This window comes from Pseudomonas fluorescens (assembly GCF_902497995.1).
Lineage (GTDB): Bacteria > Pseudomonadota > Gammaproteobacteria > Pseudomonadales > Pseudomonadaceae > Aquipseudomonas > Aquipseudomonas fluorescens_BK.
In genome coordinates, this window is record NZ_CABVII010000002.1 from 115,344 (window position 1) to 173,014 (window position 57,671).

At 59.3% G+C, this 57,671-nt stretch carries 49 protein-coding genes and 2 tRNA genes (2 of these 51 cut by a window edge); 38 read left to right on the forward strand and 13 right to left on the reverse strand.

Features of this window, described 5'->3' with window-relative positions:
* Together thiC and cytX are read left to right on the forward strand one after the other, a co-directional pair.
* Window positions 1-471: the final stretch of a phosphomethylpyrimidine synthase ThiC gene (thiC, locus tag F8N80_RS02500; RefSeq protein WP_150743885.1), read on the forward strand. Its footprint begins 1,419 nt before the window's first position; only the last 471 of its 1,890 coding nucleotides appear in the window; its start codon lies beyond the left edge, outside the window; the stop codon is at window positions 469-471.
* Between the two features lie 187 nt (window positions 472-658).
* Complete coding sequence (gene cytX, locus F8N80_RS02505) at window positions 659-1,951, forward strand: putative hydroxymethylpyrimidine transporter CytX (RefSeq protein ID WP_150743886.1); 1,293 nt, start codon at window positions 659-661, stop codon at window positions 1,949-1,951.
* Here the strand turns inward: cytX and F8N80_RS02510 are convergent.
* Window positions 1,920-2,666, reverse strand: a complete 747-nt coding sequence (locus F8N80_RS02510; protein ID WP_150743887.1) for an RsiV family protein — start codon at window positions 2,664-2,666, stop codon at window positions 1,920-1,922. The genes cytX and F8N80_RS02510 overlap by 32 nt on opposite strands.
* Before the next feature lie 206 nt (window positions 2,667-2,872).
* On the opposite strand from F8N80_RS02510, the gene F8N80_RS02515 reads away from it, so the two are divergent.
* From F8N80_RS02515 to F8N80_RS02555, 9 genes are all read left to right on the forward strand, one after another.
* Complete coding sequence (locus tag F8N80_RS02515) at window positions 2,873-3,490, forward strand: NUDIX domain-containing protein (protein WP_150783157.1); 618 nt, start codon at window positions 2,873-2,875, stop codon at window positions 3,488-3,490.
* Window positions 3,481-3,933, forward strand: coding sequence for a DUF1249 domain-containing protein (locus tag F8N80_RS02520; protein ID WP_150743889.1), 453 nt, complete (start codon window positions 3,481-3,483; stop codon window positions 3,931-3,933). Before F8N80_RS02515 ends, F8N80_RS02520 begins: the two co-directional genes overlap by 10 nt.
* A gap of 99 nt (window positions 3,934-4,032) precedes the next feature.
* A complete protein-coding gene (cpdA, locus tag F8N80_RS02525; RefSeq protein ID WP_150783158.1) occupies window positions 4,033-4,848 on the forward strand; it encodes a 3',5'-cyclic-AMP phosphodiesterase in 816 nt (271 codons plus the stop codon).
* 203 nt (window positions 4,849-5,051) lie between these two features.
* Window positions 5,052-5,660, forward strand: coding sequence for a YqiA/YcfP family alpha/beta fold hydrolase (locus F8N80_RS02530; protein ID WP_150783159.1), 609 nt, complete (start codon window positions 5,052-5,054; stop codon window positions 5,658-5,660).
* Window positions 5,661-5,701: 41 nt separating this feature from the next.
* Window positions 5,702-7,606, forward strand: coding sequence for a DNA topoisomerase IV subunit B (parE, locus tag F8N80_RS02535; RefSeq protein ID WP_150783160.1), 1,905 nt, complete (start codon window positions 5,702-5,704; stop codon window positions 7,604-7,606).
* Window positions 7,606-8,595, forward strand: a complete 990-nt coding sequence (locus F8N80_RS02540) for an esterase-like activity of phytase family protein (RefSeq protein WP_150783161.1) — start codon at window positions 7,606-7,608, stop codon at window positions 8,593-8,595. The genes parE and F8N80_RS02540 overlap by 1 nt, the downstream gene beginning before the upstream one ends.
* The gene (locus tag F8N80_RS02545) at window positions 8,592-9,116 is read left to right on the forward strand and encodes a retropepsin-like aspartic protease family protein (protein ID WP_150783162.1); all 525 of its coding nucleotides are present in this window, start codon (window positions 8,592-8,594) and stop codon (window positions 9,114-9,116) included. The genes F8N80_RS02540 and F8N80_RS02545 overlap by 4 nt, the downstream gene beginning before the upstream one ends.
* Before the next feature lie 7 nt (window positions 9,117-9,123).
* Window positions 9,124-11,391 (forward strand): DNA topoisomerase IV subunit A, encoded by a 2,268-nt coding sequence (gene parC / locus F8N80_RS02550; protein ID WP_150743895.1) that lies wholly within the window; start codon window positions 9,124-9,126, stop codon window positions 11,389-11,391.
* A gap of 176 nt (window positions 11,392-11,567) precedes the next feature.
* Window positions 11,568-12,281 (forward strand): PqiC family protein, encoded by a 714-nt coding sequence (locus F8N80_RS02555; RefSeq protein ID WP_150783163.1) that lies wholly within the window; start codon window positions 11,568-11,570, stop codon window positions 12,279-12,281.
* Between the two features lie 252 nt (window positions 12,282-12,533).
* Here the strand turns inward: F8N80_RS02555 and F8N80_RS02560 are convergent, their stop codons facing one another.
* Window positions 12,534-14,057 carry an AhpA/YtjB family protein gene (locus F8N80_RS02560; RefSeq protein ID WP_150743897.1) on the reverse strand — a complete coding sequence of 508 codons (1,524 nt, stop codon included), beginning with the start codon at window positions 14,055-14,057 and terminating at the stop codon, window positions 12,534-12,536.
* A gap of 134 nt (window positions 14,058-14,191) precedes the next feature.
* On the opposite strand from F8N80_RS02560, the gene serB reads away from it, so the two are divergent.
* A complete protein-coding gene (gene serB / locus F8N80_RS02565; protein ID WP_128872850.1) occupies window positions 14,192-15,406 on the forward strand; it encodes a phosphoserine phosphatase SerB in 1,215 nt (404 codons plus the stop codon).
* Window positions 15,407-15,553: 147 nt separating this feature from the next.
* Here serB and F8N80_RS02575 read toward each other — a convergent pair whose 3' ends face one another.
* Entirely contained in the window at window positions 15,554-17,341 is a 1,788-nt protein-coding gene (locus F8N80_RS02575; RefSeq protein ID WP_150783164.1) for a molecular chaperone, read from the reverse strand.
* Window positions 17,342-17,521: 180 nt separating this feature from the next.
* On the opposite strand from F8N80_RS02575, the gene F8N80_RS02580 reads away from it, so the two are divergent.
* Window positions 17,522-17,923: a lectin OAA family protein gene (locus tag F8N80_RS02580; RefSeq protein WP_150743899.1), complete on the forward strand. Its 402-nt coding sequence runs from the start codon at window positions 17,522-17,524 to the stop codon at window positions 17,921-17,923.
* Window positions 17,924-17,978: 55 nt separating this feature from the next.
* On the opposite strand, the gene asd is transcribed toward F8N80_RS02580, so the two are convergent.
* Both asd and rhdA read right to left on the reverse strand, forming a co-directional pair.
* Window positions 17,979-18,839, reverse strand: coding sequence for an archaetidylserine decarboxylase (gene asd / locus F8N80_RS02585; RefSeq protein ID WP_150743900.1), 861 nt, complete (start codon window positions 18,837-18,839; stop codon window positions 17,979-17,981).
* 18 nt (window positions 18,840-18,857) lie between these two features.
* Window positions 18,858-19,673: a thiosulfate sulfurtransferase gene (rhdA, locus tag F8N80_RS02590; protein WP_150743901.1), complete on the reverse strand. Its 816-nt coding sequence runs from the start codon at window positions 19,671-19,673 to the stop codon at window positions 18,858-18,860.
* Window positions 19,674-19,940: 267 nt separating this feature from the next.
* Here rhdA and motA point away from each other — a divergent pair, with 267 nt between their 5' ends.
* Entirely contained in the window at window positions 19,941-20,792 is an 852-nt protein-coding gene (gene motA / locus F8N80_RS02595; protein ID WP_150743902.1) for a flagellar motor stator protein MotA, read from the forward strand.
* A 3-nt stretch (window positions 20,793-20,795) separates the two neighbouring features.
* Window positions 20,796-21,824, forward strand: coding sequence for a flagellar motor protein MotB (gene motB / locus F8N80_RS02600; protein ID WP_150783165.1), 1,029 nt, complete (start codon window positions 20,796-20,798; stop codon window positions 21,822-21,824).
* 53 nt (window positions 21,825-21,877) lie between these two features.
* On the opposite strand, the gene F8N80_RS02605 is transcribed toward motB, so the two are convergent.
* Window positions 21,878-23,047: a sterol desaturase family protein gene (locus F8N80_RS02605; protein WP_150743904.1), complete on the reverse strand. Its 1,170-nt coding sequence runs from the start codon at window positions 23,045-23,047 to the stop codon at window positions 21,878-21,880.
* Window positions 23,048-23,675: 628 nt separating this feature from the next.
* Between F8N80_RS02605 and F8N80_RS02610 the strand changes: the two genes are divergently transcribed.
* The 3 genes from F8N80_RS02610 (at window position 23,676) to F8N80_RS02620 (ending at window position 26,165) form a co-directional block, all read left to right on the forward strand.
* Window positions 23,676-23,945, forward strand: coding sequence for a hypothetical protein (locus F8N80_RS02610; RefSeq protein ID WP_150743905.1), 270 nt, complete (start codon window positions 23,676-23,678; stop codon window positions 23,943-23,945).
* 310 nt (window positions 23,946-24,255) lie between these two features.
* Window positions 24,256-25,413 carry a hypothetical protein gene (locus F8N80_RS02615; protein ID WP_150743906.1) on the forward strand — a complete coding sequence of 386 codons (1,158 nt, stop codon included), beginning with the start codon at window positions 24,256-24,258 and terminating at the stop codon, window positions 25,411-25,413.
* On the forward strand, window positions 25,404-26,165 hold the full coding sequence (locus F8N80_RS02620) for a hypothetical protein (RefSeq protein WP_150743907.1): 762 nt from the start codon (window positions 25,404-25,406) through the stop codon (window positions 26,163-26,165). The genes F8N80_RS02615 and F8N80_RS02620 overlap by 10 nt, the downstream gene beginning before the upstream one ends.
* Window positions 26,166-26,476: 311 nt before the next feature.
* On the opposite strand, the gene rsgA is transcribed toward F8N80_RS02620, so the two are convergent.
* On the reverse strand, window positions 26,477-27,508 hold the full coding sequence (gene rsgA / locus F8N80_RS02625; protein WP_128872843.1) for a small ribosomal subunit biogenesis GTPase RsgA: 1,032 nt from the start codon (window positions 27,506-27,508) through the stop codon (window positions 26,477-26,479).
* A 107-nt stretch (window positions 27,509-27,615) separates the two neighbouring features.
* Between rsgA and orn the strand changes: the two genes are divergently transcribed.
* Window positions 27,616-28,158, forward strand: a complete 543-nt coding sequence (orn, locus tag F8N80_RS02630; RefSeq protein WP_150743909.1) for an oligoribonuclease — start codon at window positions 27,616-27,618, stop codon at window positions 28,156-28,158.
* A gap of 206 nt (window positions 28,159-28,364) precedes the next feature.
* Window positions 28,365-28,976, forward strand: a complete 612-nt coding sequence (locus F8N80_RS02635; RefSeq protein WP_150743910.1) for a trimeric intracellular cation channel family protein — start codon at window positions 28,365-28,367, stop codon at window positions 28,974-28,976.
* A gap of 131 nt (window positions 28,977-29,107) precedes the next feature.
* Here F8N80_RS02635 and queG read toward each other — a convergent pair whose 3' ends face one another.
* Complete coding sequence (gene queG / locus F8N80_RS02640) at window positions 29,108-30,172, reverse strand: tRNA epoxyqueuosine(34) reductase QueG (RefSeq protein ID WP_150743911.1); 1,065 nt, start codon at window positions 30,170-30,172, stop codon at window positions 29,108-29,110.
* Between the two features lie 63 nt (window positions 30,173-30,235).
* Between queG and F8N80_RS02645 the strand changes: the two genes are divergently transcribed.
* The 11 genes from F8N80_RS02645 (at window position 30,236) to F8N80_RS02695 (ending at window position 43,158) form a co-directional block, all read left to right on the forward strand.
* Window positions 30,236-31,735 (forward strand): NAD(P)H-hydrate dehydratase, encoded by a 1,500-nt coding sequence (locus F8N80_RS02645; protein WP_150783166.1) that lies wholly within the window; start codon window positions 30,236-30,238, stop codon window positions 31,733-31,735.
* On the forward strand, window positions 31,723-32,193 hold the full coding sequence (gene tsaE / locus F8N80_RS02650; RefSeq protein ID WP_150743913.1) for a tRNA (adenosine(37)-N6)-threonylcarbamoyltransferase complex ATPase subunit type 1 TsaE: 471 nt from the start codon (window positions 31,723-31,725) through the stop codon (window positions 32,191-32,193). Before F8N80_RS02645 ends, tsaE begins: the two co-directional genes overlap by 13 nt.
* Complete coding sequence (locus F8N80_RS02655; protein WP_150743914.1) at window positions 32,194-33,621, forward strand: N-acetylmuramoyl-L-alanine amidase; 1,428 nt, start codon at window positions 32,194-32,196, stop codon at window positions 33,619-33,621.
* Window positions 33,618-35,528 (forward strand): DNA mismatch repair endonuclease MutL, encoded by a 1,911-nt coding sequence (mutL, locus tag F8N80_RS02660; protein ID WP_150783167.1) that lies wholly within the window; start codon window positions 33,618-33,620, stop codon window positions 35,526-35,528. Before F8N80_RS02655 ends, mutL begins: the two co-directional genes overlap by 4 nt.
* Window positions 35,528-36,499, forward strand: coding sequence for a tRNA (adenosine(37)-N6)-dimethylallyltransferase MiaA (miaA, locus tag F8N80_RS02665; RefSeq protein ID WP_150743916.1), 972 nt, complete (start codon window positions 35,528-35,530; stop codon window positions 36,497-36,499). The genes mutL and miaA overlap by 1 nt, the downstream gene beginning before the upstream one ends.
* A 93-nt stretch (window positions 36,500-36,592) precedes the next feature.
* Entirely contained in the window at window positions 36,593-36,859 is a 267-nt protein-coding gene (gene hfq / locus F8N80_RS02670) for an RNA chaperone Hfq (RefSeq protein WP_150783168.1), read from the forward strand.
* A gap of 12 nt (window positions 36,860-36,871) precedes the next feature.
* Window positions 36,872-38,173 (forward strand): ribosome rescue GTPase HflX, encoded by a 1,302-nt coding sequence (gene hflX, locus F8N80_RS02675; RefSeq protein WP_150743917.1) that lies wholly within the window; start codon window positions 36,872-36,874, stop codon window positions 38,171-38,173.
* A 96-nt stretch (window positions 38,174-38,269) separates the two neighbouring features.
* Window positions 38,270-39,442 carry an FtsH protease activity modulator HflK gene (hflK, locus tag F8N80_RS02680; protein ID WP_150743918.1) on the forward strand — a complete coding sequence of 391 codons (1,173 nt, stop codon included), beginning with the start codon at window positions 38,270-38,272 and terminating at the stop codon, window positions 39,440-39,442.
* Window positions 39,442-40,311: a protease modulator HflC gene (gene hflC, locus F8N80_RS02685; protein WP_150743919.1), complete on the forward strand. Its 870-nt coding sequence runs from the start codon at window positions 39,442-39,444 to the stop codon at window positions 40,309-40,311. Before hflK ends, hflC begins: the two co-directional genes overlap by 1 nt.
* A gap of 315 nt (window positions 40,312-40,626) precedes the next feature.
* Window positions 40,627-41,814, forward strand: coding sequence for an ATP phosphoribosyltransferase regulatory subunit (locus F8N80_RS02690; protein ID WP_150743920.1), 1,188 nt, complete (start codon window positions 40,627-40,629; stop codon window positions 41,812-41,814).
* Between the two features lie 54 nt (window positions 41,815-41,868).
* Complete coding sequence (locus F8N80_RS02695; RefSeq protein WP_150743921.1) at window positions 41,869-43,158, forward strand: adenylosuccinate synthase; 1,290 nt, start codon at window positions 41,869-41,871, stop codon at window positions 43,156-43,158.
* Between the two features lie 137 nt (window positions 43,159-43,295).
* On the opposite strand, the gene F8N80_RS02700 is transcribed toward F8N80_RS02695, so the two are convergent.
* The 4 genes from F8N80_RS02700 to F8N80_RS02715 all read right to left on the reverse strand — a co-directional run bounded on the left by F8N80_RS02700 (window position 43,296) and on the right by F8N80_RS02715 (window position 46,543).
* Window positions 43,296-44,861, reverse strand: coding sequence for an ABC transporter permease (locus F8N80_RS02700; protein WP_150783169.1), 1,566 nt, complete (start codon window positions 44,859-44,861; stop codon window positions 43,296-43,298).
* Entirely contained in the window at window positions 44,861-45,871 is a 1,011-nt protein-coding gene (locus F8N80_RS02705; protein WP_150743923.1) for an extracellular solute-binding protein, read from the reverse strand. Before F8N80_RS02705 ends, F8N80_RS02700 begins: the two co-directional genes overlap by 1 nt.
* A 331-nt stretch (window positions 45,872-46,202) precedes the next feature.
* A tRNA-Leu gene (locus tag F8N80_RS02710) sits at window positions 46,203-46,289 on the reverse strand.
* A gap of 167 nt (window positions 46,290-46,456) precedes the next feature.
* A tRNA-Leu gene (locus tag F8N80_RS02715) sits at window positions 46,457-46,543 on the reverse strand.
* Between the two features lie 226 nt (window positions 46,544-46,769).
* Here F8N80_RS02715 and rnr point away from each other — a divergent pair.
* The 7 genes from rnr (at window position 46,770) to dnaB (ending at window position 54,092) form a co-directional block, all read left to right on the forward strand.
* Window positions 46,770-49,400 (forward strand): ribonuclease R, encoded by a 2,631-nt coding sequence (gene rnr, locus F8N80_RS02720; RefSeq protein WP_150783170.1) that lies wholly within the window; start codon window positions 46,770-46,772, stop codon window positions 49,398-49,400.
* Window positions 49,397-50,164 carry a 23S rRNA (guanosine(2251)-2'-O)-methyltransferase RlmB gene (rlmB, locus tag F8N80_RS02725; RefSeq protein ID WP_150743926.1) on the forward strand — a complete coding sequence of 256 codons (768 nt, stop codon included), beginning with the start codon at window positions 49,397-49,399 and terminating at the stop codon, window positions 50,162-50,164. Before rnr ends, rlmB begins: the two co-directional genes overlap by 4 nt.
* A gap of 317 nt (window positions 50,165-50,481) precedes the next feature.
* Window positions 50,482-50,907 (forward strand): 30S ribosomal protein S6, encoded by a 426-nt coding sequence (rpsF, locus tag F8N80_RS02735; protein ID WP_150783171.1) that lies wholly within the window; start codon window positions 50,482-50,484, stop codon window positions 50,905-50,907.
* A gap of 28 nt (window positions 50,908-50,935) precedes the next feature.
* Entirely contained in the window at window positions 50,936-51,166 is a 231-nt protein-coding gene (rpsR, locus tag F8N80_RS02740; protein WP_002551829.1) for a 30S ribosomal protein S18, read from the forward strand.
* A 36-nt stretch (window positions 51,167-51,202) separates the two neighbouring features.
* Window positions 51,203-52,096 carry a hypothetical protein gene (locus F8N80_RS02745; protein ID WP_150743928.1) on the forward strand — a complete coding sequence of 298 codons (894 nt, stop codon included), beginning with the start codon at window positions 51,203-51,205 and terminating at the stop codon, window positions 52,094-52,096.
* A 19-nt stretch (window positions 52,097-52,115) separates the two neighbouring features.
* Window positions 52,116-52,562: a 50S ribosomal protein L9 gene (gene rplI, locus F8N80_RS02750; protein WP_150743929.1), complete on the forward strand. Its 447-nt coding sequence runs from the start codon at window positions 52,116-52,118 to the stop codon at window positions 52,560-52,562.
* Between the two features lie 135 nt (window positions 52,563-52,697).
* Entirely contained in the window at window positions 52,698-54,092 is a 1,395-nt protein-coding gene (gene dnaB / locus F8N80_RS02755; protein WP_150743930.1) for a replicative DNA helicase, read from the forward strand.
* Window positions 54,093-54,142: 50 nt separating this feature from the next.
* Here dnaB and F8N80_RS02760 read toward each other — a convergent pair whose 3' ends face one another.
* Window positions 54,143-57,671 carry the 3' portion of an NEL-type E3 ubiquitin ligase domain-containing protein gene (locus F8N80_RS02760; protein ID WP_224790629.1) on the reverse strand. Its footprint extends 1,163 nt past the window's final position, so the window shows 3,529 of its 4,692 coding nt (coding positions 1,164-4,692); its start codon lies off the right edge, out of view — the gene reads right to left on this strand; its stop codon occupies window positions 54,143-54,145.

Here is a 57,671-nt window from a genome sequence, read left to right on the forward strand (position 1 = left end):
ATCGGTGCGGCAATGATCGGCTGGTTCGGTTGCGCGATGCTGTGCTACGTGACGCCGAAGGAACACTTGGGCCTGCCGAACAAGGATGACGTGAAGACCGGGATCATCACTTACAAGATCGCCGCGCATGCCGCCGATCTGGCGAAGGGACATCCGGGCGCGCAGATCCGCGACAATGCCTTGAGCAAGGCGCGTTTCGAGTTCCGTTGGGAAGACCAGTTCAACCTGGGCCTTGATCCGGACACCGCTCGTTCGTATCACGATGAGACGCTGCCGAAGGATTCGGCCAAGGTCGCGCACTTCTGCTCCATGTGCGGGCCGAAATTCTGCTCGATGAAAATCACCCAGGAAGTCCGTGAATACGCGGCCAACCAGCGGATCGAAACCATCGATGCCGAAGTTGCCAAGGGACTGGCGGAACAGGCCGAGCGGTTCAAGCAGGAAGGCAGCCAGCTGTACAAGAAGGTTTGATCTGACCTGTGATTGACGGCGCCTGTGCTGCCGTCTTCGCGAGCAAGCCCGCTCCCACATTTGATCCCGGTGGTACACAATATTTGTGGTCACAGGAGATCCAGTGTGGGAGCGGGCTTGCTCGCGAAGGCTGCAGGCCAGGCGCTGAAAATCTCAATGACACACTTATTCCTCTGAGATAACACCCTTGAGCATTCAACCCAGCACTTATTCCCCCGACATCGCGGTGCCGATCGACAAGCGCGTCTTCGGCGGTCGCGATCTGTTTTCCCTGTGGTTCTCCCTCGGCATCGGCCTGATGGTGCTGCAGACCGGTGCTCTGCTCGCGCCAGGACTGGGCCTGTCCGGCTCGCTGCTGGCGATCTTCCTTGGCACCCTGGTGGGCGTGCTGTTGCTGGCCGCCGTCGGCGTGATCGGCAGTGACACCGGCCTGTCGTCGATGGCCGCGCTGAAACTCAGCCTCGGCAAACGTGGCGCGAGTCTGCCGGCGGTGCTGAACCTGCTGCAACTGATCGGTTGGGGCTCGTTCGAAATCATCGTGATGCGCGACGCCGCCAGCCTGCTGGGCGCGCGTGCCTTCAGTGAAGGTAGCCTGCTGTCCAGTCCGCTGCTGTGGACCTTGTTCTTCGGTGGACTGGCGACCTTGCTGGCCGTCAGCGGTCCGCTGACATTCGTGCGGCAGATCCTGCGCAAGTGGGGCATCTGGTTGCTGCTGGCCGCGTGCATCTGGCTGACCTGGAACCTGTTCGCCAAGGCCGATCTGGCGGCGCTGTGGGCGCAGGCCGGTGACGGGTCGCTGCCGTTTGCCGTGGGCTTCGACATCGCGATCGCCATGCCGCTGTCCTGGCTGCCGCTGATTGCCGACTATTCGCGTTTCGGCAAGCGAGCGAAAAATGTGTTCGGCGGTACGGCGATAGGCTTCTTCATCGGCAACTTCTGGCTGATGAGCCTGGGTGTGGCCTACACCCTGGCATTCGCGCCGAGCGGTGAAGTCAATGCCTTGCTGTTGGCACTGGCCGGTGCCGGCCTGGGGATTCCGCTGCTGCTGATTCTGCTGGACGAGTCGGAGAACGCCTTTGCCGATATTCACTCGGCGGCCGTTTCCAGCGGGATTCTGTTGCGTTTGAAAGTCGAGCATCTGGCGCTGGCCATCGGCGTGATCTGCACCTTGATCGCCTGCCTGGCGCCATTGGCCCAGTACCAGAATTTCCTGCTGTTGATCGGCTCAGTGTTTGCGCCGCTGTTCGGCGTGGTGCTGGTGGATCACTTCATCTTGCGCAAACGTTCTGCCCAAGTGGTGGCAGCCGCATTGCGCTGGCCGGCGCTGCTCGCCTGGCTGGGCGGGGTGAGCACTTATCACTTGCTGGCCAATCTGTACCCGGATGTCGGCGCAACCCTGCCGGCGTTGGTGCTGGCTGGGCTGCTGCAGCTGGTACTGGGCCGGGCCTTCAGCTACGACCGGGAAACAGCTCGGGCTTGAGAATGCCGTTCAGGCGGGGGTAAGGGATCTTCAATTCGACGTGACCCAGCGCGTAAGGCGCAATGGTGCTCACTTCGTACTTGAGGATCACCCCGCCGTACGTCAGTGCCACGTTCTGGGTTTTGACAAAGGGCCAACTCTTCACGAACTCCGGTTCCTGATCGAGCTTGGTGCTGATCAGCCAGCTGTTGTGCGCGACTTGCGCGGCTTTCCAGAACGCTTCTTCCTGCCCCGGCACCAACATATCCGACAAGGTCAGCACTTTATGTTGCTGGCGCGAATAGTTGATGAAGCTACGGCCTGGCGTGCCATGGGCGCCGCCGGTGTCCAGGTAGCTGGAAAACTCGACGATCACCAAGCCGTCATGCTGCTCACGTACCTTGGCTTGCAGATAGCTGCTGTGACGCGGGCCTGCACTGCTCAAAAATTGCTCGCGATACGCGGCCAGCGTCGGCGCCACCGGGGCGTCGGGCGAGGTGCGGGTCATTTGCAGCAAACGTTTTTCGATGATGCCATCAAGTGCCGGTTCGGCCGGGAAGCGCAGGGTGTCGATGTTCACCAGCGGGCAGTCCTGGCTGGTGCAGCCCGGTTTCAGCTGTTCGGAGGCATCGCGGGTGGTTTCCAGCGGTGCCCGGTAGCTGGGCTGGAACAGACTCTGGCAGGCGCCCAGGGTCAAGGCGATTACAGCCACGGAGGCGATTTTAAAAAGCGTCATGGGCGTCCTTCATGAAACAGGGAAAGGCGAAAAGTTACCCGCTTCGACTCTCGGCGCAGGAATCAGTTCGCCACTAAGCTAATTAGAGTTGGTTTCGTCCTCACCGTCTATCCCGCTAGCTGGAAAGGGGCTGCATCAAAGGTCGCAGGCGCGTTAGGATGGCGCGAAGTCGAGGCTGGAGCCTCGGTGTAGAAACGAGGATTGTCATGACTGATGTTGCCAACGCCATTCCGACCGCCGTTGAGATCGTTCGGCGCGAAAAGTGCTTCGAGGGCTTTTACAAGCTCGACCGCGTGCACTTGCGCCACGAATTGTTCGCTGGCGGCATGAGCCCCGAGATCAGTCGTGAAGTGTTTGTGCGCCATGATGCGGTGTGCGTGCTGCCTTACGATCCGCTGCGCGACGAAGTGGTGTTGATCGAGCAGTTTCGCGTTGGCGCCATGGGCAAGATCGACAATCCGTGGCTGGTCGAACTGGTCGCTGGTCTGATCGATAAGGATGAAGAACCGGAAGAAGTTGCTCACCGCGAAGCGCAGGAGGAAGCTGGGCTTGTATTCGGGGCGCTTTGGCCGATGACCAAATATTTTCCATCGCCGGGCGGCAGCAATGAATTCGTGCATTTGTACCTGGGGCGCTGCGACAGTACAGGGGTCGGCGGCCTGCATGGGCTGGAGGAAGAAGCAGAAGATATCCGTGTCACGGTCTGGGCCTTCGAAGATGCCCTGCAGGCCGTACGCGATGGGCAAATTGCCAACGCGGCCAGCATCATTGCCTTGCAATGGTTAGCTTTGAACCGCGCTGAAGTGAGGGGGTTATGGTCGTAAACAAGCTGCGCGATCGCTATCGGGTCGACCTCGTGGGGCTGCAAGCGTCCTGCGAGGCCAACTACGCGCGCCTCATGCGACTGTTGCCGGACATGCGCAACGAGCCCGCGGCGCGGCGCATTGCCGTGACCCATGGCGACCAGATGCTCGGCGTACTGGCCCTGGAGGTGCTGCAGGTCTGTCCGTACACCACGACCCTGCAAGTGCGCCAGGAACACAGCCTGCCATGGCTGCCGGTGCCACAACTGGAAGTTCAGGTCTATCACGACGCGTGCATGGCCGAAGTGGTCAGCGCCGAACATGCACGACGCTTTCGCGGCATCTATCCTTACCCGAACGCCGCGATGCACCAGCCTGACGAAAAGGCCCAGCTGAATATGTTTCTGGGCGAGTGGTTGAGCCATTGTCTGGCGTTGGGGCATGAGTACGAAGTCGTGCGCTAAGGGTGAACGGCATCCGGTTCACGGATTTCCTCTTTTGATCGTCCCCCAGCATAATTGCGGCACTCATCCAATCCCGTGATTCAACCCTGGGAGAACGCCTTGCCAAGCGTATCCACATTGACCACCGCCGATCCGGCGTTGCTGGTGCAACTCTCCGACAGTCATCTGTTTGCCGGGGCGGATGGCACGTTGCTGGGCATGAACACGCGTGACAGCCTGCAGCAGGTCATCGAACTGGCCAGGCTGCAACAGCCGCGCATCGACCTGATCATTGCCAGTGGCGACATTTCCCAGGACGGTACGCTGGAATCCTATCAGCAGTTCCGCGACCTGACCCGCCAGCTCGATGCACCGGCGCGCTGGATTCCCGGCAATCACGACGAGCCACGGATCATGGCCGAGGCTGCCGTGCAGAGTGCATTGCTGGAGCCCGTGGTGGATGTCGGTAACTGGCGGGTCACGTTGCTGGATTCGGCGGTGCCGGGCTCGGTGCCGGGGTATCTGGAGGTTGAACAGTTGCAGTTGCTCGCTCGCTCGCTGAGCGAGGCGCCGGAGCGGCATCATCTGGTGTGCTTCCACCATCATCCGGTGCCGATTGGCTGTGCGTGGATGGAGCCCATTGGATTGCGCAATCCAGAGGCGCTGTTTTCGGTACTGGATCGATTCCCGCAGGTGCGTGCTGTTTTGTGGGGGCATGTGCATCAAGAGATCGACCGGGAGCGTAATGGCGTGCGGTTGATTGCCTCGCCGTCGACCTGCATTCAGTTCGAACCGGGGAGTGATGATTTCAAGGTCAGTGACCAGGCGCCGGGGTATCGGTGGTTGCGTCTTCTGCCGGGTGGCGAGCTCGAAACCGGCGTAGAGCGCGTGACAGGCTTCGATTTCCAGGTCGATTACGGCTCTGGCGGCTACTGACTTTTTTGTCACTCGGTAAGACCGAGTCGCGGCCATCGCGGGCAAGCCCGCTCCCACAGGGTTCTGTGGCGTTCACAAATCCCTGTGGGAGCGGGCTTGCCCGCGATGGCGTCCGCTAAGGCGACACGAATTCCATGGCTATCCCCGATTCCCCCCGACACCCTGTAAACTGCGCCTCTTTACCCGACGCACAGGGAGCTCAAATGTCCGGTTCGATCCTTTATATCCACGGTTTCAACAGCGCGCCGGCGTCGAACAAGGCCACTTGGTTGATCCAGGTAATGGACCGGCTGGGTTTGAGCGATCAGTTGCGCGTTCCATACTTGCATCACCATCCTCGTGAAGCCATCGGTCAGCTGGAACAGGCGATCGAGGAGCTCGGGCGGCCATTGCTGGTCGGCAGCTCACTCGGCGGCTACTATGCGACTCACCTGGCCGAGCGCCATGGTCTCAAGGCTCTGTTGATCAACCCTGCCGTCAGCCCGCATCGGATGTTCGACGGGTATCTGGGGGCGCAGAAAAACCTGTATACCGATGAGGCGTGGGAATTGACCCACGACCACGTGGCGGCCCTGGCCGAGCTGGAGGTGCCAGCGCCCCAAGACCCGCAGCGGTTTCAGGTGTGGTTGCAAACCGGCGACGAAACCCTGGACTACCGACTCGCCCAACAGTATTACCGGGCCTGTGCCTTGCGCATCCAGGCTGGCGGCGACCATGGTTTCCAGGGTTTTGCCGAGCAACTTCCGGCAATGCTGAGTTTTGCCGGCATCGGCGCAGATTTGTATCAGGCGATTGATTTCACTGCACTGTGAACCGTCGCCCCTTTTCACAGAACATTTGACGACGAGACCCCATGGCCACTCCCAGCGCTAGCTCTTATAACGCAGACGCCATCGAAGTCCTCTCGGGCCTCGACCCGGTGCGCAAACGCCCCGGCATGTACACCGACACCAGTCGGCCGAACCACCTCGCCCAGGAAGTCATCGACAACAGCGTCGACGAAGCCTTGGCCGGGCATGCGACCTCGGTGCAGGTCATCCTGCACGCCGATCACTCTTTGGAAGTCAGCGATGACGGCCGTGGCATGCCGGTGGACATTCACGCTGAAGAAGGCGTGTCGGGCGTCGAGCTGATCCTCACCAAGCTCCATGCCGGCGGCAAGTTTTCCAACAAGAACTACCAGTTCTCCGGCGGATTGCACGGTGTGGGTATTTCGGTGGTCAACGCCTTGTCGAACGCAGTCCGGGTGCGTGTAAAGCGTGACGGCAACGAATACCAGATGACTTTCGCCGATGGTTACAAGAAAACCGAACTGGAAGTGATCGGCACCGTCGGCAAACGCAACACCGGCACCAGCGTGTTCTTCGCGCCGGACCCTAAGTATTTCGATTCGCCGAAATTCTCCATCAGCCGCCTCAAGCATGTGCTCAAGGCCAAGGCGGTTCTGTGCCCGGGGCTGCTGGTCAGTTTTGAAGACAAGGCCTCCGGCGAGAAAGTCGAATGGCATTACGAGGACGGCCTGCGTTCCTACCTGGTGGACGCGGTCAGCGAATTCGAGCGCCTGCCCGACGAGCCGTTTTGCGGCAGCCTGGCCGGTAACAAAGAAGCGGTCGACTGGGCGTTGCTGTGGTTGCCGGAAGGCGGCGACAGCGTCCAGGAAAGCTATGTCAACCTGATCCCGACGGCCCAGGGCGGGACTCATGTCAATGGTCTTCGCCAAGGCTTGCTCGATGCCATGCGCGAGTTCTGCGAGTTCCGCAGCCTGCTGCCGCGCGGCGTGAAGCTGGCGCCGGAAGACGTCTGGGAGCGCATCGCCTTCGTCCTGTCGATGAAAATGCAGGAGCCACAATTCTCCGGCCAGACCAAAGAGCGATTGTCATCCCGTGAAGCGGCGGCATTCGTTTCCGGCGTGGTCAAGGACGCCTTCAGCCTGTGGCTCAACGCCCACCCGGAAACCGGCATGCTGCTGGCGGAACTGGCGATCAACAACGCCGGCCGTCGTCTCAAGGCCAGCAAGAAAGTCGAACGCAAGCGCATCACGGCGGGGCCGGCACTGCCGGGCAAACTCGCCGACTGCGCCGGGCAGGACCCGATGCGTTCCGAGCTGTTTCTGGTGGAAGGTGATTCCGCCGGTGGTTCCGCCAAGCAAGCTCGGGACAAGGAGTTCCAGGCGATCCTGCCGTTGCGCGGCAAGATCCTGAACACCTGGGAAGTCGACGGCAGCGAAGTGCTGGCCAGCCAGGAAGTGCACAACATTGCCGTGGCCATCGGTGTCGATCCGGGCTCGGCGGACATCGCCCAGCTGCGCTACGGGAAAATCTGCATCCTCGCCGACGCCGACTCCGACGGCCTGCACATCGCCACCTTGCTCTGCGCGTTGTTCGTCCAGCATTTCCGCCCGTTGGTGGATGCCGGTCACGTCTACGTCGCGATGCCGCCCCTGTACCGTATCGACCTGGGCAAAGAGATCTACTACGCCCTGGACGAAGCCGAGCGCGATGGCATCCTCGATCGCCTGGTGGCCGAAAAGAAACGCGGCAAGCCCCAGGTCACCCGATTCAAGGGTCTGGGTGAAATGAACCCGCCGCAGCTGCGTGAAACCACCATGGATCCGAACACCCGGCGCCTGGTGCAGCTGACGCTGGACGATTTCGAAGCGACCTCGGAAATGATGGACATGTTGCTGGCGAAGAAACGTGCCGGCGACCGCAAATCCTGGCTGGAATCCAAAGGCAACCTGGCCGAGGTCCTGGGCTGATGCGCCGAGGCTTTGCCTTGGTGTGTGCGTTGCTGCTGACCTCGATGACGGTGGCTGCGCCGTCGGCGCCAGAGTTGCGCCTGTTGTCCGCACATGCCGTCGATGGCATGCGCGGCGGCAACCTGTCCGGGCTGGCCCGGTGCGGCAAGGATTTGTGGACCGTATCCGACCGGGATGACGACCGGATTTACCGACTCGATACCCAAAGCCCTGTCTGGCAAGCCGAAGCCATACACATCGATGTACCCGCGGTACCTGATAGCGGATTGCCCTGGGGCCTGCGTTCGCGGACCTGGGCGGCCTCGTTTGCCCGTGGCGGAGATCTGGATTTCGAAGGCATTACCTGCGACAACGCCGGTAATCGCTACATTGTCAGCGAGTCTCATGCGGCGGTGCTGCAAGTGCCGCCAACGGGACCCGCCTCCTGGCTGAAGATCTCGCCACTCCTGGTTCGCGAAGCACGGGCCAGTGGCATGTTGCTGCAATTCAATGCGTTGTTCGAAGGCTTGGCAATCAATCCCGAAGGTGACCAATTGTGGCTGGCCGCCGAGCGTGAAAGCCGCGGATTGCTGTTGATCAAGCGCCAGCAAACCGTCTGGGACTGCGATGGCGGCTGTGTGCTGCTGAGCGAGGCCGGAAAGGAAATGCAGCCCCCCCAATTCCCCGGCGCCAGGGCGATGCCGCGGGACTTTGCCGATCTGTCATTGTTCGACGGCAAGCTGTTCACCCTTGAGCGCAATGTCTTCCAGATCTGCCGTCGCGACGCGCAGACGGCCAAGGTCGAGCGCTGCTGGTCGTATGCCGCCGAGGCGTTGCAGGAAAACCGGCGTTATCCACAAGCCTATGGCCTGGAAGAAGCATTGATCGTGGACGCCGACGGTGCCTGGATTGGCATCGACAACAACAACGGTATGCGCGCCGATGGCGAGGTCCGTCCGATCGTCATGCGCTTTGCCGCGCCTGAGGGCGGCTGGAGTGCCAAGTCATGAGTCAGCAGCCGCCGGGCAAGCGCATCGGCCGGGTGTTGATGGTGCTGGCCTGGTGCGCCGCGCTGTTTCTGGCCACGCGGTTTTTCGGGCAGTGGGAGCAGCGGCAGCAGAATCCAAACGCCGTTGTCAGCTCGGAGCAGGGCGCAGGTTTTATCGAAGTAAAACTGCTCGGTAACAGTCAGGGACATTTTGTTGCCAGCGGCCAGATCAACGGTCAGCCGGTGGATTTCATGCTCGATACCGGGGCAACCGATGTGGCCATCCCCGGCGGTATGGCCGAACGGCTGAAGCTGGAGAAGGGCTTCGCAGTGACCTTGAGCACGGCCAGCGGCCGTGCCGAGGGCTATCGAACCCGTATCGAGCGCCTGCAACTGGGCGACATTGTGCTGCGCGATGTGCGCGCCCTCGTCGTGCCAGGCCTGGAAGGCAATCAAGTGCTGCTCGGGATGAGCGCGCTGAACAAACTTGAATTTACCCAGCGCGGTGGCACCATGCTGCTGCGCCAGACAACGAACCGATGAGGCCCGCATGAGCGACTCCCTTGATCTCAGCCTGGACGGTGTAGAACGCCGGTCACTGGCTGACTTCACCGAAAATGCCTACCTCAACTACTCCATGTACGTGATCATGGACCGCGCCTTGCCGCATATCGGCGACGGCCTGAAACCAGTACAGCGGCGCATCATCTACGCGATGAGCGAGTTGGGGCTGGACGCCGATTCCAAGCACAAGAAATCGGCGCGTACCGTCGGTGACGTGCTCGGTAAATTCCATCCCCACGGCGACTCGGCCTGCTACGAAGCCATGGTCCTGATGGCCCAGCCGTTCAGTTACCGCTACACCCTGGTCGACGGCCAGGGCAACTGGGGTGCGCCGGATGATCCCAAGTCCTTCGCCGCCATGCGGTACACCGAAGCGCGGCTGTCGCGTTATTCCGAAGTGCTGCTCAGTGAATTGGGTCAGGGCACGGCGGACTGGGGGCCGAACTTCGACGGTACCCTCGACGAGCCCCTGGTGTTGCCGGCGCGTTTGCCGAATATCCTGCTCAACGGCACCACCGGCATCGCCGTGGGCATGGCCACCGACGTCCCGCCGCACAACCTGCGCGAAGTCGCGACCGCCTGCGTGCGCTTGCTCGATGAACCCAAGGCCACGGTCGAACAGCTCTGCGAACACATCCAGGGCCCGGATTATCCGACCGAAGCGGAAATCATCACGCCCCGGGCCGATTTGCTGAAAATCTACGAAACCGGCAAGGGCTCGGTACGCATGCGTGCCGTGTACCACATCGAAGACGGCGACATCATCGTCACCGCGCTGCCGCATCAGGTCTCTGGTGCCAAGGTGCTGGAACAGATCGCGGCGATGATGCAGGCCAAGCCGTCCAAGGCGCCGCAGATCGCTGACCTGCGCGACGAATCCGACCACGAAAACCCGTGCCGGATCGTGATTATTCCGGGCGCCCGGAAAAACTTTGACCATGACGCCTTGATGCAACACCTGTTCGCCAGCACCGAGCTGGAATCTAGCTATCGGGTCAACATCAACATCATCGGCCTGGACGGCAAGCCGCAGCTGAAGAACCTGCGCGCGCTGTTGGTGGAATGGCTGGCATTCAGGGTGCAGACCGTGCGTCGCCGCCTGCAATTCCGCCTGGACAAGGTCGAGCGCCGCCTGCACCTGTTGGACGGTTTGCTGATCGCCTACCTCAACCTGGATGAAGTGATCCACATCATCCGCACCGAGGAGCACCCCAAAGCGGCACTGATCGAGCGTTTCGCCCTGAGTGAAATCCAGGCCGACTACATTCTCGATACCCGCTTGCGTCAGCTGGCGCGACTGGAAGAAATGAAGCTGCGTGCCGAGCAGGATGAGCTGCTCAAGGAACAGGCCAAGCTGCAAGCCCTGCTGGGCAGCGAAGCCAAGCTGAAAAAACTGGTGCGCACCGAGCTGCTCAAGGACGCCGAAACCTACGGCGACGACCGTCGTTCGCCAATCGTCGAGCGCGCCGAAGCCAAGGCGCTGACCGAGCACGATCTGCTGCCGAACGAGAAAGTGACCGTGGTGCTGTCGGAAAAAGGCTGGGTGCGTTCCGCCAAGGGCCACGAAATCGATGCCACCGGGCTGTCCTACAAGGCCGGGGATGGTTTCAAGGCCTTGGCGCCCGGGCGTTCCAACCAGTTTGCGGTGTTTATCGACTCCACTGGCCGCAGTTATTCGGTGGCCGCGCACACCTTGCCATCGGCCCGTGGCCAGGGCGAGCCGTTGACCGGCCGTCTGACGCCGCCGCCAGGGGCGAGTTTCGAATGCGTGCTGATGCCGGAAGACGATTCGCTGTACGTGATTGCCTCCGATGCCGGTTACGGTTTTGTGGTCAAGGGTGAAGACTTCCAGGCCAAGAACAAGGCTGGCAAGGCCCTGTTGAGCTTGCCTAGCAATTCGAAAGTGATTCTGCCGCGCCCGGTAGCTGATCGTGAGAATAACTGGCTGGCCTCGGTGACCACCGAAGGTCGGCTGCTGATCTTCAAGATCAGCGATCTGCCACAATTAGGTAAGGGCAAAGGCAACAAGATCATCGGTATTTCCGGTGAGCGTGTGGCCAGTCGCGAAGAATATGTCACGGACATCGCCGTTCTACCGGAAGGCGCCACATTGGTGCTGCAAGCCGGAAAACGTACCTTGTCGCTGAAAGCAGACGACCTCGAACACTACAAAGGTGAGCGTGGCCGTCGTGGGAACAAGTTGCCACGTGGCTTTCAGAGGGTGGATGCGCTGCTCGTCGAAAACCTCAATTAAGCGTCCTAGAGCGCTCGATCTACGATTTAACGCGTAGATCGACGCATTGGCGCTGGAGTCGGAACGCATATTCACGGATGATATGGCCTTTCAAGCGCCGGCGTGGTCGAGCGTTCTTCATATTTTTTGAGTATTTTCACTGTGGTTAGCCTTGTGGCAACCACCTGGATGAGACGATGACTGTTCTGCGCCTTCCATTTATTTTGATGCTCGCCGGGGTCCTTGGCCTGGCGGGTTGCAGCGTTCACCAACCGGTGTCGCTGTATCAGCTGGACAGCGGAAGTCCGGCTCAACCTGCGCAAAGCGCGGGCATGGCGGTATTACTGGGTCCGGTAACCGTTGCCGATTATCTGCAACGCGAAACCTTGCTGCAGCGTCAGCCGGATGGGAGCCTGCAAGCTTCGGTGGATGGTCGTTGGGCAGGCAGCCTGTCTTCGGACATCGACCAGCTGTTGCTGCGTCAGGTAGCCGGTCACCTGGACAGCCAGCGCGTGGTGCTGGCGCCGGCGACAGTAGGCTTCACGCCGGATGTTCAGGTTCTGCTGACCATCACTCGTCTGGACTCGGGTGAATCGCAACCGGCGATCCTCGATGCGCAATGGCGTTTGATCGACCGTCGTGGTCAGGTTCGCGATAACCGCATCATTCATCTGCAGGAACAGCATGCCGGCGGTACGGCGGCGCAGGTTCAGGCTCAGGGTGTGTTGCTGCAGCGTCTGGCCGAGCAGTTGTCGGTGGCGCTCAAACCGCTGGCCAACCAGCCGCCGATCGCTGAAGTGCCGCGCAAGCCTGCAGCCAAGGCGGCGGCACCGACGGCCGAGCAGGAGAAGCAACCGAAGATCCCGATGGCTTCGCCGATCCGGACGGATATGGAAGTGTTCAGGTTTTAAGCCTGGAATGATTCAACACAAAGCCTGCAGTGATGCGGGCTTTGTTGTTTCTGCGGGTTGGAGATCTTCAGTGCCTGTAATGTCGCCTTCGCGGGCAAGCCTCGCTCTTACAGGTATCGTGTCGTTCACGCGATGTAGGTCCTACTCGATACCCGTAGGAGCGAGGCTTGCCCGCGAAGAGGCCGGCACAGGCAACAAAAAAGCCCGCGGACGATCACTCATCCGCGGGCTTCTTCACATCAGGGTTAACGCTTAAGCCTGGCGCTCATGCATCCGCGCCAGTTGCCGTTCGAGCATCGACGGATAAGGCTCCATCAGCCGCTCTACACAGCACGCGCCTTCCGGACTGGCAATCGGCCGGATCCGCGCACGCTGACGGATCAACGCGTCGTCACTGATCCTGCGCTCCACCAACAACAGGTTGCGGCTGTGTTGTGACAGGGCCAGGGCGTCCTGGGCCGTTTCGGTCAGCAGCAGGTCAATCTGGCTCAGGCCGAACAATTCGTCGCCCAGGGTCAGCCCCAACTGCAATTGCAGGGTGATACCGCTGTCGGCGACTTCGATCTGCAACTGATGCCCCAGAGCCCGCAGCAACTCACCGCAGCAAATGGCATTGGTCAGGTAATCGTCACCGCTGTCTTCGCTGTGAAATAGCATCAGCGTGCTGCCGTCGTTCAGGGTATGCAGTTCACTCTGGTAGAGCGACGCGGCCTGATCGAGGCAATCGCGATAGCGTTTGAGCAGTTCTTCCAGGCGTGCCCGGGGCAGGCGGCGCAACTGATCCTGTGCGCCCAGTTGCACGGCGAGCACGGCACTGTGTTGCGGCACGTTCGATGGCTTCGGTTTTACCGGCGGTTTCGGCGCGCTGTCCGTCGAGTCATCACGCAGGTCGGCAAACGGGTCGTCATCGTCATCCTCGACGGTGCTGACAATGCGCCGCGGCGCAGGCTTCAAGGCGGCTACCGGGCGACTTTCGTCAAAGCTGGGGTCGCGCAGGTTGCGCACTTCAAAGGCAGGATTGGTCTCTTCGTCGTCATCGATCTCGTCGAACTCAGGCTCCGGTACAGGTTCCGGTTCAACCGGTTCCGGTGCGAAGTCCGCGTGCAACTGGCGAGCGAGGTCGCCGATTTCATCCTGGCGCTCGGTGCCTGGCGTGTATTCGTCGATATTGCGCAGCCACACGCGCAATTGCATCAGCGGCGTGGAAAGGTTACGCCCCAGGCGCAGGCTCAGGGCCAACGACAACGCCAGCAGAATGGCACTGAGAATGCCCATGCTTTGCAGGCTGATGGTCATCGGCTGCTGGAATTGATCCATGTCCAGGCTGATGCGCAGTTGCCCGGCGGTCACGTCCTGAAAGGTGATCTTGCTCTGGTACATGCCCTCGGCTTCGCCCAGCAGGCTGTGCTTGGGGCGCTGACCGGCTTCGGCGAGGATGCGGTTATCCACGCTGTAGATGGCGGCATGGGCCACCAGCTTGTTTTTGGTCAGGTTGTTGAGCAGGACGTTGAGACTGAGGATGTCATTGGACACCAACAGCTCAGTGGCCGACGTGGCTGTCTGGGTGGTCAGGCTTTCACCCAGCGCATCCGCCTGCTCATGCATGGCCTGCTTGAACTGCAAACCCATCACGCAGGCATAGATCACCAGGGCCAGAGCGACCAGGATCACGTTATGGCTGGCGATGCGCAATGCAATCGGTACACGGCGGTGGCGCAGTGCACGGAAGATCAGCAGAAAGAAGTTATCGGTTTTTATTGGCGTGGGCCGGTTCACTTGAGCTCGGCTCTTTGTCCGGGAAGTTGACGCGCAGTATAGCGACAGGCCCTGGACCGGCAAAGCGCTCACGGTGCCCGATGGTCACTGAATGTGGGTAGAATGCGGTTTTTTTCCACCTGCGGGGGTGCGCCTTGCGCGAAATCGTCCTGATAAACATCACGGGAGTCGACCGTCCGGGTCTGACTGCGGCCATTACCGGCGTTCTGGCCCAGGGTGGTGTGAACATTCTCGACATCGGTCAGGCGGTCATCCACGACACCTTGTCGTTCGGCATCCTGGTTGAAATCCCTGACACCGAGCAAGGCAAGTCGGTGCTCAAGGACATCCTGTTCACGGCTTACAAGCTCGATCAACAGGTGCGTTTCACGCCGGTGTCCGAAGAGGATTACCAGCAATGGGTCGGCAATCAGGGCAAGAAACGCCACATCGTGACGCTATTGACCCGCAAAGTGACTGCCGAGCAATTGCAGCGAGTCAGTTCGATCACTGCCAAGTACGGCCTGAACATCGACCACATTGACCGACTGTCCGGGCGTATGCCGCTGGATACCCCGGCCGATCAAGGCAAGGGCTGCATCGAGTTTTCCGTGCGTGGTGAAGCGGCTGATCCGCAAGCGTTGCGGGCGGAATTCTTAAGCGTTGCCCAGGAACTGAACGTCGACATCGCCTTCCAGGAAGATTCGCTGTTCCGCCGAAATCGCCGCCTGGCGGTGTTCGACATGGACTCGACGCTGATCGAAGCCGAAGTCATCGACGAACTGGCCAAGGCAGCCGGTGTGGGTGACCAGGTGTCCGCCATCACCGAGCGGGCGATGGCCGGCGAGCTGGACTTTCGCGCCAGCTTCAAAGAGCGCCTGGCCTTGCTGCAGGGCCTGGACGTTAGCGTGCTGGACTCGATCGGCGCCTCCTTGCGCCTGACCGAAGGCGCGGAAACACTATTCGCCGAACTCAAGCGCCTGGGCTACAAGACGGCGATCCTGTCGGGTGGCTTCACTTATTTTGCCAAGCAGTTGCAAGCCAAACTGGGCATCGACTACGTGTTTGCCAACGAACTGGAAGTGGTCGATGGCAAGGTCACCGGCGTGGCGGTTGAACCGATCGTCGATGCGCAGCGCAAGGCGGATCTGCTGAAGGAACTGGCGCACAAGGAAGGTTTGCGTCTGGAGCAGACTATCGCAGTCGGCGACGGCGCCAATGATTTGCCGATGCTGGCGATTGCCGGGCTGGGCGTGGCGTTCCGGGCCAAGCCGCTGGTGAAGCAGTCGGCGAAGCAGGCGATTTCCACCCTGGGGCTGGATGGTGTGCTGTATCTGTTGGGCTTTCGGGATCGTGACGGGCAGCTCTGAGTCTTCGATTGTCTGAGCGGGCCCCTTCGCGAGCAAGCCCGCTCCCACATTTGATCTCTGGTGTGCACATAGGGTGCGTCCACAGAAGAACTAATGTGGGAGCGGGCTTGCTCGCGAAGGGCGCGCCGCGGTGTTAAAGACTCACCCTCAAAGCGTCTTCCACAACGAATCAAATTCCTGCTCGATACCGACCACACCGCTCCCCACGGCCTCGACGTTTGCGACCGTCTCCTGCAAGCGATAGGCAAACTGATTGAAACTGTGGGTGCTCGCCACTCGCCGCTCCAGCCCGGCCCGGCGTTCCTCGCCGTTGGTATTGATCACCACTTGGTGGCCTTCCTGAAAGGGCAGGCGCGGAGCGAGCAACGTCGGCGGCAGGTCTATCGCACTGATGGCCGGCAATAACAAGCCGCGCAGGTATTGGCTGTGATCGCCATGGTCACGCAGCAGTTGCAGCCCGCAAGGTTCGGCGTAAGGCGCGACCTGCTCGATGCCCATTTGCGTACCACCGCCACGCACCTGACGGATCCAGCGCACCATAGCGATGCTCCAGCCTTGACCTGCAGAATCCTCGATGCCCACCATTTCGCCCGCCTGTAGCTCGGCGGGCACTGCGCCTGACCAGGCCAGGCAATAACCGCCAGGACTGTGATTGATCACGGTCAAGACATAAGTCGGATAGTGTCGATTGCGGTCGGGTGCCTCATGGCTGTCGTCGCTCTGAAGCTGCGGGTATTCGATTTCTTCGTAGGGCAACAGATCGCCCACGTTGCCATGGGGCGACGCGCCAAAGACAGGGCTCCACAGGTCTTTTACCCGGCTTGCAGGCGATATTGCCGAGAACTGCGCCAGTCGGGAGCCCGAGCGTTTCAGGATGTCGCTGAACGAACGTTGCCCGCCCAGATAGAAGTGCAGCGCGCTCATGCCGATGCACAGGGTCAAGGTGCCTTGACCGACAGTGCGCTGGAAGCCGCGCTCGGCCGTCTGGCCCCAGGCCGCATGGAGGTGTTGCAGGGTATCGAGGCTCACCCCTGCAGGTACTGGCAGCGGTGTCGAGCTGTCGGTCTTTTGCAAATGCGTTTCGATGGCTGCGACCAGCGACTGCGGATCAATCCCCAGCAGGCTTGCCTGCTGCTCGGGTTGAAATCGGGAGTGATATCGAGGTCCGGTGTCGATATCCGACGCGATGGCAAACAATCCATCGGACCGCTTGCCGGGTTGCAGTTTGATCCATTTACTCCAGGGTTCCAGCACTTCGGCAACCCGGGCAATCTGGTTCTGCCGCAGTTGGTTGCAACGGGCGGCACCCAGAAGCAAAGCGACGACGTAGGTCTGTTCGATGCTTAGCGTTGGCGTCTGGCTGGCCAGTTCGTCGCGCAAACTCAGGTACTGCAGCTGGTGTGTACAGGCGATCCGATACAGCTGATGCAGCTCCAGCCACAACCCTTGCGGTACCGGGCAATACAGCTGGGTGGCGCGGACCAAGGGTCCGTTGAGGCAGTGAATCGCCCGTTGCAACGCCTGGGTCAGCAGCGGCGCACGGTCCTTGCTGAAGCGCGGGGAAATGCGCACGACAATCTGTTTATAGCCAATCGCCAGGTGATTTTGCAGTGCCTGGCAGAGGTTGGCGATCTTGCGCGAACGTTCGTCGAGGACAATCGACTGATGCAGGAAATGCCGCTCCAGGTGTTTGCAGACGTAATACACCTCGGGCCTTAGCAGCTCGAGCAGTTGCAGGCGGTTATCGCTGGGTGTCAGGAGCTGATTGAGTTCACTCAAGCCTTGATAGAGCTGGCGAGCGGTTTCGCCGATGTTGGCTTTAGGCAGATTGGCAATCCAGCGCTTGAGGTCGCGCGGGGTGGCTTCACAGAACGTCAGGCGCAACTGCTTGGGGGTGGGCGCGCGTAGCAAGAGGTGGGGAGCGGTTTCATTCATGCCGTGGACAAGCTCCAACAGGGAAAGTAGTGCAGGGTAAGGGGATTACCGTTTGTCTGTCAGCCAGATGATGTCCGGGTGTGCTACTACTCTGACAGTCGTGCGACTGGATACGCACAGTCGTACGGCCTGCTGCAGGCGCAGGGCAGGTCTCTTCGTAACTTCAAGGAGATGAGGTTCATGTCTAAATACGTAGTGGCAAATCAATGGGGCGGTAGTTCGGCACCCTGGCATCCAGGTGGAGACTGGGTACTGGGCGCGCGGGACAACCAGAACGTCGTCGCGATCGAAATCAAATCGGGCGATGGCGGGAAGAGCTTCACCGGTACCATGACTTATGCCGGCGAAGGTCCCATTGGCTTCAAGGCTCAACGCACGGGCCAGAACCAGTACAACGTTGAAAATCAGTGGGGTGGCAACGATGCCCCATGGCATCCGGGTGGCAAATGGGTCATCGGGGGCCGGGATAATCAGAACGTTGTCGCGTTGAGCGTGACCTCCAAAGACGGAGGGAAAAACCTCAGTGGCACCAATACCTACGCCAATGAAGGACCGATCGGCTTTCGTGGCCAGATAGAGTAACGGCACCACCGAAATGTCCGACCTCGCGAAGACGTTCGCGAGGTCGGATCATGCATCAGGCTGTTGGCAGACCCATGCCCTGGCCCATCTGCACCGGCGAACCGGCCGCCAGTTCTTCAGCCCACTTCACCTGGTCCGGCCCGAATAGCACCACGGCGGTCGAGCCCAGTTTGAAGCGACCCAGTTCTGCACCTTTTTCCAGATGGATCGGCGCACGGGCCGCTTCGTCGTAGCGGAAGGTTTTCAGCTCGCGCTTGGGTGGCGTGACCAGCCCGGCCCAGACAGTTTCGATCGATGCCACAATCATGGCGCCCACCAGCACCACGGCCATCGGCCCGCGCTCAGTGTCGAAAATGCACGCCACACGTTCGTTGCGGGCAAACAGTTCCGGCACGTTTTCGGCGGTAGTCTGGTTGACGGAAAAAATCCGCCCCGGAATGTAGACCATCTCGCGCAGGGTGCCAGCCAATGGCATGTGCACGCGGTGATAATCCTTCGGCGACAGGTAAATGGTGGCGAAATCGCCGCCCATGAATGGCGCGGCATTGGCAGCGTCACCGCCGAGCAACTCCAGCACGCTGAAGCTGTGACCCTTGGCCTGGAACACGCGGCCGTGTTCGATCGGGCCGAGTTGGCTGACGGCACCGTCGGCGGGGCTGAGGATGGCGCCCGGCGTCTGGTCCAGCGGACGGGCACCCTCTTTCAAGGCGCGCGTGAAGAACGCATTGAAGTGCTCGTAAGCGGTGAGGTCTTCGACCAGTGCCTGGGACATGTCCACCTGATAGCGCTTGGCGAACCACGCCGTAAAGGCATTCTTGAACCAGCGCACGCGGCATTCGGCAATGCAGCCGGCCAGTCGCGACAGCACATGGTGGGGCAGCAGGTATTGGCTGAGGATAAACAAACGCTTATTCATTGACGGTCCTTAAAAACCTTAATGCTCTACGGGAGTATCGGGATGGTTGCCCCATTCGCCCCATGAACCGGCGTAGCCTTTGACCCGCGGATAACCGAGGGATTTGGCCACCAGATAGGTGAAGCCAGAGCGATGGTGAGTCTGGCAGTGGGTAATCACTTCTTTGTCTTTGCTGATCCCGAGTTGCTCCAGGATCTGCGGCATGTCCGTGCGAATGCGCAGGTGACGTGCCGGATCCATGCCCGCGGTCCATTCGAAATTGACCGCGCCGGGGATATGCCCTGCCTTGGCCGCCAGGACCTTCTCGCCGGAGTACTCCAGCGGCCCGCGGGCGTCCCAGATCGCCAGGTCGGCCGCGCCGAGACGGCTTTGCAGGTACTCGCGGGTCGCGGTGGGTTCGTCGTGCAACGTCAGGGGGACCGGGCCGCCGACCGCAGCCGGGATCTGGATCGACATGGGCAAACCTTCCGCCAGCCAGGCCTGCAGGCCGCCGTCGAGATAGTGGTAGTTGCCATGGCCGATGACATCCAGAAGCCAGATAAAGCGCCCGGCCCACCCGCCGCCTTCGTCGTCATAGACGACGTAGACCGCATTGGGGTTGTGTCCCAGTTCGCCGAACAATGCTTCCAGCGCCGCGTGAGTCGGCAGCAGGCCTGGGGCAGGCGCGTGCCCAAGTTGCGTGCGCTTCGGATCGACAAAGCGTGCGCCGGGAATATGCCCTTCGGCATAGCGGGCACTGCTGGTCAGGTCCACCAGGATCAGTTCGCGGGACTCGAGACGGGCGAGCAGGTCGCTTGGCTCGATCACCAGGGTCAAGCCAGAGAAGTCAGACATGTGAGGTCTCCAGAGCACAAAGGGATGGATTGTAGCGCAGCCTTGACCCAGCCTTCGAGTGTGCTCGGTTGCGGCGTTGGAGCGTTTGTTTCGTTAGCCATGCCTGGGCGCGATCATCGTCTGCATTACCTATGCCCGGAGCGGGCCAAATTGGCTTTTAACCTGAACGGGCTATAGTCTGGCGCAGTTTTGCCGATAAGGAGAAGAAGAGATTTTTCAACCCCCGAATATGACCTTGAACCCGACTCAGTAAGTGCTCCCCACCCTATGGCTAAAATAATCGGCATCATCGTCGTATTCGCGAGCGTGCTTGGCGGATATGTGCTCTCCCACGGCAAAATTGCCGCCCTGATTCAGCCCTTCGAGGTGCTGATTATCGGCGGCGCGGCCCTGGGCGCATTCCTGCAGGCCAACCCCGGTCACATGACGAAGCGCGTGTTCAAGAAGTCCTTGGGCATGTTCAGCTCGCGCTTCACCCACACCTTCTACCTCGAGGTGCTGGGGCTGATCTACGAGATCCTCAACAAGAGCCGCCGCGAAGGCATGATGGCCATCGAAGGCGACATCGAAGATGCCGCCGCGAGCCCGATCTTCGCCAAGTACCCGGCGGTCCTGAAAGATGAACGCATGACGGCGTACATCTGTGATTACCTGCGCATCATGTCGTCCGGCAACATGGCTCCCCATGAGCTGGAAGGCTTGTTCGACATGGAGCTGTACAGTCTCAAGGAAGACCTGGACCACCCCTCCCATGCCGTGAACGGCATTGCCGACGCCATGCCCGGCTTCGGTATCGTCGCGGCGGTATTGGGTATTGTGGTGACCATGGCTTCCCTGGGTGATGGCGATCAGCAAGCCATCGGCGTGCACGTCGGTGCGGCGCTGGTGGGTACCTTCTTCGGTATTCTGGCAGCCTATGGTTTCTTCGGCCCGCTGGCCCACTCCCTGGCCCACGATGCCAAGGAAGAATTGAACGTCTACGAAGCCATCAAGGCCTCGCTGGTCGCTTCCGCTTCCGGCATGCCACCATCGCTGGCGGTGGAGTTCGGCCGCAAGGTGCTGTACCCGGCGCACCGTCCCAGCTTCGCTGAGCTGGAACAAGCGGTTCGCGGTCGCTGAGTCATGGAAAATAACCAGCCGATCATCATCAAGCGCGTCAAGCGCTACGCCGGCGGGCATCATGGGGGCGCCTGGAAAATCGCCTTCGCCGACTTCGCGACGGCGATGATGGCGTTCTTCCTGGTGCTGTGGCTGCTGTCCAACGCAACGCCTGAGCAGAAGATCGCCATCGCCGGTTACTTCAAGGACCCGATCGGCTTTACCGAAAGCGGCACGCCCTACATCATCGACTTGGGTGGTTCGCCGACCCTGGCACCGGAAACCACGCTCAATCCCGAGGTCAAATCCCAACCTCAGCCGGACAAGGTGACCATCGAGACCGAACAGGCCGATGGCATGGCCGAGCAGGTCGAGAAGGAGCGCCTGGAACTGCTGCTGCAAGAGTTGCAGAGCAAGGTTGATGAAAATCCTCAGATGCACAAATTCAAGGACCAGATCCAGTTCGAGATCATTGCCAATGGTTTGCGCATCCAGATCATGGACGCGGAAAACCGGCCGATGTTCGACTCGGGCAGCGCTCGTTTGAAACCCTATTTCGAAGACATTTTGCTGGCCATGGCCGACACCATCAAAGCGGTGCCGAACAAGATCACCATTAGCGGCCACACCGATGCCCAACCCTATGCGGGTACCGGCGATTTCGGTAACTGGGAACTGTCGGCCAACCGTGCCAACGCTGCCCGCCGTGCGCTGATAGCCGGCAGCTACCCGGAATCGCAAGTGGCGCGAGTGGTCGGCTATGCCTCCTCGGCACTGTTTGATCGGGACAACCCGTTCAACCCGGTCAATCGCCGTATCGACATCGTGGTGCTGACCAAAAAAGCCCAGCGTGCCATAGAAGGCGCGCAAGGTGCGGAGCCTGCGCCGGAACCGACGCCAGGGCAGGGCGCCCCGGGTGAAGTGCCGGCCACACCCGTCGACCCGAATGCGTTGCCTGCAGATAAAGAGCCGTTACCGGCGCATGAGCTTCGCGAGCGTTTGAATCTGTTCGATGACCCGGCGCCGAAACCGGGTGAGCCGCCCAAGCCGTGACCCGCAAAAAAGCCGCGATGATCGCGGCTTTTTTGTGGGATTTGAACGCAAAACTACTTTTCCAACGCACCTGGCTCAGTTGTCGGCTCGGGTTTCAAGCAGGGTCTCCTAAAAGGGTACAAGTGCTGGCGCAGGATGCCCGATGGAAGTGCTTTGCCGAATATGCCGTAGTGTGTTGGCCATTCCTTGGGAGGCAATTTGAACGTGCCAAATAGCATGTCTACTATCGGCAGGTGGATGGCGTAATTTTTATAAATGTAATCCTTGTGTCGAGCGTGATGCCAGTGGTGATAACGAGGCAGAACGACGAGGTAATTCAACCAGCCGCCGTCGATACGTATATTCGCGTGGGCCAGCACGGCTTGGACACCTACCAGGATTACGTAAGCGTTCAGTGCATGGGGCGAAAAGCCCAGCAATATCAGGGGCATCAACACAGTTGTTCGGGTGAGCAGGATCTCGACAAAGTGAATCCGCGAACCGGCGAGCCAGTCCATGTGGGTGCTTGAATGGTGCACGGCATGGAAACGCCAAAGCCAAGGCACCACATGGTACAGGCGATGCAGCCAATACTGGCCGAGATCGGCTACGAGTACTGCCAATAGGAACTGCACAAAAAGCGGTAGCGTTTGTACGTTAGTTTGCAGGTTGGTCGATGCTGCCCAGCCGACCAAAAAACTTGAAGAAGCAGTGATGAAAATCAGGATGAATTGCACCAGCATGTGGCTGACGAAAAAATAGGTCAGATCCGTCCGCCAGTGAGGGCGAAGGATGTTCTGGTTCGGATCTTTTGAGTACAGTTTCTCCAGTGGGATAAAAACCAGGGCGGAAATAAGCAAAGCCAGAATGAACCAGTCCAAACCCAACGAGTAAGGCGTTTCACCAATCGGATTGATCTGTACGTTGGTGCCGCCTAGGAACACGGCGAGGCCTGAAGCTAGCACTCCGGTGATCCCCAGTCGCTTGCGCTTGTTTAGCAAGATGTTCAGGGTGCCGAGGCTGAATGATAGCGCCAGGCCTAATAGCAATGTTGTGCGTGCAAACTGCTCATCGTAGACGTTTCGCAGATGGGCGGTGGTCAACCATTCGGGAAACAGGAAGCAAAGTACCGCCAATAGACATAAAAGTCCGAGCGTCGCAGATATATAACCACTGACCCGTCCTTCTCCCAGTTTGAAGGGCGCGTTTCCATGCCTCTGGAAGTAAGCTTTAATTTTTTCCATTGTGTACCTTTCCGGACTTATGAAACTGGTCGGTGAGTGGCGGTATGCGAAAGGTTGGAGGAGGGCAGGACCACGCGACCAGTTGAGTCCCTCGTCGAAATGTCGATGAACAAATGTCAGGTACGCAAAAATGTCCTGCGCTATCGCCAGTGTGCGAAGAGGGCTCAACTGTATGCATTTCGTTGTCAGTAACAAGACCTGCGTTGTTAAAGAGACATGTCCTTCAAGAAGAGGAAATGTTTCCTACATGGCGATCTATGCGACGCGCGGAGATATGACTTTGGCTGGAGGGGGAATCAATTTATTAGGATTTTTCGGAGAATGGTGTAGGGCTCCTCCTATACGTATGAACCGGGTTTTACTTCGCTTGGAACCTCGCCTATAGTTCGCCCGTCGCCGACGAATCGGCGATCGACTTTAGCCGGTCGTTACAGATGATGCACAAGCGCCCGTTTAGACGCGGCGCTTTTTGCTGCCTGGCATTTTCATGTCTATGGTGGCTGTGCGTGGGACACCTTCGGGTGTGCCGGGTGCATCTGTCCGGTCGGCTAACCCGCGCACAGCTACCACCCAATTCGTTTAGCCGCGAAATGGGTGGGAGATTTACCTAACAGATGAAATTCAAGCCATGTCCAAATACCATCCGCTCCAAGGCAACTTCAGCGTTCGCCCCACGCTTTACATTGATACCGAAGCCCGTACTTCCGATCTTCTTGAAACTGCCACCCACCGAATCAAAGCCGCCCGCAATCTACTCAACAGCGTCACGTGTTTGTGCGTGAAGGATGCCGAAGGTCACGACCTGGAGCATTTCGCCAACGCTGCACACATGTTGATTCAGGATGGCTGCGACGCCTTGGATGCGCTGGGTTGGAAGCTGGAAAAAGCCGTACGCTGAAAATCAGAAAGACGCGATCGTCGCGTCATGCAGTTCATTTAAGCGCACTCTTTGTTTATGCCTTTTGTGGTGAGCGAGTTTGCTGCGGGCGGCCTTCCGACTCTGAGCGATGTAGTGGGCCCAAAAATCTGGTCGCGGTAGGGGGGCTGTTAACTGCCCCCCCCTATCGTGAGTGTCACTCGCGCCTCGGCCATTATTTTTTTCCCGCTTCACAAGGATTTGTATCAAAATTCACGGGAGAATATCAGGAATTTTGCACGCTATCAGAGCCTCTGATATCGTGATGAAATCGTGATGCGGAAGAACGACCATGGTTAATTTCACCAGCTACGACCATGACCTCCATGAGCGGCGTGACCTGATCGAGCTCAAGGTCTATGTAGAGAGAGTGCTTGGCCTGAAGCTGCGCTTAATACCGTGGGAGCAGGTCGAAATTCTTCCGTATGCGCTGCGTGACCGATACGAGTTTTTCGTCACGGAAATCTTAGGGACCAACTGTCTCATCCTCAAGGAGCGTCCACGGCGGGAAGCTAGCCTTGCGGATGTCGCCAAGCATATGCAGGTAATCAAGAACCTGCTGGCGAAGAAGTCGCCCGAAACCAGCGACCTCATGGTCTTCGTCACAGACACGCTGCCGAGCTATGACAGAAAACGACTGGTCGAAAAAGGCGTGCAATTCATCGTGCCAGGAAACCAGCTTTATCTTCCTGCGTTTGGAATGGATTTGCGTGAGCACTACAGGCGGCGTTTGGAAAAACCTCAGGTTCTGAGCCCCGCCACTCAATCCATGCTTATTCAGTTCTTGATTAACGGGTGGCAGCGCCGGCTACGGACCACGCGCTCTACTTTCGAGAAATCCTTTACCTACTCGAAAATGACCGTCACTCGAGCCATTAAAGAGCTGATCGACTTGGACATTGTTCAGCCTTCAAAGGAAATGGACGAAGTCGCGATTTTTTTTCATTTGTCGCCCAAGGAAACTTGGGAAATGGCGAAAGAGTTCATGCGCACGCCGGTGAAAAAAACGCTTTGGCTAAATTCAATTCCTGAGGCATTTGACACCCCATTGTTGTTGGCGGGGGAGGCGGCCTTGGCAGAGATGAGCCTACTCGCCAGTCCAAAAGTACCTAGCTTCGCATTGACGACTGCGCAGTTCGATCACATTCGAGAGCTCGCTCAGTCCGATCACCGCTCGAAGATGAATATTGTCTATGGGGAAGAGTTCGGTTTATGGGGCTCAAAATCAAAGACGGCCAAATTGAAGTTTGAGACCACATGTCCCTATTATGAGGTGCCGCAAAACCATGCAGCGTGCTGCATCCAGTTTTGGAGCTATGACCCTCTGCATAGCAATATAGCCACTGGGACTGTAGATCCATTTTCTCTCTACCTGAGTCTCAAAGATGAGCATGATGACCGGGTGCAAATGTGTTTGGATGAAATGATGGAGGGCGTGAAATGGTGGTAGGTATCGACCGTTTTAGAGAGTATTTCAAAGACTACCAGGATAGTTACGTTCTGATTGGCGGGGTGGCAGCATCCATTACCATGGAGCTTTTGGATGAGCCATTTCGAGCTACCAAGGATCTGGATGTCGTACTGGTCGTTGAGGCTCTCAATCGTGAGTACGTAGGTCAGTTCTGGAAATTCATCAAAGACGGCGGGTATGCCATTCGGCAAAATGGAGACAGCGATGGGGACTCCCCTGTTTTCTATCGCTTCCAGAATCCTGAAGACAAATCCTTCCCTGTTCAGGTCGAGCTTTTTTCTCGTGTGCCAGATGGCCTGGAGCACGAAGAATCGGCACGAATGACCAAAATCCCTGTAGAAGAACAAGCCGCGAGCCTTTCTGCGATCATCCTCGATGATGAGTATTACAACTTTCTCCTAGCTGGCGTCGACCATACCCAAGAAATTAGTCACATTGGGGCTGATCGGCTCGTTCCGCTCAAAGCCCATGCCTGGCTTAACAAGAAAGCGCAGATCGAGAGCGGCGTACGAGTGGACAGTCGTGATATCAATAAACACTTTAGGGATGTTATTTTCCTTTCTGTCGGTCTTACAAAAGGAATGACCGAGCTCCCTGAACGAATAGCTCTTGATTTGACGTCATTTCTCAGCCAAGTGCCCGCTGAGCTTGTGTCAAGCCCCCAAGGTTACAAAGGGGTGGATGGCGACCGCTTGATCAAGTCCATTCAAGAAGCCTTCAGCTTAAATTAACTCAATTTTTTCGCACGTTATCACGAGCGCTGATAGCGTGCGTAAATCATGTTGTTTGGCCGTTAACTCAGCCCTGCGATGAAGATTTGGACATAAGGTGTTTTCGTCGGGCCGTGACTGTTCAACAGCGCAACCCGCCTATGCGTCAAAGACGCCGTCACGATCTTGAGAATTTCGCCGATGCTGAACACATGTTGACTCAGGAAGGCTGTGTTGTTGGATGCGCTGGGCTGGAAGTTGGAAAAAGCTACTTGCTGAAAGTGAGAAAGCCGCGAAATGACCGCGGCTTTATTGTCTCTGCGGGAAACTACTCAGTAGCTGCTCTCCGGCAAACTGGCGATGATCGAGCGATAGCTGTTCATCCGTTGCTGCTGCACGCGGCCTTCTTCCAGGGCCTTGAGCAAGGCGCAACCCGGTTCGCGGTCGTGCTTGCAATCGCGGAAGCGGCAGGTGCCGATCAAGTCGTTGAACTCGATGAAGCCGGCTTCGACGTCGGCGCGGCTGACGTGACCCAGGCCAAATTCGCGAATACCCGGGGAGTCGATCAACTCACCGCCACCGGGGAAGTGGAACAAGCGCGCGGTGGTGGTGGTGTGGGTGCCCTGGCCGGACAGCTCGGACAGCGGGCCGACGCGGGTTTCGACTTCCGGTAACAGGCTGTTGACCAGCGACGACTTGCCGACACCGGACTGGCCGACGAACACGCTGATGCGCCCGTCCAGTTGCTCCTGCAGTTGCTCCATACCGTTGCCGTGGTGCGCCGACACTTCCAGCACCGGATAGCCCAACGTGCGGTAGACCGCCAGCAAGGCATTCAGCGCCGGGGCGTTCTGTTCGTCGATCAGGTCGAATTTGTTGAGCAGCAGCAGCGGACGAATCCCTGCGTGCTCGGCCGCGACCAAATAACGGTCGATCAGGTTGGCGTGGGGCTCGGGCAGGGGCGCGAAGACAATGACGATCATGTCGACGTTGGCCGCCACCGGCTTGAGCTGGCCACGGCTGTCGGGGCGGCAGAGTTCGGTTTTACGCGGCAGTTGCGCCACGATCACGCCGATCCCCTGGTTGCCGGCACGCCAGACCACCTGATCGCCGGTCACCAGCGCCGGGAGGTTGGCGCGCAAGTGGCAGCGGAACACCTGGCCGGCCAACTCGCCATCGAGCGCTTCGACTTCGACCTGCACACCGAAGTGCGCGATCACCAGGCCGGTCTGTTCCGGACCCAGGTCGCCACCCTCGAGTGCCTCGACAGCCGAGGACTCGCGTTTGGCGGCGCGGGCAGCGCGTTCGCCCTGAATCTTTTCGATGCGCCAGTTTTGACGACGATTGAGTTGGCGTTTGGCCATGGGTGTTCCGTATCAAGAATGCAGCGATTAGGTAAAACGGCCGCGAGTTTAGCACGCCCGGCCAGTTCCCTAGGCTAAACTGCGCAGCATTGCCTAGGAGCCGACACATGCAAAACCCACAGAATCTGATCTGGATCGACCTGGAAATGACCGGTCTGAACCCTGATACCGACGTCATCATCGAGATGGCGACCATTGTCACCGACAGCGATCTGAACACCTTGGCCGAAGGTCCGGTCATCGCCATCCATCACAGCGATGAAATCCTCGCCGGCATGGATGAGTGGAACACTCGTCAACACGGCGGCTCGGGCCTGACCCAGCGGGTTCGCGACAGCCGCATCAGCATGGCCGAAGCCGAAGCCGAAACCATCGCCTTCCTGGAAAAATGGGTGCCGAAGGGCAAGTCGCCGATCTGCGGCAACAGCATCTGCCAGGACCGTCGCTTCCTTTATACCCACATGAAATCCCTGGAAAGCTTCTTCCACTACCGCAACCTCGACGTGTCGACCCTTAAAGAGTTGGCCGCACGCTGGGCGCCGGACGTGCGCGACAGCTTCCAGAAAGGCAGCACCCACCTGGCCCTGGACGACATCCGTGAGTCCATCGCCGAGTTGCAGCATTACCGCAAGAACTTCATCAAGTTCTGATTTGGCGGTGCCTTTACCGGCACCTTCGCGGGCAAGCCTCGCCCCTACAGGTTTCGGGGTGGACACAAAAATTGTGAACACACTCGATACCTGTAGGAGCGAGGCTTGCCCGCGAAGAAGGCGGCGCGGTCTATTTGCGTAAATGCCCGCTTTTGGTGCGGCACCGAAATGGCTAGACTGCGCGCCTTCCTGCAAGGACCGCCACCATGTTGCTGATGCTCTACCTTATCGCCATTACCGCCGAAGCCATGACCGGTGCCCTGTCTGCCGGCCGTCGCGGCATGGATTGGTTTGGCGTGGTGCTGATTGCGTGCGTCACGGCGTTGGGCGGCGGTTCGGTACGCGACGTATTGCTCGGCCATTACCCGCTGACCTGGGTCAAACACCCGGAATACCTGGTGTTGACCTCGATCGCGGCGATGTTCACCGTGTTCGCCGCACGCTGGATGCGCCACCTGCGCTCGCTGTTTCTGGTGCTCGACGCCGTAGGTCTGGTGGCCTTTACCCTGATCGGCTGCATGATCGCGCTGGAAATGGGTCATGGCATGCTGGTGGCTTCGGTCAGCGGGGTGATCACCGGGGTGTTCGGCGGCATCCTGCGGGACATCTTCTGTAACGACATCCCGCTGATTTTCCGCCGCGAACTTTACGCCAGCGTCTCGTTCGCTGCAGCGTGGTGCTACTTGTTGTGTATCTACCTGCAAGTGCCCGGCGAGCAAGCGATTCTGATCACGCTGTTCGGCGGCTTCCTGCTACGGTTACTGGCAATACGCTTCCACTGGGAAATGCCCAAGTTCGTCTACAACGACGAAGCCTGACACGGTCCCTGGTAGGAGCAGCCGGTCGACGCTCGATTGCTCGCGATGAGCCCGAGAACGCCGCGGGGTGTCAGGCTTTCAGCGTTATCGTTGACGACCATCGCGAGCAATCGAGCGTCGACCGGCTGCTCCTACTGCAAACCGTGTTGTTTCAGGGCCCATGCCACGTGTTCGCGGACCAGTTCCGATGGGTGTTCGCGTCGCGCCTTCAAGGCTTCCAGCACCGGAATGCTCGACGGTGCATTACCCAGGCCCACCGCGAGATTGCGCAGCCAGCGCTCGTAGCCGGCACGGCGTAGCGGCGAACCTTCGGTGCTGCTCAGGAATTTGTCTTCGTCCCACATGAACAATTCGGCCAGTTCGGCATTGTCCAGATTGTGCCGCGGCTTGAAGTCGCTTTCGCCGGACGGACGGGCAAAGCGGTTCCAAGGGCAGACGATCTGGCAGTCATCGCAACCAAACACCCGATTGCCGATCAGTGGTCGCAACTCTTCCGGAATCGCACTTTTCAATTCGATGGTCAGGTAGGAAATGCAGCGCCGGGCGTCCAGTACATAGGGGCCGACGAACGCATTGGTCGGGCAAATGTCCAGGCATGCGGTGCAACGACCGCAGTGCTCGGTAGCGTGGGGCGGGTCCACGGGCAGCGGCAGGTCGACGAACAGCTCGCTGAGAAAGAAGTAACTGCCGGCCTTGCGGTTCAAGACCAGGGTATTTTTGCCGATCCAGCCCAGACCGGCTTTTTCGGCGATGGCCTTTTCCAGCACCGGCGCACTGTCGACGAACGCGCGGTAGCCGAACGGGCCGATGACCGCCTGGATTTTTTCTGCCAGTTGTTGCACGCGTTTACGGATCAATTTGTGGTAATCGCGGCCCAAGGCATAGCGCGAAACGTAGGCTTTTTCCGGTTGGGCCAGGCGTTGGGCCATTTCTGTGTCGCCGGGAAGGTAGTCCATGCGCAGGGAAACGACCCGTAACGTGCCCGGCACCAGCTCTTCCGGGTGCGAGCGTTTGCTGCCGTGGGCGCCCATGTACTCCATTTCGCCGTGGTAGCCGGCTTCGAGCCAGCGCTGCAGGTGCTGCTCATGCTCGGCCAGGTCCAGGCCGCTGATGCCGACTTGCTGAAAGCCCAGCTCGCGGCCCCAATCCTTGATGGATTGGGCGAGGGCGGGCAGGTCTGTGGTAATAGCGGGCATGAGACGAGAGAAACCGGAGCTGAGGTGCGTATAATTCTGCCAGACATCGGAGCCTGAAGACGCATGCCGCACACTAAAGATGAATTACCCGACGCGCTGTACAGCGCCGCGCAAGTGCGAAGGCTCGATGCGAACCTGATCGCGGCCGGCACACCGGGCTTCGAATTGATGCAGCGGGCGGCTCGCGCAACCTGGCGTGCGCTGGTCCGTCATTGGCCGGCGGCGAACGAGCTGAGTGTGGTGACTGGTCATGGCAATAACGCGGGCGATGGCTATTTAATAGCTGTTTTGGCCAAACGAGCAGGCTGGCACGTGCGCGTCCTGGCAGCCGGTGAGCCTCAGCGTTTGCAAGGCGATGCAGGCCTGGCCCACGCCGAGGCCGTAGCCGAAGGCGTCGCCGTTCAAGCCTGGAACGCGCAGTCCGAGTTGCGCGGTGTGGTGGTGGATGCCTTGCTCGGCACCGGTCTGACGGGAGAAGTGCGAGAGCCCTATGCCGGCGTCATCGCGGCGATCAATGCCGGTGGCCTGCCGGTGGCGGCAGTGGATATCCCTTCCGGCCTTTGCGCCGACACGGGACGTATGCTCGGCACGGCCGTCCGGGCTGATCTGACCGTGACCTACATCGGCTTGAAGTTGGGGCTGTTCACTGGCGACGCGGCGGACGTGGTCGGCGAATTGGTCTTCAATGATCTGCAAGCCACCCCTGAGTCATTTAATGGCGTCGACATCAGTGCGCGTCGACTTACGGCCGGTAACGTGCCGCGTCTGGCCAACCGCGCTCCCACTTCCCATAAAGGTAAGTTCGGTCATGTGCTGTTGATCGGCGGCGATCGAGGTTTTGGCGGCGCGATCCTGCTGAGTGCGCAAACTGCACTACGTAGTGGTGCGGGCATGGTGTCCCTCGCGACACGCAGTGAACACGTTCCCGCCGCACTGGCAAGAATTCCCGAAGCCATGGTGCTGGGCACTTCGTCGGCCAATCAACTGATGGGGTTGCTTCAAAAGGTTTCCGTGCTGGTCGTCGGTCCAGGCCTGGGGCAGGCGTCCTGGGGGCGCAGTCTGTTGTCGGCAGCGGCCAACGCACCCCTTGCGCAAGTCTGGGACGCCGATGCCTTGAATCTCTTGGCCGAAGAACAGGTGAGCTTGCCCAAGGACTGTGTGATCACGCCGCATCCGGGCGAAGCGGCGCGGTTACTGGGCCTGTCGACTGCCGAAGTCCAGGCCGATCGTCCCGCTGCTGCTCATGCATTGAGCAAAAAATATACAGCAGTTGTCGTGCTAAAAGGCGCCGGCAGCCTGATCGCCAGTCCCGATGGGCGTCTGGCGATATGCGACCAGGGGCATCCGGCAATGGCTACCGCCGGATTGGGCGATGTGCTGGCAGGATTGTTGGGCGCCTTGCTGGCCCAGGGCATGAACGCCTTTGACGCCGCTTGCCTCGCGGTCTGGCTGCACGCCAATGCCGGTGCACAAGAAGGCAAATCGGGCCGTGGGCTGGCGGCCAGTGATCTGATTCCAGCCATTCGTCAGTTGTTGGAGGAGCAAGCACCGTGTCTGAAGTAACCCTGTACCTGGCCGATGAGCAGGCCATGACCGATTTTGGCGCGCGTATCGCCCACACCACCCAGGGGCATGGCCTGATCTTTCTTGAAGGCGACCTCGGTGCGGGGAAAACCACGCTGTCGCGAGGTATCATCCGGGGGTTGGGGCATGTTGGCGCAGTAAAAAGTCCGACCTTCACCCTGGTCGAGCCTTATGAGATCGGCAACATCCGGGCCTTCCATTTCGACCTGTATCGACTGGTCGATCCGGAAGAGCTGGAGTACCTCGGCATCCGTGATTACTTCGAAGACGATGCGCTGTGCCTGATCGAATGGCCCCGCAAGGGCTCAGGCTTTTTGCCAAAGCCCGACCTGACCATTACCATTAGCCCGCAAGACAGCGGGCGTTCGCTGAACATTTTGTCCCAGGGCTCGCGTGGCGAGTCGTGGTGTGCCGCTTTGGCATTGGAATCCAATTAAATGATGGGGTCAGGTATGCGCTTTCGCGCGATGGTAGCTGCCGTAGGATTGTTGTTTTTGGCGGTGACCGTCGACGCTGTGGCCGAGACGAAGGTCAACAGCGTTCGCCTGTGGCGGGCACCGGATAACACACGATTGGTGTTCGACTTGACCGGGCCTGTCCAGCACAGCGTCTTTACCCTGACTGCCCCGGATCGACTGGTGATCGACATCAATGGTGCGAGCCTCGGGGCGCCACTGAACGTCAATAGCTCAAACTCCCCGATCACCGCCATGCGCTCGGCCCAACGCACGCCGACCGACCTGCGGGTGGTCATCGACCTGAAAAAAGCCGTCACACCGAAAAGCTTTACCCTGGCGCCAAATGCCCAGTACGGTAATCGACTGGTGGTCGATCTATTCGATAATCCCGCCGATGCCGCGCCAATTGCGCCGCCGACCAACGTGGCGACAGTGGCCCCGGTTCCGGTCACCCCGGTCGATCCACCGGTCAAATTGCCGCCAGCCCCAGCCGGCAAGCGCGACATCGTGGTGGTCATCGATGCCGGCCACGGCGGTGAAGACCCGGGCGCTTCGGGTTCTCGCGGTCAGCGTGAGAAAGACGTGGTGCTGGCTATCGCTCGCGAACTGCAGCGCCAGGTCAACGGCATGAAAGGTTTCCGTGCCGAACTGACCCGTACCGGCGACTACTTCATTCCTTTGCGCGGGCGTACCGAGATCGCCCGCAAGAAGGGCGCCGACCTGTTCGTCTCGATCCACGCCGATGCCGCCCCCTCGACCGCCGCCTTCGGTGCGTCGGTATTCGCCCTGTCTGATCGCGGCGCCACGTCCGAGACGGCGCGCTGGTTGGCCGACAGTGAAAACCGCTCCGACCTGATCGGCGGTGCCGGCAACGTCAGCCTCGACGACAAGGACCGCATGTTGGCGGGCGTACTGCTCGACCTGTCGATGACAGCCTCGCTGACGTCCAGCCTGAACGTCGGCCAGAAGGTCCTGAGCAACATCGGCCGGGTCACCCCACTGCATAAACAACGGGTGGAGCAGGCCGGGTTCATGGTGCTGAAGTCGCCGGACATCCCGTCGATTCTGGTGGAAACCGGGTTCATCTCCAACGCCAACGAAGCCTCGAAACTCGCTGCATCGAGCCACCAGCAAGCACTGGCGCGGTCGATCAGCAGCGGCGTGCGCCAGTTCTTCCAGCAGAATCCGCCGCCAGGCACCTACATCGCCTGGCTGCGTGATTCCGGCAAGATCGCCCAGGGGCCGCGGGACCATCGGGTGAATCCGGGCGAGACATTGGCGATGATTGCCGTTCGCTATCAGGTGTCTCCAGCCACGCTGCGCAGCGCCAACAACCTGGCGAGTGATGAGCTCAAAGTCGGTCAGCATCTGACTATTCCCGGCACTGAACTGGCGGCCAAAGAATGAACCAGGTGCTGACCAATACAGCTCGCATCGAGCTGCTCAGCCCCCGGCTGGCGAACCAGATTGCCGCCGGCGAGGTGGTCGAGCGCCCGGCTTCGGTGATCAAGGAGTTGCTGGAAAACAGCCTCGACTCCGGCGCCAGGCGCATCGATGTCGATGTGGAGCAGGGTGGAGTCAAATTGCTGCGGGTGCGCGACGATGGCAGCGGCATTTCCGCCGATGACTTGCCGCTGGCCCTGGCCCGTCACGCCACCAGCAAGATCCGCAACCTGGAAGACCTCGAGCAGGTCATGAGTCTCGGGTTTCGTGGCGAGGCCCTGGCCTCGATCAGTTCCGTGGCACGGCTGACGCTGACGTCCCGTACCAAGGAGGCCGATCAGGCCTGGCAAGTCGAAACCGAAGGCCGGGACATGGCGCCGCGGGTACAGCCGGCCGCTCATCCGGTCGGGACCTCGGTCGAAGTGCGCGACCTGTTCTTCAATACCCCGGCGCGACGCAAATTTCTCAAGACTGAAAAAACCGAGTTCGATCACCTGCAAGAAGTGATCAAGCGTCTGGCCCTGGCGCGTTTCGACGTGGCGTTCCATCTGCGCCACAACGGCAAGACCATCCTTAGCCTGCACGAAGCCCATGACGACGCAGCCCGTGCCCGGCGTGTGGCGGCGATTTGCGGTTCGGGTTTCCTCGAGCAGGCGCTGCCGATCGAGATCGAGCGCAATGGCCTGCATTTGTGGGGCTGGGTCGGCTTGCCGACGTTCAACCGCAGCCAGGCAGACTTGCAGTATTTCTTTGTGAACGGCCGTGCCGTACGCGACAAACTGGTGGCCCACGCGGTGCGCCAGGCCTATCGCGACGTGCTGTTCAACGGCCGTCACCCGACCTTCGTGCTGTTTTTCGAAGTCGATCCGGCGGGCGTCGACGTCAACGTGCACCCGACCAAACACGAAGTGCGCTTCCGTGACGGGCGCATGGTCCACGACTTCCTCTATGGCACCTTGCACCGCGCCCTGGGCGATGTGCGTCCGGAAGATCAACTGGCTGCGCCTGTGGCGACAGCCATCGTTCGACCCACCGGTATTGATGCTGGCGAGTTCGGTCCGCAGGGCGAAATGCGTCTGGCGGCCAATGCCTTGCTGGAACAGCCTCAGGCTCAGCCGTCGTTCAATACGCCGGCAGGCTCGGGCGCAGGTGCTGGTTATCAGTATCAGTACTCGCCGCGCCCTCAATCGGGTGTGCCTGCGGCTGAAGCCCAGGCTGCCTACCGTGAGTTCTTTGCGCCGCTGCCAGAAGCCAACGCGGTCGCGCTGCCGGCCGGACAGGACGACATTCCGCCGCTGGGTTATGCGCTGGCGCAGCTCAAAGGCATCTACATTCTTTCGGAAAACGCCCAGGGCCTGGTGTTGGTGGACATGCATGCCGCCCATGAGCGGATCATGTACGAGCGTCTGAAAATCGCCATGGCCAGCGAAGGCCTGAGTGGCCAGCCGCTGTTGGTGCCGGAGTCCCTGGCAGTCAGTCAGCGTGAAGCCGATTGCGCCGAAGAGCACGGCGCCTGGTTCCAGCGCCTGGGCTTCGAGTTGCAGCGTCTTGGCCCGGAGTCCCTGGCCATTCGGCAGATTCCTGCCTTGCTCAAGCAGGCTGAAGCCAATCGACTGGTCAGTGATGTACTGGCAGATCTGATGGAATACGGCACCAGCGACCGGATCCAGGCGCACCTGAACGAGCTGCTCGGGACCATGGCCTGCCACGGCGCGATTCGTGCAAATCGGCGTCTGGCCCTGCCGGAAATGAACGGTCTGCTGCGCGATATGGAAAACACCGAGCGCAGCGGTCAATGCAACCATGGCCGACCGACCTGGACCCAATTGGGGCTGGACGATCTGGACAAACTGTTCTTGCGCGGTCGTTGATGAGCCAGCTCCCTCCTGCGATTTTCCTGATGGGGCCGACCGCCGCCGGCAAGACCGACCTGGCCATCGAGCTCACCAAAGTCTTGCCCTGCGAGCTGATCAGCGTTGATTCGGCGCTGGTCTACCGTGGCATGGACATCGGCACCGCCAAGCCTTCCAAAGCGCTGTTGGCCGAATTCCCCCATCGTCTGATCGATATTCTCGACCCGGCAGAGAGCTATTCCGCCGCGGAATTCCGACGTGATGCCCTGGAAGCCATGGCCGACATCACCGCGCGCGGTAAAATTCCGCTGCTGGTGGGCGGCACAATGCTCTATTACAAGGCGTTGGTCGAAGGTCTGGCGGACATGCCCGCCGCCGATCCCGAGGTCCGCGCGCAGATCGAAGAAGAAGCTGTACGCCTTGGCTGGCAAGCCCTGCACGATCAATTGGCAGTGATCGATCCGGAATCTGCAGCACGTATACATCCGAACGATCCCCAGCGGCTCAGTCGAGCGCTGGAGGTTTATCGTGTCAGCGGTCAAAGCATGACTGAGCTGCGCTTGCGACAATCTGCGCAAAGTACTGAAGCAGCCGCTTCGGGACAGCAACAATTGCCCTATACTGTCGCGAACCTGGCCATAGCTCCGGCTAATCGCCAGGTACTGCATGAGCGAATTAAACAAAGATTTACTTTAATGTTGGAACAGGGATTCATTGACGAGGTCGTAGCCCTGCGTAAGAGAAGTGACCTGCATGCCGGGTTGCCGTCTATACGTGCAGTAGGCTACCGACAAGTCTGGGACTACCTGGATGGCAAGCTGACGCAAGCCGAGATGCAGGAGCGTGGAATCATTGCCACGCGCCAGCTGGCGAAGCGCCAGTTCACCTGGCTGCGCAGTTGGGCTGATTTACACTGGTTGGACAGCCTTGATTGCGACAATCTGCCGCGCGCCTTGAAATACCTGGGGACCATCTCCATATTGAGCTGAGTCCTTGCAATTGCCGTCTATCCTTGGGGGTTTGACGGCCACAAGCCATTTTTTACCTATTTTTTATATTGAATCCTTAAAGGAGTGCGGCACATGTCAAAAGGGCATTCGCTACAAGACCCTTACTTGAATACTTTACGTAAAGAGAAAGTGGGGGTCTCCATCTACCTGGTCAACGGGATCAAGCTGCAAGGCACGATCGAGTCTTTCGACCAGTTCGTTATCCTGCTGAAAAACACCGTCAGCCAGATGGTTTACAAGCACGCTATCTCTACAGTGGTGCCGGTTCGTCCAATTCGTCTGCCAAGTGCCGCCGAAAGTGAACAGGGCGACGCTGATCCTGCTCCGGGTAACGCCTGATAGGAGTCTCCTTTGTTCTTTGAGCGCCACGGTGGTGGTGAGCGGGCAATTCTCGTTCACTTGGATGGTCAGGACCCTGAGGCGCGCGAAGATCCGCAGGAGTTCCAGGAATTGGCAATGTCGGCTGGCGCCGAGACCGTCGCGTTTTTTAACGTGCCGCGTCATCGGCCATCTGCCAAATACCTGATTGGCAGCGGCAAGGTCGAGGAATTGCGCGACCTGGTCAAAGCCGAACAGGTAGATCTGGTGATTTTCAATCACATCCTCACGCCCAGTCAGGAACGTAACCTCGAACGTGTTTTCGAGTGTCGGGTGATCGACCGCACGGGTCTGATTCTCGATATTTTCGCCCAGCGCGCCCGCACCCATGAAGGCAAGCTCCAGGTCGAACTGGCCCAGCTTGAGCACATGAGTACGCGGCTGGTTCGTGGCTGGACGCACCTCGAGCGGCAGAAGGGCGGTATCGGTCTGCGCGGCCCGGGTGAAACCCAGCTCGAAACCGACCGGCGCCTGTTGCGGGTTCGCCTGCGGCAGATCAAGGGGCGTCTGGAAAAGGTCCGCAGCCAGCGCGAGCAATCTCGTCGCGGGCGCAAGCGTGCCGACATTCCGACGGTTTCACTGGTGGGTTATACCAACGCCGGCAAATCGACGCTGTTCAACTCGGTGACCGATTCCGACGTCTTCGCCGCCGACCAGCTCTTCGCCACCCTCGACCCGACCCTGCGCCGACTCGAACTCGACGACCTCGGTCCGATTGTGCTGGCCGATACCGTGGGCTTCATTCGTCACCTGCCGCACAAACTGGTCGAGGCATTTCGGGCTACGCTCGAAGAGTCGAGCAACTCCGACCTGCTGCTGCACGTGATCGACGCCCATGAACCCGAGCGCATGGCCCAGATTGAACAGGTCATGGTGGTGCTCGGGGAGATCGGCGCTCAAGACTTGCCGATCCTCGAGGTTTACAACAAACTCGATTTGCTCGAGGGCGTGGAGCCGCAGATCCAGCGCGATGCCGATGGCAAGCCGCAGCGGGTCTGGTTGTCGGCCAAGGACGGTACGGGTCTGGATTTGCTCAAGCAGGCCGTGGCCGAACTGTTGGGCAGTGATTTGTTTGTTGGCACCTTGCGTTTGCCGCAACGTTTTGCTCGACTGCGTGCGCAGTTTTTCGAACTCGGCGCGGTGCAAAAAGAAGAACACGACGAAGAAGGCATCAGTTTGCTGGCCGTTCGTTTGCCACGGATCGAGTTGAATCGACTGGTGAGCCGCGAAGGATTGCAGCCGATGGAATTCATCGAGCAACACACTTTGCAATAAAAGCCTGAGAAAGCGGTTGTGCCGTGGTCACAGGCATTCTGTAGCATTGGTCGGCGCGCCGTGGGTGCGTCTTTGCTTTATCAGATGGAGAGCGCTATGGCTTGGAATGAGCCGGGTGGCAACTCGAATAATCAGGATCCTTGGGGTGGCAAGCGCCGCAATAACGGCGACCGCAAGGGGCCACCGGATCTCGACGAGGCCTTCCGAAAGCTGCAGGAAAGCCTGAACGGGTTGTTCGGTAGTGGTAAGAAACGCGGTGATGACGGCGGCGGTTCGGGCAGGAGTGGCGGCTTCGGCGGCATTCTTGGCATCGGCCTGGTCGTGTTGGCGGCCGTGTGGCTGTACAGCGCGGTCTACGTAGTCGACGAGCAGGAGCAAGCCGTGGTGCTGCGCTTCGGCAAGTACTACGAAACCGTCGGCCCGGGTCTGAACATCTATTTCCCGCCGATCGATCAAAAGTACCTGGAAAACGTCACGCGTGAGCGTGCCTATACCAAGCAGGGTCAAATGCTGACTGAAGACGAAAACATCGTCGAAGTGCCGCTGACCGTGCAGTACAAGATCAGCAATCTGCAGGACTTCGTGCTGAGCGTCGATCAGCCGGAAATCAGCCTGCAACACGCGACCGAAAGCGCCTTGCGTCATGTGGTGGGTTCCACCGCGATGGACCAGGTGTTGACCGAAGGCCGTGAATTGATGGCCAGCGAAATCAAGGAGCGTCTGCAACGCTTCATGGATACCTATCGCACCGGTATCACCGTCACCCAGGTCAACGTACAGAGCGCAGCGGCACCGCGTGAAGTGCAGGAAGCCTTCGATGACGTGATCCGCGCCCGTGAAGACGAGCAGCGTTCGCGTAACCAGGCTGAAACCTATGCCAACGGCGTCGTGCCGGAAGCCCGTGGTCAGGCCCAGCGCATCATCGAAGATGCCAACGGTTACCGTGACGAAACCGTTTCGCGCGCCAAGGGTGAGGCCGATCGCTTCACCAAGCTGGTCAGCGAATATCGCAAGGCCCCTGAAGTCACCCGCGAGCGTCTGTATCTGGACACCATGCAGGAAGTCTTCAGCAATACCAGCAAGGTTCTTGTCACCGGCAACAAGAATGGCCAGAGCAATCTGCTCTACTTGCCGCTGGACAAGATGGTCGACAGTGGTCGTAGCACCAGCACTCCGGTGACCGGCGCCGCAGCCACCAGCAATGAAGCGAATGCACGTGCGGCAGCTGATCTGCAGCAACAGCAGACACGTACCAGGGAGAGTCGCTGATGAGCAATAAATCGCTGATCGCCCTAATTGTCGTCGTTGTCGTGGCGATCGCCGCCTGGAACTGCTTCTACATCGTGGCTCAGACCGAGCGCGCGGTGTTGCTGCAGTTCGGACGCGTGGTCCAGGCCGATGTTCAGCCAGGCTTGCATGTGAAAGTGCCTTACGTGAACAAGGTGCGTAAATTCGACGCGCGCCTGATGACGCTGGATGCACCGACACAGCGCTTTCTGACGCTGGAAAAGAAAGCCGTCATGGTCGACGCCTACGCCAAGTGGCGCGTGAAAGATGCCGAGCGGTTCTACACCGCGACTTCCGGCCTCAAGCAGATTGCCGACGAGCGTCTTTCCCGTCGTCTGGAGTCGGGCCTGCGTGACCAGTTTGGCAAGCGCACGCTGCACGAAGTGGTTTCCGGTGAGCGCGATGCGCTGATGACCGATATCACGGCTTCGCTGAACAAGATGGCGGAAAAAGAGCTGGGCATCGAAGTCGTCGATGTTCGGGTCAAGGCCATCGATCTGCCGAAGGAAGTGAACCGCAGTGTGTTCGAGCGAATGAGTTCCGAGCGTGAGCGTGAAGCTCGCGAGCACCGCGCCAAGGGTAACGAGCTGGCAGAAGGCATTCGTGCCGATGCCGATCGTCAACGCCGCGTGCTGCTGGCTGAAGCCTATCGTGAATCCGAAGAGGTTCGCGGTGACGGTGATGCCCAGGCGGCTGCTATCTACTCCAAGGCCTACGGCCAGGATCAGGAGTTCTACGGTTTCTACCGTAGCCTGCGCGCCTACCGTGAAAGTTTCGCGAACAAATCCGACGTCATGGTCCTGGACCCAAGCAGCGACTTCTTCCGTTACCTGGAAAAAGCCAAGCCTTGATACCCCGTTGACCTGAATCATTCCCCGCCTGGCGGCTACAGCCTCGGGCGGGGTGATCCTTTGGAAAAACGAGTGTATGATGCGGCAGCCGGGAAATTCCCGGCTTTTTTGCGTCTGCACGTTTGATTGCTGAACCGGTGCAGTCGCCCGAGTTGAATGACTCGACAGGTTTTTCGAGGAAAGTGATTGGCGAAGCCGGTTCCAGGCTTTTCGCCCCGTTGTTCATGCGCGTGGTTTGCACATGGGCCGATCATTTTCTGCTTCACTCAAGGCTCGGCCATAGGCTGGCCGCCCGGACCATAGGGGAATGGCGTAATGGCAACGGTAGACCGCTGGCTGCTGCCAGATGGCATCGAAGAAGTACTGCCACCAGAAGCGGCGCGCATCGAAGTAGCGCGTCGCCAGGTGTTGGATCTGTTCCAGAGCTGGGGTTACGAGTTTGTCGTGACTCCTCATATCGAGTACCTGGAATCCCTGCTGACCGGCGCGGGCTCGGACCTCGATCTGCGCACCTTCAAGGTCATCGACCCGCAATCGGGCCGGCAGATGGGCTTCCGTGCCGATATCACGCCGCAAGTGGCGCGCATCGATGCGCACACCCTGCGTCGTGAAGGCCCGAGCCGTCTGTGCTATGCCGGTAGCGTGCTGCATGCTCAACCGCGCGCATTGTCGTCTTCGCGCAGCCCGATTCAGCTGGGCGCCGAGTTGTATGGCGATGGCAGCCCGAGTAGCGACGTGGAAGTCATCAGCCTGATGCTGGCCATGCTGCAATTGGCCGACGTGCCGGATGTGCATATGGATCTCGGCCATGTCGGCATCTATCGCGGCCTGGCCCGCGCCGCCGGTTTGTCCGGAGAAGTCGAGCAGCAGTTGTTCGATGCGTTGCAACGTAAGGCCATCGACGAGGTCATTACCTTGACCGAAGGCTTGCCTGCCGATCTGTCGGGCATGCTGCGGGCGCTGGTCGACCTGTGTGGCGGTCGTGAAGTCTTGAGCGCTGCCCGCGAGCGTCTGGCGAATGCGCCGGCGCCTGTTCTGGCTGCCCTGGACGATTTGCTGGCAATTGCCGAGCGTCTGTCCGCGCGTTTCCCGCAATTACCGCTTTACTTTGATCTGGGCGAGTTGCGCGGCTACCACTACCACACCGGTGTGGTGTTTGCGGTGTTCGTGCCGGGTGTTGGCCAGTCCATTGCCCAGGGTGGTCGTTACGACGACATCGGCGCCGACTTCGGTCGCGCTCGCCCGGCAACCGGTTTTTCTACCGATTTGAAAACCCTGGTGACCCTGGGGCGTGCTGATATCGAGTTACCGTCCGGCGGTATCTGGATGCCTGACAGTACGGATGCGGCACTCTGGCAGCAGGTTTGCCAGTTGCGCAGTGAGGGTCAGCGTGTCGTTCAGGCGTTGCCTGGGCAACCTTTGGCCGCCGCCCGTGAAGCGGACTGCGACCGGCAATTGATTCAGCAGAACGGGCTTTGGCAAGTATCGCCACTGGCTTCTTGAGTTTTCCTGCCGGCTGCCGCCGGCACCAAGTTTGCGCGAATGAGGACAAGTGTTATGGGTAAGAATGTCGTAGTCCTGGGCACCCAATGGGGTGATGAGGGCAAAGGCAAGATCGTTGATCTGCTGACCGAACATGCTGCCGCCGTAGTGCGCTACCAGGGTGGCCACAACGCGGGTCACACCCTGGTGATCGATGGCGAAAAAACCGTCTTGCACCTGATCCCGTCGGGCGTGCTGCGCGAAGGCGTGCAGTGCCTGATCGGCAACGGCGTGGTGGTTGCCCCCGACGCCCTGCTGCGGGAAATCATCAAGCTGGAAGAGAAAGGCGTACCGGTGCGCGAGCGCCTGCGTATCAGCCCGTCCTGCCCGCTGATCCTGTCCTACCACGTAGCGCTGGACCAGGCCCGTGAAAAGGCCCGTGGCGAGCTGAAGATCGGCACCACCGGTCGTGGTATCGGCCCGGCTTACGAAGACAAGGTTGCACGTCGCGGCCTGCGCGTAGGCGATCTGCTCAACATGCCGCGCTTTGAAGCCAAGCTGCGTGAACTGGTGGAATACCACAACTTCATGTTGGTCGGTTTCTACAAAGAGCCAGCCATCGACTTCGACAAGACCCTGGCCGAGTGCAAAGAATACGCTGAGCTGCTCAAGCCGTTGATGCTGGATGTGACTGCCGAGCTGCACGACCTGCGTCGCGCTGGCAAAGACATCATGTTCGAAGGCGCCCAAGGTTCGTTGCTGGACATCGACCACGGCACCTACCCGTACGTGACCAGCTCCAACACCACCGCTGGCGGCGTTGCTACCGGTTCGGGCGTTGGTCCTATGTTCCTGGACTACATCCTGGGTATCACCAAGGCTTACACCACACGCGTAGGTTCGGGTCCATTCCCGACTGAGCTGTTCGACGAAGTCGGTGCGCACCTGGCTAAACAAGGTCACGAGTTCGGCGCGACTACCGGCCGTGCTCGTCGTTGTGGCTGGTTCGACGCCGTTATCCTGCGTCGCGCTATCGATGTGAACAGCATCTCGGGCATCTGCCTGACCAAGCTGGACGTACTCGACGGCCTGGAAACTATCAACATCTGCATCGGCTACAAAGATGCAGAAGGTAAGGACATTGCCCCGACTGACGCTGACAGCTACATGGGCCTGCAGCCGGTGTACGAAGAAGTGCCGGGCTGGACAGAGTCGACCGTGGGTGCCAAAACCCTGGAAGAGCTGCCAGCTAACGCCCGTGCTTACATCAAGCGCGTTGAAGAGCTGATCGGTGCGCCGATCGACATTATTTCGACGGGCCCGGACCGCAACGAAACCATCGTTCTGCGTCACCCGTTCGCTTAATAAGTCGTTGATGTAAAACACAAAGGGTCCCTAATTAGGGGCCCTTTGTCGTTTGTGCCTTGCGTGCGTTGTCGCAGATGGCGGATGACGCTCAATCTGAAAGCCATGCCATGCAGGCGGCCCAGTTGAAGGCAATCTCAACGACTCAGATACATCCGCGTCGTTAACAGATACACCGGTAACCCCGACACCACTATCAACAACGCCGCATAAGGCGCCGCCGCCGCAAACTCCACGTTCGCGGTATGCGCCCAAACCTCCGTCGCCAGCGTATTGAGCCCGGTCGGGCTCAGCAGCAACGTCGCCGTCAGCTCCTTCATCGCATCCAGAAACACCAGCGCAAACGCCGCACCCAGCGCCGGGAAAATGATCGGCAAGGTCACCCGGCAAAACGCACTGAAGGACGACGCACCCAGTGTGCGTGCAGCCTCTTCCAGTTGCGGCGCAGCCTTGTTCAGTGCCGTACGAATCGGCGCTTGAGCCAGCGGCAGAAACAGCAGTGCATAAGCGATCAGCAACAGCGCCGAAGTCTGATACAGCGCCGGTACATAATGAAGGGCGAAATACACCAGCGTCAGCGCAATCACCAGGCCTGGCAGCGCATGCAGAAGGTACGGCAAGCGTTCGGCCCAGATGGCCAATTGGCCTTTGTAGCGCACCACCAGCAATCCCACCGGTACTGCCAGCACCAGGCACAGCGCCGCGCCGCCGAGGGATAATGCCAGCGACGACAGCAGCGCTTCACTGATCGCCGCCACCGGGAATGCAGCCGAAGAGCCCACTGCCAGCCAATACACGAGCATCCCAAGCGGAATGCCGCTGCCAATGATCGCCAGCGTCAGGCAATAAAGTTGCCCAATGGTCGCCCAAGGCCCCAGGCGAACTTGCGCTGCTTGTCGCGCTGCACCTTGGCCGGTTCGTACGTGGCGGCCCTTGCCGCGAACCCGCAGCTCCAGCCACAACAGCATCAGACACAGCGCCAGCAGCACGGCGGAAAGCATCGCCGCATTCGCATTGCTGAATTCCAGTTCGAACTGTTGATAGATCGCGGTGGTGAACGTCTGCAGGCCGATGATCGACAGTGCGCCGAACTCCACCAGCATGTGCAGCGCGATCAGCAGCGAACCGGCGAGCAACGACGGCCAGAGCAGCGGCAAGGTGACCCTGAAAAACACGCCCCAGCGATTCTGTCCCAGGGTGCGGGCGGACTCTTCAAGGGACGGATCGAGATTGCGCAGTGTTGCCGCGACCGGCAGAAAGATCAGCGGATACTTGGACAGGGTCATCACCAGAATCGCCCCGCCCAGTCCTTCAAAATGAGCGCTCAGCGACACCCAGGTAAAACTGCTGACAAACGCTGGCACCGCAAACGGCAAACACAAGATCACGCCCCATAGGCGCCGCCCCGGCAGATTACTGCGTTCAAGCAGCCAGGCCAGCGACAGGCCGATCACACCGCAAGCGAGCGTCACGCCGATCATCAGCGCCAGCGTGTTGCACAGCAGGCCGAACACATACGGGCGCCACAACAAATGCAGCGCCTCGGCCCAGCCGGCTTGCCAGGTCTTGAGCCCGACATAGACCAGCGGCAATAAACTGAGCACTACCAATAGCAAAACCGGCAGCAATAACCAGATCGACGGCCGCTTGCGCCGTGGCACGTAACCCCCGCGCGAGGCAGGGACGGATAACGATGCGCTCATCAGTTCAAGCCAACGTCACGTTCCAGGTCCAGGGCTTCTTCGGCATTGCCAAGATCGGCTGGCGTGACTGTCGGTGCCTCCAGTTCGCTGAACGGCTTGAGACCGCGATCCGATTGCATGCCTTTGTGCAGCGGGTATTCGGCGGTGGTCTGGGTGATCACGCGCTGGCCTTCTTCGCTGGCCATGTAGGCGAGGAATTGCTGGGCTTCTTTGGGATGTTTGCTGGATTTCAGCACTGCAGCGCTGGAAACGGTGATCAGTCCGCCGACGTCGCCGCCGGTGAAGTAGTGCAATTTCGAATCGAGCTGGCCTTTTTCACGCTGCAAGGCGAACCAGTAATAGTTGTTCACCAGCACGGTGGCGACTTCACCGTTTTCCACGGCTTTCAGTGCAACCATGTTGTTGCTGTAGGTCTTGCCGAATGCGCGCAGGCCGGTCAGCCATTCTTCCGCCGCATCCATGCCGTGCACCTTGATGATCGCCACGGCCTGTTCCTGGAACGCGCCGCTGGTAGGCACGAAGCCGACCTTGCCTTGCCATTTCGGATCGGAGAATTCCATCACCGATTTGGGCAGGTCTTTCTCGTCGATCAGCCTGGGGTTGAAAGCAACGACTCGAACCCGCGCCGTGATGCCGATCCAGGTGCCGTTTCCGGCGACATAGTCCTGTGGCAGAACGGCGAGGGTGGCGGCATCGGTCTGGGCCAGAAGGCCTTGTTCGCCAAGTTTGTTCAGTGGTGGCGACTCTTCGGTGTAGATCACGTCGGCAGGGGAGCGATCGCCTTCTTCGACGACCTGGCTGGCGAGCTGGTTGCTGCTGCCTTTGCGCACGTTGACGTGAATCCCGGTCTTGGCTTCGAAAGCTTTGGCGATGGCATCGCCGACTTCCTTGTGTTGACCGTTGTAGAGTGTCAGGGAAATCGGATCGGCGGCTTGGGTGAGGGGAGTGGCGAGTGCCAGGCCGAGGAGGGTGGCGGTCAGGCCGCGGCGCAGGGTATTTCGAAACATCATTCGCAGGGTTCCTCACTGTCGCATTGCAAAATCTTGCAACAATGATAAACGATATTGTTTCTCAAGTGCGCCTTGCGGGGCGGACATGCTTTTGTTATAGCGATTGCTGCAGATGTTGATGTCTGTCGGTCAAGCGCAATCCCTGTGGGAGCGGGCTTGCTCGCGAAGAGGGCGTGTCAGTCAACATCGATGTAGCTGAGATACCGCTTTCGCGAGCAAGCCCGCTCCCACAGGGATTGCTCTTGACTGCGGTTTTTTGGGAGGGCAGAAACGCAAAAACCCGCTTTCGCGGGTTTTTGTGAAATTCAAGATCGTGACCTTGAATTTGAATTGGTGCCCAGAAGAAGACTCGAACTTCCACGACCTTGCGGTCACCAGCACCTGAAGCTGGCGTGTCTACCAATTTCACCATCTGGGCATTTATCTTCAGCGTTGCCGCTGTTGATGTGGCGCACTATACGGAGAGCTTTTAGATCTGTAAACCCCTGATTTGATTTTGATAAATCAAAAGCCTGAAATGCAAAAAACCCGCTTTCGCGGGTTTTTGTGCGAGCCTTGAAATTGAACTAATCTCAAGCTCGAAATTGGTGCCCAGAAGAAGACTCGAACTTCCACGACCTTGCGGTCACCAGCACCTGAAGCTGGCGTGTCTACCAATTTCACCATCTGGGCAGTATCGGCAACGCTAGTGCGTCGTCGATGGCGCGCACTATACGGAGCGTCTTTTAAACTGTAAACCCCTGGCATCAAAAAAACCTGGATTTTTTTACAAGTGGCATTCAAATCAGCTTTACGGTGTCGATGAAGGGCTTTAGATGGGCTGTCATAGCCTGAAATTTCCCGTTTCATTACGCCTATGCCAAACTAACCCGCATATAGACAAGGTGAAAACTCTCTAATGGCCGATTGGCAGTCCCTCGATCCCGAGGCCGCTCGTGAAGCGGAAAAATATGAAAACCCTATTCCTAGCCGCGAACTGATCCTTCAGCACCTTGCTGATCGGGGTTCGCCGGCTAACCGCGAGCAGCTGGTCGAAGAGTTTGGTCTGACCACAGAAGACCAGATCGAAGCCCTGCGCCGCCGCCTGCGCGCCATGGAGCGCGACGCTCAACTCATCTATACCCGTCGCGGCACCTATGCGCCGGTGGACAAGCTCGACCTGATCCTGGGCCGCATCAGCGGTCACCGTGACGGCTTCGGCTTCCTGGTCCCGGACGACGGCAGTGACGACCTGTTCATGAGCCCGGCGCAAATGCGCCTGGTCTTCGATGGCGACCGTGCCCTGGCCCGGGTTTCCGGCCTGGACCGTCGCGGTCGCCGCGAAGGCATGATCGTCGAAGTGGTCTCCCGTGCTCACGAAACTATCGTTGGTCGCTACTTCGAAGAGGGCGGTATCGGTTTCGTGGTGGCGGACAATCCGAAGATCCAGCAGGAAGTGCTGGTGACACCGGGCCGCAATGCCAGCGCCAAGATCGGTCAGTTCGTCGAAGTGAAGATCACTCACTGGCCGACACCGCGCTTCCAGCCCCAAGGCGACGTGGTTGAAGTCGTGGGTAACTACATGGCGCCGGGCATGGAGATCGATGTCGCCCTGCGCACTTACGATATTCCTCACGTCTGGCCTGAAGCCGTGCTGAAAGAAGCCGCCAAGCTCAAGCCGGAAGTCGAAGAGAAAGACAAAGAGAAGCGCATCGACCTGCGTCATCTGCCGTTCGTCACCATCGACGGTGAAGATGCCCGCGACTTCGACGACGCGGTCTACTGCGAAGCCAGGCCGGGCAAGCTGCGCCTGTTCTCCGGTGGCTGGAAGTTGTACGTGGCGATTGCCGACGTTTCCAGTTACGTGAAAATCGGCTCGGCCCTGGATAACGAATCCCAGGTTCGCGGCAACTCGGTGTACTTCCCCGAGCGCGTGATTCCGATGCTGCCGGAGCAGCTGTCCAACGGCCTGTGCTCGCTGAATCCGCACGTCGATCGCCTGGCCATGGTTTGCGAAATGACCATCTCCAAATCCGGCGAGATGACCGACTATTGCTTCTACGAAGCAGTGATTCACTCCCATGCCCGCCTGACCTACAACAAGGTCAGCGCCATGCTGGAAACGCCGAAACTCACCGAGGCGCGTCAGCTTCGTGGTGAGTACAACGACGTTCTGCCGCACCTCAAGCAGCTTTACGCGCTGTACAAGGTGCTGCTGGCGGCTCGTCACGTGCGTGGCGCGATCGATTTCGAAACCCAGGAAACCCGGATCATCTTCGGGACCGAGCGCAAGATTGCCGAAATCCGTCCGACCGTTCGTAACGATGCGCACAAGCTGATCGAGGAATGCATGCTGGCGGCCAACGTGGCCACCGCCGAGTTCTTGAAGAAGCATGAAATCCCTGCGCTGTACCGGGTCCACGATGGCCCGCCACCGGAACGCCTGGAAAAACTGCGCGCGTTCCTCGGCGAACTCGGCCTGTCCCTGCACAAAGGCAAGGACGGCCCGTCGCCGAAGGATTACCAGGCATTGCTGGCCAGCATCAAGGACCGTCCGGATTTCCATCTGATCCAGACCGTTATGCTGCGTTCGTTGAGCCAGGCGGTGTATAGCGCCGATAACCAGGGCCACTTCGGCCTGAATTACGAAGCCTATACCCACTTCACCTCGCCGATCCGTCGCTACCCGGACTTGCTCACGCACCGGGCGATCCGCAGTGTCATCCATTCGAAAAAGGACACCCCGCACGTTCGCCGTGCTGGCGCGATGACCATTCCGAAGGCGCGTATCTATCCGTACGACGAAGCGATCCTGGAGCAGCTCGGCGAGCAGTGCTCGATGAGCGAGCGCCGCGCCGACGAAGCCACCCGTGACGTGGTGAACTGGCTCAAGTGCGAGTTCATGAAAGATCGCGTGGGCGAGTCGTTCCCGGGCGTGATCACCGCCGTGACCGGTTTCGGCCTGTTCGTCGAGCTGACCGACATCTACGTCGAAGGCCTGGTGCACGTCACCGCGCTGCCGGGCGATTACTACCACTTCGATCCTGTGCACCACCGCCTCGCCGGTGAGCGTACCGGTCGCAGCTTCCGCCTGGGCGACACCGTTGAAGTGCGCGTGATGCGCGTCGACCTCGACGAGCGCAAGATCGACTTCGAGATGGCTGAAAAAACCATCAGTGCGCCGATCGGTCGCAAGAAGCGCGGGACTGAAGCTACAGCTCCGGCGGCCAAAACCGCAGCAGAGCCGGCCCCGGCAAAAACCGGTCGTCGTCCTGCCAAGGAAAAGGCCCCGGAAGCCTATCGCCCAAGCGATGCAGCGGCGAAAAACGCCGAGCTGCGCAAAAGCCGTGAAATGAAGCAGGCGTTGCTGTCTGAAGCGAAAAGCGGCGGTAAAGCGGCGTCTGGGGGAAAGACCGGACGGTCGGCGCCTGACAAGGCTCCCGGCGGCAAGCCAGCGAAACCTAGCAAACACCGTAAAGGCCCGCCAAAAGCGGGTTCGGCTCCAGCTGCCAAAAGCGGCGGGGCGCGTAAACCTAAGGCCAAGTCATGAGTCAGTTGGAAAAAATCTACGGCGTGCATGCGGTAGAAGCGTTGTTGCGTCACCACCCAAAACGCGTCAAGCAGATCTGGCTGGCTGAAGGCCGCAGCGAACCGCGTGTACAGGCGCTGATCGCGCTGGCGAATGAAAATCGCGTGCCCGTCGGCAACGCTGAGCGTCGTGAACTCGATGCCTGGGTTGATGGCGTGCACCAGGGCGTGGTGGCGGACGTGAGTCCGAGCCAGGTCTGGGGCGAGGCAATGCTCGACGAACTGCTCGATCGCAGCGAAGGCGCACCGCTGTTGCTGGTGCTCGACGGCGTGACCGACCCGCACAACCTCGGCGCTTGCCTGCGCTCGGCCGATGCGGCCGGTGCGCTGGCGGTGATCGTGCCGAAGGACAAGTCGGCCACCCTGACCCCGACGGTGCGTAAAGTGGCCTGCGGCGCGGCGGAAGTGATTCCGTTGGTGGCCGTGACCAACCTGGCGCGCACCCTTGAAAAGCTCAAGCAGCGCGGCTTGTGGGTTGTCGGTACGGCGGGCGAGGCTGAGCAGAGTCTGTATCAGCAGGACATGACCGGCCCGACCATCCTGATCATGGGCGCGGAAGGCAGCGGCATGCGTCGCCTGACTCGCGATCTTTGCGACTACCTGGTGCACCTGCCGATGGCGGGCAGCGTCAGCAGCCTCAACGTGTCCGTGGCTACTGGAGTGTGCCTGTTCGAGGCTCAGCGCCAGCGTAGCGTCAAAGCCGCAGCGGCCGGCAAGAAGTCCTAAGTCAGACGCAAACCCAGTGTGGGAGCGGGCTTGCTCGCGAAGAGGGAGTGTCAGTCGACAGAAATGTTGTCTGACACACCGCCTTCGCGAGCAAGCCCGCTCCCACAGTGGTTTGTGGTGAGGCGAAGATGGGTGGTGTGAACGAACTGCTCAAATAATCACCAATTGCCTTGCACCTCTCCTGTCCCTTCTCTACAATTGCGCCCCTTGCTGTGACGGCAGGCACGCATGTGTCTATCGCAAGCAAGTCCATAAGTGTCATTCACTCCTTGTCTGACCGCTTTTGAGCGGCAGGCTACAACCCGTAAGGAGCATTCATGCGTCATTACGAAATCATCTTTTTGGTCCACCCGGATCAAAGCGAGCAAGTCGGCGGCATGGTTGAGCGTTACACCAAGCTGATCGAAGAAGACGGCGGCAAAATCCACCGTCTGGAAGATTGGGGCCGTCGTCAACTGGCCTACGCAATCAACAATGTTCACAAGGCTCACTACGTGATGCTGAACGTTGAGTGCACTGGCAAGGCCCTGGCCGAGCTGGAAGACAACTTCCGCTACAACGATGCAGTGATCCGTAACCTGGTCATCCGTCGCGAAGAAGCCGTTACCGGCCAATCCGAGATGCTCAAGGCTGAAGAAAACCGCAGTGAGCGCCGTGAGCGTCGCGACCGTCCTGAGCACTCCGACAGCGCCGATGGCGTTGAAGGTGATGACAGCGACAACAGCGATAACGCTGACGAGTAATCCACGGACCTTTTGAGGAGCCTATTACATGGCACGTTTCTTCCGTCGTCGTAAATTCTGCCGCTTCACCGCTGAAGACGTGAAAGAGATCGATTACAAAGATCTCAACACCCTGAAAGCTTATGTATCCGAGACCGGCAAAATCGTTCCAAGCCGCATCACTGGTACCAAAGCACGTTATCAGCGTCAGCTGGCCACCGCTATCAAGCGCGCCCGCTTCCTGGCCCTGCTGGCCTACACCGACAGCCACGGCCGCTGAGACCGGGCAGTCGACACGTAGCAAAGGATTGAAAGCATGCGTGCCTTAGCTGAGTTCATCATGCGCGGCCGTATGCAGGCCACTCTGGTAGTGGCCGGATGCGCAGCATTGCCGTTGTTGTATTGGTTGGGTGCTGCCGCTGGATGCTTCGTGCTCCTGCGGCGCGGATGGAAGGACGCCTCGAGCGTTCTTGCTCTGGGATTGCTGCCGGCATTGATCTGGTGGCTTTACGCCGATGACCCACGCTCACTTCTGGTGCTGCTGGGGTCTTGGAGCCTTGCGTTGGTTTTGCGCGCAAGCGAGTCCTGGAACCGCGTGCTGCTGGTCAGCATAGCGATGGGAGTGGTGTTTTCAGTGGTGCTGGGGATGGCTTTTGGTCCCCAGATCGAGATGCTGGCGCAGGCTTTGATAAAAGTCATGCCGTCGCTACTCGGTGATGTCTACCAGAAGTTGTCGGTAGACGAGCAAGCGCATTTTGCGTCCCTGATTGCACCGGTTCTGACCGGCCTGATTGCGGCCTTGTTGCAAATCGTCAGCGTGCTGAGCCTGATTGTCGGGCGCTACTGGCAGGCGTTGATGTACAACCCGGGTGGTTTTGGTCGCGAGTTTCGCGCCATCCGATTCCCGCTTTTGCCGGCGATGTTGCTGCTGGCGTTCATGCTTCTGGGGCCGAACATTGGTCCACAGATGGCCATGTTGACGCCATTGTGCAGCGTACCGCTGGTGTTCGCCGGGCTGGCCCTGATTCACGGGCTGGTGGCGCAAAAGCGATTGGCCAGATTCTGGCTGGTGGGGTTGTACGTCACGCTGTTGCTGTTCATGCAGCTGATCTATCCGTTGCTGGTGGTCTTGGCCATCGTCGACAGCCTGATTGATTTTCGCGGTCGTTCGACGCCGAAAGACGTCGATAGCGCGAACGGTGAAGGTTAAAAGTTAAGAGGATTTTCACATGCAACTGATCCTTCTGGAAAAAGTCACCAACCTGGGCAACCTGGGTGACAAAGTGAACGTTAAGGCTGGTTACGGTCGTAACTACCTGCTGCCTTACGGCAAAGCTACCGCTGCGACCGCTGCCAACCTGGCTGCGTTCGAAGAGCGTCGCGCCGACCTGGAAAAAGCCGCAGCAGACCGCAAGACCTCGGCTGAAAGCCGTGCCGCCCAACTGGCTGAGCTGGAAGTGACTATCACTGCCACCGCTGGTGACGAAGGCAAGCTGTTCGGTTCGATCGGTACTCACGACATCGCTGATGCACTGACCGCCTCTGGCGTTGAAGTTGCTAAAAGCGAAGTTCGTCTGCCGAACGGCACCATCCGCAACGTAGGCGAATTCGACGTAGCCGTGCACCTGCACGCCGAAGTTGAAGCCACCGTACGCGTTGTCGTGGTAGCAGCTTAAGCAGCACTTGTCGGCTGGCACCCTCGGGTGCTTGCCGGTAACATCGGGCACGATCCTGTTTACAGGTCGTGCCCTTTGTCTTTCTGCGGTACCTGATTTTCATAACCCCAGCTTTTCCTGACAAACCAAGTGGCCATGAACGATATCTCCGCTCCAGAGCAATATGATCTGCAAACCGCTGCCCTGAAGGTGCCGCCGCACTCCATCGAGGCCGAACAGGCCGTGCTCGGTGGTCTGATGCTGGACAACAACGCCTGGGAGCGCGTGCTTGATCAGGTTTCTGACGGCGATTTCTATCGACATGACCACCGCCTGATCTTCCGCGCGATCGCCAAGCTCGCCGACCAGAACTCCCCGATCGACGTCGTGACCCTGGCCGAGCAATTGGACAAGGAAGGTCAGACCTCGCAAGTCGGTGGCCTCGGTTACCTGGGCGAACTGGCGAAAAACACGCCGTCCGTCGCCAACATCAAGGCCTATGCGCAGATCGTTCGCGCACGGGCAACTCTGCGGCAACTGATCGGTATCGCCACCGAGATTGCCGACAGTGCATTCAACCCGGAAGGTCGCACCGCTGAAGAGATCCTCGACGAAGCCGAACGGCAGATCTTCCAGATCGCCGAAGCCCGTCCGAAGACCGGCGGCCCGGTCAGCGTCAACGACCTGCTGACCAAGGCCATCGATCGCATCGACACCTTGTTCAACACCGATAATGCCATCACGGGCCTGTCCACCGGTTACACCGATCTCGACGAGAAGACCAGCGGCTTGCAACCGGCCGACCTGATCATCGTCGCGGGCCGTCCGTCCATGGGTAAGACCACCTTCGCCATGAACCTGGTGGAAAACGCCGTATTGCGCAGCGAGAAGGCTGTATTGGTCTACTCGCTGGAGATGCCAGGCGAATCGCTGATCATGCGTATGCTTTCGTCCCTGGGCCGGATTGACCAGACCAAAGTCCGTGCCGGTCGCCTGGATGATGATGACTGGCCGCGTCTGACCTCGGCAGTCAACCTGCTCAACGATCGCAAGCTGTTCATCGATGACACTGCCGGCATCAGCCCCTCGGAAATGCGTGCACGTACGCGTCGACTGGTGCGTGAGCATGGCGAGGTTGGCCTGATCATGATTGACTACCTGCAATTGATGCAGATCCCGGGCTCCGGCGGCGATAACCGGACCAATGAGATTTCCGAGATTTCCCGCTCGTTGAAAGCCCTGGCCAAGGAATTCAACTGCCCGGTGGTTGCGCTGTCGCAGCTCAACCGTTCCCTGGAGCAGCGTCCGAACAAACGCCCGATCAACTCCGACTTGCGGGAATCCGGAGCGATCGAGCAGGATGCCGACGTCATCATGTTCGTGTACCGGGACGAGGTGTATCACCCGGAAACCGAGCACAAAGGCATCGCCGAGATCATCATCGGCAAACAGCGTAACGGCCCGATCGGTACCACTCGCCTGGCGTTTATCGGTAAATACACCCGATTCGAAAACCTCGCGCCTGGCAGCTACAACTTCGACGACGAATGACGGTTGGCCGAAATCATTCGGCCAACCGCAGCTTTGCTCCTTTCAAAGCGTCAACTGTCTTCTGCCTCTGCCTCTGCCTCTGCCTCTGCCTCTGCCTCTTCGCCCGACGCTATGAGTGACTGTTCGCTCAGTTCTTGTCGGGTCAGTGTTTCAATCAACGCAGCTTCGTCTATCGCAAGCGATGTCTGCAGTGCCTTGGCTTGCGCCTCGTAATCGGCAAACGGTAGCGCCTTGGCTGCAAGCGACTCGTCGAGCGTCGCCATCCGCTCCTGGAACGGCTGGCGGCGCGCTTCGAATTGCGCCCGGTATTTGTTGGTCACGAATTCCTGCCAGAACTCTCTCGCCACCAATGCCTGAAATTCCTCAGGCGAGTTATCCAGTGCGACGATTTTTTGGTACGCGGCCTCCAGCTTCTCCGCCGACACGCGTCCCAGGAAAGTAAACTTGACCCGCTCGGGTTGCCCCGGCAGTTGCAGCCGGCTCTTCAAGCCGTAGCGGTAGGCGAGTCTGATCTCGACTTCCTCCGTCAAGCGATTATGGTGATGATCCTCTTCACCCTGAGACACCCTCGGATCGTTGATTCTTGCCTCACTCTGCGCAATGTCAGCCGATGCGATTTTGTCGACCTCATGCAAGCGGAACAGTCCCCTGGAAAGCTCCGACAGTTGCCGGCCTTGCGTCTGATCCCTGGCCTGAGCAAGGGCCTGGTGCATCAGGGTCCGGGTTTCCAGATTGGAGAGGGTGAACGCGGCACGGTCACAGCACGCTGCTTGGCCCGCCCGATCAAACAGCTCCCTGCGCAGGCGTTCGGATTCCAGAGTGTTTTCGGTAATGCTGTCGATCACGTTCCAGACCCGTCGTTGAAGATCGCCGTGGCCTGCGGGATCCTGCAACAAGCGCTCAAGCGTATTGAACAGTCCGTCCGAACCTTGCTGGGCATGCAGTGTTTGCCATTGGACTCTTCTGGCTGACACCTGATCGGCCGACAACCCAAGGGTCCAGCGCGCCATTTGATCGTCCGTCCTGATTCTGCTGACAGGAAGTGCCTGGGTGCGCGAAGAGGTGACGAACAAATTGTTCGCCCCGGTCATGGGTATCCCTGCATCCACCAGACGGGCGATGTAACTGATCAGCCTGCCTCGGTCGGTCTCGGACAGCCGATTGCCGGTGATGTTGGTTATGTTGTTGACGCGCGCTGTCTGCGCCAGTCGTTCGTCCGGCGGTGCAATGACAGAGTCGGGAATGGTTGAAATCCGATTGCCGCTCAGATTGATCGTGTCCAGTAATGGCTGCTCGCTCAGGCCGGTCGGAAAGGTTTCGATGCCTGTGTTCGACAGATCGACCGATCGTATGTCGGGTATCTGGCTGAAATCCGGTGTGATGCCCAGTTGCGGATTTTCATGCAGCCATAGCGCTCGAAGGGTTGTCCGTTCTGACAGGACCCGAGCGGCATGAGAGGTCAGGGAAAGCTGATTGTTTTGCAGGAACAGGCGCGTCAGCCCGTTCATTTCTCCAAGGGCCGGGGGGAGCTCACGCAGTTGATTGTGCGACAGATTCAGCCAGCGTACATGTCGAAAGCGGGTAAGAAAGCCTTCCGGCGATGTGCTCAGATTCATGTTGCTCAGTTTGAGCGAGCCGACGTGACTGAAGTCCACGTCAAGATCCGGCAGGCTCTGTAATGTCAGGCCGCTGAGATCCAGCTCCAGGCCGATAGGCGTACCGTCATTGGCCAGTTTCTGTGGTGTTTCACGTCTCCAGCAGCTGAGAACTCGATCCCGTGCCCTGGTTCGATCATTACGGGTTTCAGCGTTGATCTGTAACTGATTCGCACGAATGTAACGCTGACGGTTTCCTCCTCCGGAGAACACCCAGGCGTCGAGCTGACTTTTCAGCACGCCGAATTCCTCTTCGAGGCTCGACAGTCTTGCGTGTGCGGTTCCTTCCTCAAGGCTCCAGATATACTCCCTGCATTCCTTGATGCTCTTGCGGGGGTACAGGCTCCGATAGCGCTGCGCCCGGGAGTTATCGCTATCAAAGGCAGCGGGATGCACGGGGTCCATCAGTTCAGGATGCGCTGTATTGAGGCGTCGCCAGTAGTCGTCGAATTTTCTCCAGTAACCGGAAGGGAATTCGTTTCCTTCAAGAAGTGTGGCGCCGTTGATCCGGGCGATCGCTGGCAAATGCTCTGGAGCAGGGTTGAGGAATTCCTCTGGTACCTCTCTCAAGCGGTTGTTGCTCAGGTTCAGGCCATTCAAAGCAGTTTTGTCCCGCAACCCGGTCGGCCACTGACTGATTCCCGTGTTACTCAACTCCAAGGCTATCAACCCGGACATAAGGCTGAAGTCGGGGGGCATCTTGAGCGTCGGGTTATGGGAAAGATTGATTATCGTCAGCTGACTCAGGGCACTGAGTCTTGCAGCACTTTGCTCATCCAGTTCAATGTGGTTCGTACTCAAATTCAGGAGGCGCAGCTTGTCCATGTCGCCAATTTTGGCGGGTAATTTCTCAAGCCCGCAGTGGTTGATGGATAAAATTTCCAGATTGGGGAAGTTGGACAGGAATGTGTCGGCAGCGTCCGACCAGGCGATCGTCTGGAGACTGAGTATTTTGACATGGCTGAAATCCACGGTCAGGGCCGGGAGCGGCCCGCTTCCGGGCGGCAGACTTAACATTTCCCCCGAGTCCCCGAGCCAGCATCCCTTGATGACTCTGGCGACACGTTGCGCCCATATTTCTTCAGGGGTGTTGACGGTGGATCCACCGGGTCGACGGTCGGCTATGTAGGCTTGCAGCTGCGCTTCCAGTAAATCCAGATCCTGAGCGCGTCGCGCCAGTGCTGCTTCTGCTTCATCACCCAGTCCGAATAAAAACTCCCTGGCTTCTTGCGCGTTTTTGTCCGGATGCATCCGCTGGACCATGGCGATTTCGGGTATATCCCCATCGAGCCTGAACGCGCCGGGCAGGGCGTTGGTGCTCAGTTGCGCCTGATCGGCAGCCACGCGTTGCCAATACCTTTCCAGCGTTTTCCAGTAGCCGGCAGGGAACGGATTGCCTTCAATCAATGTGACGCCGTTGACCCGGGTGCTCGATTCAAGCTGATCGGCGGGCGGGTTGAGGATTGCCTGAGGAACCTCGTGCAATTGATTGTTGCGTAAATCGACGATCTCAAGGCTGGTCTGATGCTGCAGGCCGGCTGGCCACTGATTCAGTTGCGTATTGCTCAGATTCAGCGTCTTGAGTTCTGACATTCCGGTGAAATCAGGTGTTTTTCCCAGTGGATTACCCGATAGATCAATGTTCTTGAGCTTGCCGAGTGCGCTCAGTGTTCCGGCCGTTTGCTCATTGAGCCGAATACCGTTCGAACTCAGGTCCAATGTGCTCAGGTTGGTCATTTGAGCAATGGCGGCGGGCAGTTTATCCAGCGTGGAGCGCGTCACGGTCAGCCGTTCAAGGCCGGAAAATCCGGCGAGGAATGTGTCCGCTGTGTCCGACCACGCGACGGCGTTGAGCTCCAGCGCACGGACATGGCTGAAATCCGCTGTCAGTGCCGGCAGCGTTCCGCTCCCGGATGGAAGCTTC

What these genes read in the sequence shown, in the direction of transcription:
- F8N80_RS02510 (WP_150743887.1), bottom strand. Translation starts at nt 2,666, where the DNA reads ATGACGCTTTTTAAAATCGCCTCCGTGGCTGTAATCGCCTTGACCCTG.
- F8N80_RS02515 (WP_150783157.1), top strand. Translation starts at nt 2,873, where the DNA reads ATGACTGATGTTGCCAACGCCATTCCGACCGCCGTTGAGATCGTTCGG.
- F8N80_RS02520 (WP_150743889.1), top strand. Translation starts at nt 3,481, where the DNA reads ATGGTCGTAAACAAGCTGCGCGATCGCTATCGGGTCGACCTCGTGGGG.
- F8N80_RS02530 (WP_150783159.1), top strand. Translation starts at nt 5,052, where the DNA reads ATGTCCGGTTCGATCCTTTATATCCACGGTTTCAACAGCGCGCCGGCG.
- parE (WP_150783160.1), top strand. Translation starts at nt 5,702, where the DNA reads ATGGCCACTCCCAGCGCTAGCTCTTATAACGCAGACGCCATCGAAGTC.
- F8N80_RS02540 (WP_150783161.1), top strand. Translation starts at nt 7,606, where the DNA reads ATGCGCCGAGGCTTTGCCTTGGTGTGTGCGTTGCTGCTGACCTCGATG.
- F8N80_RS02545 (WP_150783162.1), top strand. Translation starts at nt 8,592, where the DNA reads ATGAGTCAGCAGCCGCCGGGCAAGCGCATCGGCCGGGTGTTGATGGTG.
- parC (WP_150743895.1), top strand. Translation starts at nt 9,124, where the DNA reads ATGAGCGACTCCCTTGATCTCAGCCTGGACGGTGTAGAACGCCGGTCA.
- F8N80_RS02555 (WP_150783163.1), top strand. Translation starts at nt 11,568, where the DNA reads ATGACTGTTCTGCGCCTTCCATTTATTTTGATGCTCGCCGGGGTCCTT.
- F8N80_RS02575 (WP_150783164.1), bottom strand. Translation starts at nt 17,341, where the DNA reads ATGAATGAAACCGCTCCCCACCTCTTGCTACGCGCGCCCACCCCCAAG.
- F8N80_RS02580 (WP_150743899.1), top strand. Translation starts at nt 17,522, where the DNA reads ATGTCTAAATACGTAGTGGCAAATCAATGGGGCGGTAGTTCGGCACCC.
- asd (WP_150743900.1), bottom strand. Translation starts at nt 18,839, where the DNA reads ATGAATAAGCGTTTGTTTATCCTCAGCCAATACCTGCTGCCCCACCAT.
- rhdA (WP_150743901.1), bottom strand. Translation starts at nt 19,673, where the DNA reads ATGTCTGACTTCTCTGGCTTGACCCTGGTGATCGAGCCAAGCGACCTG.
- motA (WP_150743902.1), top strand. Translation starts at nt 19,941, where the DNA reads ATGGCTAAAATAATCGGCATCATCGTCGTATTCGCGAGCGTGCTTGGC.
- motB (WP_150783165.1), top strand. Translation starts at nt 20,796, where the DNA reads ATGGAAAATAACCAGCCGATCATCATCAAGCGCGTCAAGCGCTACGCC.
- F8N80_RS02605 (WP_150743904.1), bottom strand. Translation starts at nt 23,047, where the DNA reads ATGGAAAAAATTAAAGCTTACTTCCAGAGGCATGGAAACGCGCCCTTC.
- F8N80_RS02610 (WP_150743905.1), top strand. Translation starts at nt 23,676, where the DNA reads ATGTCCAAATACCATCCGCTCCAAGGCAACTTCAGCGTTCGCCCCACG.
- F8N80_RS02615 (WP_150743906.1), top strand. Translation starts at nt 24,256, where the DNA reads ATGGTTAATTTCACCAGCTACGACCATGACCTCCATGAGCGGCGTGAC.
- F8N80_RS02620 (WP_150743907.1), top strand. Translation starts at nt 25,404, where the DNA reads ATGGTGGTAGGTATCGACCGTTTTAGAGAGTATTTCAAAGACTACCAG.
- rsgA (WP_128872843.1), bottom strand. Translation starts at nt 27,508, where the DNA reads ATGGCCAAACGCCAACTCAATCGTCGTCAAAACTGGCGCATCGAAAAG.
- orn (WP_150743909.1), top strand. Translation starts at nt 27,616, where the DNA reads ATGCAAAACCCACAGAATCTGATCTGGATCGACCTGGAAATGACCGGT.
- F8N80_RS02635 (WP_150743910.1), top strand. Translation starts at nt 28,365, where the DNA reads ATGTTGCTGATGCTCTACCTTATCGCCATTACCGCCGAAGCCATGACC.
- queG (WP_150743911.1), bottom strand. Translation starts at nt 30,172, where the DNA reads ATGCCCGCTATTACCACAGACCTGCCCGCCCTCGCCCAATCCATCAAG.
- F8N80_RS02645 (WP_150783166.1), top strand. Translation starts at nt 30,236, where the DNA reads ATGCCGCACACTAAAGATGAATTACCCGACGCGCTGTACAGCGCCGCG.
- F8N80_RS02655 (WP_150743914.1), top strand. Translation starts at nt 32,194, where the DNA reads ATGATGGGGTCAGGTATGCGCTTTCGCGCGATGGTAGCTGCCGTAGGA.
- mutL (WP_150783167.1), top strand. Translation starts at nt 33,618, where the DNA reads ATGAACCAGGTGCTGACCAATACAGCTCGCATCGAGCTGCTCAGCCCC.
- miaA (WP_150743916.1), top strand. Translation starts at nt 35,528, where the DNA reads ATGAGCCAGCTCCCTCCTGCGATTTTCCTGATGGGGCCGACCGCCGCC.
- hfq (WP_150783168.1), top strand. Translation starts at nt 36,593, where the DNA reads ATGTCAAAAGGGCATTCGCTACAAGACCCTTACTTGAATACTTTACGT.
- hflK (WP_150743918.1), top strand. Translation starts at nt 38,270, where the DNA reads ATGGCTTGGAATGAGCCGGGTGGCAACTCGAATAATCAGGATCCTTGG.
- hflC (WP_150743919.1), top strand. Translation starts at nt 39,442, where the DNA reads ATGAGCAATAAATCGCTGATCGCCCTAATTGTCGTCGTTGTCGTGGCG.
- F8N80_RS02690 (WP_150743920.1), top strand. Translation starts at nt 40,627, where the DNA reads ATGGCAACGGTAGACCGCTGGCTGCTGCCAGATGGCATCGAAGAAGTA.
- F8N80_RS02695 (WP_150743921.1), top strand. Translation starts at nt 41,869, where the DNA reads ATGGGTAAGAATGTCGTAGTCCTGGGCACCCAATGGGGTGATGAGGGC.
- F8N80_RS02700 (WP_150783169.1), bottom strand. Translation starts at nt 44,861, where the DNA reads ATGAGCGCATCGTTATCCGTCCCTGCCTCGCGCGGGGGTTACGTGCCA.
- F8N80_RS02705 (WP_150743923.1), bottom strand. Translation starts at nt 45,871, where the DNA reads ATGATGTTTCGAAATACCCTGCGCCGCGGCCTGACCGCCACCCTCCTC.
- rnr (WP_150783170.1), top strand. Translation starts at nt 46,770, where the DNA reads ATGGCCGATTGGCAGTCCCTCGATCCCGAGGCCGCTCGTGAAGCGGAA.
- rlmB (WP_150743926.1), top strand. Translation starts at nt 49,397, where the DNA reads ATGAGTCAGTTGGAAAAAATCTACGGCGTGCATGCGGTAGAAGCGTTG.
- rpsF (WP_150783171.1), top strand. Translation starts at nt 50,482, where the DNA reads ATGCGTCATTACGAAATCATCTTTTTGGTCCACCCGGATCAAAGCGAG.
- rpsR (WP_002551829.1), top strand. Translation starts at nt 50,936, where the DNA reads ATGGCACGTTTCTTCCGTCGTCGTAAATTCTGCCGCTTCACCGCTGAA.
- F8N80_RS02745 (WP_150743928.1), top strand. Translation starts at nt 51,203, where the DNA reads ATGCGTGCCTTAGCTGAGTTCATCATGCGCGGCCGTATGCAGGCCACT.
- rplI (WP_150743929.1), top strand. Translation starts at nt 52,116, where the DNA reads ATGCAACTGATCCTTCTGGAAAAAGTCACCAACCTGGGCAACCTGGGT.
- dnaB (WP_150743930.1), top strand. Translation starts at nt 52,698, where the DNA reads ATGAACGATATCTCCGCTCCAGAGCAATATGATCTGCAAACCGCTGCC.